This window comes from Paenirhizobium naphthalenivorans (genome assembly GCF_007992095.1).
Lineage (GTDB): Bacteria > Pseudomonadota > Alphaproteobacteria > Rhizobiales > Rhizobiaceae > Allorhizobium > Allorhizobium naphthalenivorans.
Genome location: NZ_BJZP01000013.1, coordinates 57,672 through 114,370 on the forward strand (window position 1 = coordinate 57,672; position 56,699 = coordinate 114,370).

Here is a 56,699-nt window from a genome sequence, read left to right on the forward strand (position 1 = left end):
CGGAAGAAAAATGGAGCGGGTGAAGCGATTCGAACGCTCGACCCCAACCTTGGCAAGGTTGTGCTCTACCCCTGAGCTACACCCGCTCATTGCCGCGATCCTGGGGTAGTTGGTGGATCGTGGGCCGCCGTTTCTTGCGGCGACGGGCGCTATATGGCCTAACCGTTTTTCAAATGCAACAGGGAAATGACGAAATTTTCGAGAAAAATTCGATGTCTTTTTTCGCCGCCGCCAAAGTCCCGGAAACGCGGGCTTTTGTCGCTGTCCGACGTTGCCAAGGGCTTTGGTCGGCCGTATCACTTCGCGACAAGATCAGCCGGATCGGCCTTGGTTCGACCTTGGCCCGACCTTGGAAAGCCAAGATCCCAGGAAGAAAAATGCGATGACCAGCCAGCCGAAGACTGCCGAAGACCTCTACCGTTTCCTTGATGACCTCGGGATCCGTCACGAGACAAAGCACCATGAACCGGTCTTCACCGTCGCCGAATCGGTCTCTCTACGCGACGAGATCCCCGGCGGTCATACCAAGAACCTGTTCGTCAAGGACAAGAAGGACCAGTTCTTCCTGCTGACCGTCGAGGAGAACGCCGTCGTCGATCTGAAGACGGTGCACACGCTGATCGGCGCGGCCAGCAAAGTCTCCTTCGGCAAGCCGGAGAAGCTGATGGACTATCTCGGGGTCATTCCGGGCTCGGTCACCGTCTTCGGCGCCATCAATGACACCGGCCACAATGTGACCTTTGTGCTCGACAAGGACCTGATGCAGCACGACATCATCAACGGCCACCCGCTGTCGAACGACGCCACCACTTCGGTCGCCCGCGATGACATCCTGCGCTTTCTCGAGGCGACGGGCCACACGCCGCTTGTCTTGAAAGTCACGGCCTGACATACGATCTTAAGCGGAAAATTGGCCCGGCGCGGCCTGAATATGCGGGAGACGAGCGATGAGCGACAACAGCAACCCCTACGGCGGTTATGGTGGACAATTGACCGGCCAGGCGCATTTCGGCGCCGCCCCGGCGGCTTCGGCCCCGGCACCAACCCCAACACCGGCCTCAGCACCGGCCGCGGCTGGCCTTGTCAGGGACACCACCACCGCCGGCTTTGCCAAGGACGTGCTGGAAGAATCCCGTAACCAGCCGGTTCTGGTCGATTTCTGGGCGCCTTGGTGCGGCCCCTGCAAACAGCTCGCCCCGGTGATCGAGAAAGTGGTCAATGAGGAGAAGGGCCGCGTCAAGCTGGTCAAGCTCAACATCGATGATCATCCCGCCATTCCCGGCCAGCTCGGCATCCAGTCGATCCCCGCTGTCGTCGCCTTTGTCGACGGCCGTCCGGTGGACGGCTTCATGGGCGCCGTGCCGGAAAGCCAGATTCGTCAGTTCATCGACAAGATCGCCGGCCCCGCCGGCGCCGATCAGGCAGCCGAGATCGAGGCAGCGCTCGAAGAAGCCGCCACCCTGCTGGCGGCCGGTGACATCAACGGCGCCGCCCAGCTCTACGGCGCGGTGCTTCAGGCCGATCCGGAGAACGCCAAGGCCGCCGCCGGCATGGGCGAATGCATGCTGGCTGCCGGCCAGCACGACCGCGCCCGTGAACTCGTCGCCGGCATGCCCGACGAACACAAGAAGGCGCCCGAGGTGCAAGCGGTCTCCAAGAAAATCGAACAGATGGACGAGGCCCGCAAGCTCGGCGATCCTGCCGCCCTCGAGCATGCACTGGCGCTCAATCCGGATGACCATGAAGCCCGCATGAAGCTTGCCAAGATCCTCAACGTCAGCGGCAGACGCGAGGAGGCGGCCGAACACCTGCTACTCATCATGAAGCGCGACCGCACTTTCGATGACGACGGTGCACGCCGCCAGCTTGTCGAGTTCTTCGAAGCCTGGGGCCCGAAGGACCCGGCGACGATCATGGCGCGGCGCAAGCTGTCGTCTATTCTGTTTTCGTGAGGCGGGGGGCCAAAGCGGCCCTTGAGTTTTCGCCGACGCGAACCACATTATGAAGGAGGCTGCGGCGCGTCTCGTGCCGCAGAAGGGTGGAGTTTTATGCAAGTCGGCAATGCCAGATATCTGACCGAGAACGACCTGCCGGAGGTTTTGCCGGTATTTGCGATCGCCGGCGCCCTTCTCCTGCCGGGCGGTCAGTTGCCGCTCAATATTTTCGAACCGCGCTATATCGCCATGTTCGATGCGGCCATGGCCGGAAACCGACTGATCGGCATGATCCAGCCTGCACTCACCGAAGGCCTGACGGGCGACATCCTGCCCGAACGCCCGGCCCTCTGCCAGATCGGCTGTATCGGCCGAATCACCTCACTCACCGAGACCGGCGACGGTCGCTATATCACCTCGCTCGGTGGCATCTGTCGCTTTCGCCTGCTCGACGAGGTAAACGGCGCCAAGCCCTATCGCAGCTTTCGCATCGCGCCCTTCATCTCCGACCTCAAGAGCGATCCCGACGAGGAGACAAGCGTCGACCGCTCTGGCCTGCTCGCTGCCTTCCGCGCCTATCTCGACGCCAACAAGCTCGAGGCCGACTGGGAAAGCGTAGAACGTGCCAGCAATGTCACGCTGGTCAATTCCCTTTCGATGATGTCGCCCTTCGGCCCAGCGGAAAAACAGGCACTGCTTGAGGCCCCGGACTTGAAGACCCGCGCCGAAACCCTGATCGCCATCACCGAGATCCTGCTCGCCCGCGAGTTCGGCGATAGCGAACCACGTCTGCAATAGGACCTCGGATAGCCATGGACGAGCGAATGAGCAAGGTGGACGTGAAACTGCTCGAACTGCTGGTCTGTCCACTGACGCAAGGCCGCCTGAGCTATGACCGCGACAAGAACGAGCTGATCTCCGAGCGCGCCCGGCTCGCCTACCCGATCCGCGATGGCATTCCGATCATGCTTGTGTCGGAGGCCCGCAAGATCAGCGAGTGAGCGGGAGGTGAGCGGTCTGGCCGACTCCCCGCCAGACCGACACAATCAACACCGCGAACATGTGTCATCGACCAAACGCCAATAGCACGGGGCTTGCAGGCAAGGAGACTGGCGAACGGTGAGGCCGTTCAGATCGCCTCGCCCGCCAGAAGCTTCGGCGCGCCGCCGTTACCCGTACCGGCGGCCTCACGGATGAAATAGGATTTCAGCACCGGCAACCGATCGACCAGCCCGAGCCCGACGTCGCGGATGACGCGAAGCGGCGTGAAATCGTTGGAGAACATCCGGTTCAGCACATCGGTTGTGACGCCCATGCGGAAGGTGTCGAAGCGCCGCCAGGTCTGATAGCGTTCGAGCACGTTGAGATCGCCGATATCGAGACCCAGCCGATCCGCCGCGACGATCGTCTCGGCCAGTGCCGCCACGTCCTTGAAGCCGAGATTGAGTCCCTGGCCGGAAATCGGGTGGATACCATGGGCGGCGTCGCCGGCCAGCGCGATGCGCGGCGCGACGAATTGCCGGGCGAGCGTCAGCCCGAGCGGGAAGGCGCGGCGGTCTCCGGTCGCGCGAATCGGCCCGAGCTTGTGGCCGAAACGCCGTTCCAGCTCCTCCTCGAACACCAGATCGTCCGAAGCCACCAGCCGGTCGGCCTCGGCTGTGCGCTCGGTCCACACCAGCGACGAGCGATTGCCCTTCAGTGGCAGGATGGCGAAGGGGCCGGACGGCAGGAAATGCTCCTCGGCGCATCCGTCATGCGGCCGCTCATGCTCGACCGTCGTCACGATGCCGGACTGGCCGTAGTCCCAGGTGACCGTCTTGATCCCCGCAAGGTCACGCAGCTTCGAGCGCACTCCATCGCAGGCAACCACCAGCCGGGCCGAGAGAACCGACCCGTCCGACAGCGTCAGCTCCGCCGCTGGCCCGGTATTCTTGAAACCCGTCGCGCGCACGCCCTGGCGAATGCTTATGCCGGCCTGCTCGCAGGCCGCGCGCAGCGCGCCGACCATGGCGACGTTCGGGATCATATGGGCGAACGGTCGCCCCTCCTCCACCGTACCATCAAAGGTGAGAAAGACCGGGCGCACGGGATCGGAGGTCTTCGAATCGGTAACGATCATCTTCGTGATCGGCTGGGCCTCCGGCTCGATGCGGTCCCAGATGCCGAAGACATCCAGCATCTTGGTCGCTGCGGCGATGATCGCCGAGGCGCGCGGATCCTTCTTCCAGGCTCCGTCCGGAGCCGCCTCGATCACTTCGACGGCGAGATGCGGAGCGGCCTGCTTGACTGCGACTGCGACCGAAAGGCCGACATAGCCACCGCCGACGATCAGCAAATCCAGCATGGCGAATTTCCTTTACCCTTGTGCATGTCTTCACTCCTATATAGATCAGCCTTGAACTTGTTCCTATAAGCGGGGCCACGCTATTATGCCGCAGTCAGGCGAAAATCCCACAGCCATGGACCGACTGATCGAGACCCTGGATCTCGAAAAACTCGAGGAAAACCTGTTTCGCGGCATGAGCCCGCAAAACGGCTGGCAACGCGTGTTCGGCGGCCAGGTTATCGCCCAGGCTCTGATGGCGGCGCAGCGCTGCGTCGACAACGACCGTCGCGTCCATTCGCTCCACGCCTATTTCGTCCGCCCCGGCGACCCCACGGTGCCGATCATCTTTGAGGTCGAACGGACCCGTGACGGTTCGAGCTTCTCCACCCGTCGCGTCGTCGCCATCCAGCACGGCAAGACCATCTTCGCCATGTCCTGCTCGTTCCAGATCGAAGAGCCCGGCTACGATCACCAGATGGCGATCCCGGACGTGACCAAGCCCGAAGAGTTGATGGGCGAGAAGGAATTCCGCGAGGTCTTCCTTGCCCAGGCGCCCGACACGGTCAAGCGTTATTGGGGGCGCGAACGCCCCATCGAGATTCGCCCGGTCTCCCTCACCCACTACATCTCGAACGAGAAGCTGGACCCCAGCGCCCATATCTGGGTGCGCACCACCGGTCCAGTGCCGGACGATCACCATTATCAGTATGCCGTCCTCGCCTATCTCTCCGACATGACCCTGCTGGACACATCGCTCTACCCGCACGGAACCTCGATCTTCAATCCGGAAATCCAGCCCGCGAGTCTCGACCATGCCATGTGGTTCCACCGCCCCTGCCGGCTTGAGGATTGGCTTCTTTATACCCAGGACAGCCCGAGCGCATCCGGCGCTCGCGGCATGACCCGTGGCAGCATCTATGGCCGGGATGGCACACTGATCGCTTCCGTCGCCCAGGAAGGCCTGATCCGCAAAAGAGCAAACGCCTAAATCGAGAGCAAAACTGTATTTTTGCTTATTTTTTGTGCGGTCAACCGCCAATCAAATGCCCGTTTATTAGATTGGCTCCGCATAGCCTTTATATTTCAATAACTTATTAGCCGCATCCAAACTGGCACATACTTTGAATGTCACACATCAGTCGCACGGCGTCTTCTCTTGCCGGCGGCAGGAGAGTCGGCTCGGGGCCGAGGACAAGCAAAGGATGGGAACCAGATGAAAATTGTGATGGCCATCATCAAGCCGTTCAAGCTGGATGAGGTGCGCGAAGCCCTCACCGCTGTTGGCATTCAGGGCCTGACCGTGACCGAAGTGAAGGGTTACGGGCGCCAGAAGGGGCACACTGAGATCTACCGCGGCACCGAATACGCCGTAAGCTTTCTACCAAAATTGAAGATCGAGATCGCCGTAGCCTCCGAACTCGCGGACAAGGCCGTCGAAGCGATCGCTGCGTCCGCCAAGACTGGCCAGATCGGCGACGGCAAGATCTTTGTCTATGCGATCGACCAAGCCGTGCGAATCCGCACCGGCGAAACCAATTCTGAAGCTCTGTAAGACGGCTGTTAGGGGAGTTGTTTCTGATGTCATTTTCTAAGTTTTCTTCCGCTTTCGGGGCCTTGGGCGTGGCCACGGCCGGCGTGCTGACGCCGGTCATCGCCTTTGCCCAGGAAGCAGCCCCGGCCGCAGCCGAGGCCGTAGCCGCCGCACCCGTGCCGGACAAGGGCGATACCGCCTTCATGTTCCTCTGCACGATCCTCGTTCTGTTCATGCTGGTTCCGGGCCTCGCGCTGTTCTACGGCGGCCTGGTCCGCGCGAAGAACATGCTCTCGGTTCTGATGCAGTGCACCGTCGCCGGTGCGGCCATCATGCTGGCCTGGGTCATCTACGGCTATTCCTTCGCCTTCGGCGGCGCGGAAAACGCCTTCTTCGGCGGCACGGCAAAGCTGTTCCTGTCCGGCGTCAACATGGACTCGACCGCGGCGACCTTCTCCGATGCCGTCATTCCGGAATACATCTTCATGCTGTTCCAGATGACCTTCGCCGCCATCACCCCGGCCCTGATCGTCGGCGCTTTCGCCGAGCGCATCAAGTTCTCGGCAGCGATCCTTTTCTGCCTGCTGTGGGTCACCTTCGTCTACTTCCCGATCGCCCACATGGTCTGGGATGCCAACGGCCTGCTGTTCGGCTGGGGCGCGCTTGACTTCGCCGGTGGTACCGTCGTTCACATCAACGCCGGCGTCGCCGGTCTGATCGGTTCGATCATGGTCGGCAAGCGTATCGGCTTCGGCAAGGACATGATGGCACCGCACTCCATGACGCTGACTCTCGTCGGCGCAGCCATGCTGTGGGTCGGCTGGTTCGGCTTCAACGCCGGTTCCAACCTGGAGGCTTCCGGCGGCGCTATGCTCGCGACCGTCAACACCTTCATCGCCACGGCCGCCGCCATCGTATCGTGGGTCGCTGTCGAAACCTTCACCCGTGGCAAGGCGTCCATGCTCGGCGCCGCTTCCGGCATGATCGCCGGCCTCGTCGCCATCACCCCGGCTGCCGGTATCGCCGGCCCGATGGGCGCGATCGTCATGGGCCTGCTCGTTTCGCCGCTGTGCTACTTCTTCGTATCGGTGGTGAAGAACAAGTTCGGTTACGATGACACCGCCGACGTCTTCGGCGTTCACGGCATCGGCGGCCTGTTCGGTGCGCTGGCGACCGGCATCTTCGCCTCCGCGTCGCTCGGCGGCATCGGTTATGCCGAAGGCGTCACCATGGGCGCGCAGTTCATGATCCAGGTCAAGGCTGTGCTCGTCACCCTCGTCTGGTGCGGCGTCGGCTCGGCCATCCTTTACAAGGTTGTCGATGTCATCGTCGGCCTGCGCGTTCCGGTCGAAGCCGAGCGCGAAGGTCTCGACCTCGCCTCGCACGGCGAAGCCGCCTACCACTCCTAAGCGGATCCGCCGCGCCGGTTCACCGGCGCGGCACCTCCTCCCGTCAGGGCCATTGAGGCTCTTGTTTGCCCGGACCCTGTCCGGGCTTTTTTGTCCGGCCCGCCGGCCCCTTCCCGCGCGCCATGGTTAATGCGCCATTAACCCCCAACCATGTACTGTACCGATCATGAATGGCCGTGCCGTGGCGCGCGCCGGGTCCACCTCCGGGCCGGAAACATTCACCAGATGGACGGGCAGCAAGATGAACAGAGGCAATTCGGCCGCGATCGAGGAACAGTCCACCCGCTTCGCGCTCAGCGCCTTCGTGGTGCGACAGGCGCTGGCGCTTGTCGGCTTCGCGCTCTTCCTGGGCCTCGTCCTGGCGGTTGCGGCACTCGCCACCTGGAACGTCGCCGATCCGAGCCTGTCCTATGCCACCGCCAATGAGCCGACCAATATCCTCGGCTATGGCGGTGCCGTCTTCGCCGACATCATGCTGCAATTCTTCGGACTTTCGAGCCTGCTTGCCCTGCTCCCGGTGCTCGCTTGGTCGCTCGCGCTGATCACCGGCCGGCCGGTGTCGCGTATTCCCGCCCGCCTCGGCGCCTGGGCCGTCGGTTCGATCGTCGCCTCCGCCATGGTCGGTTGCTTCCCGCCGCCCGCCACATGGCCGATCCCCAACGGCATCGGCGGGGTGTTCGGCGACATGATCCTGCGTTTTCCGGGCCTCTTCATCGGCGCCTATCCAACCGGCACTTTCTCCATGGTTCTGGGCGCGATACTCGCCCTTCCGGCCACCTGGCTGCTGCTGTTCGCCGCCGGCCTGATCGGCCGCGACAGCGCGCGCGAGCCTCGCGCCGACACCGCGCCAGCCGAGCGCAAGAAGGCCTCCACACCCGCCGTCACGGATGACGAGGAAGACGACCGCGAAGGACCGGTCGCGCTCGCGCTCGGGGTGATGGTCCACACCTGGTACACGATGCGGGCTCGCGCCCGCCGCCTGCTCGGCCTTAAGCCGAAGGAACGTAGCCCTCGCTTCGAGCAGCCTTATGATTTCAATGAGGACGAGTTCGGCATGCTCAACGAGCCTGCCCGCCCCAAGGTCCCCGCGCCGCACGAGCGCCGCGAACCTTCGCTCGATGGCGCGCCGCTCTCCTCTGGCCGGGTTGCCGCGCCCTCGCGCCATATCGTCGCTCCTCCGCCGATCGCCGGCGACATGGATGACGATTTTGACACCGGGCCCTTCGACATCGACGACATGCCGCGCCCTGCCGGCATCCTGCCGGACGACGGCCGGACACAAAAGCGTGTCGTCGCCCCCGCAGCCCGCCCGAGGCCCGGCGCCCGCGTCGAGCGCGATGCCCAGGGCTCGCTGTTACGGCCGGACGGCTTCCAGCTCCCGTCCGTCCATCTGCTTGCCGAACCGAAGGCTGTCGCGCGAGACGCGACGCTTTCCGCCGACGCGCTCGAACAGAACGCCCGCATGCTGGAGGGCGTGCTGGAGGATTTCGGCGTCAAGGGTGAGATCATCCAGGTCCGTCCCGGCCCGGTCGTGACCCTCTACGAACTGGAACCGGCGCCCGGCATCAAGTCGTCCCGTGTCATCGGCCTCGCCGACGACATCGCCCGCTCGATGAGCGCGATCGCCGCCCGCGTCGCCGTCGTCCCAGGCCGCAATGCGATCGGCATAGAGCTGCCCAACCAGCGCCGTGAAACCGTCTACCTGCGCGAACTGATAGGCAGCCAGGACTTCGACAGCAACAAGGCCAAGCTCGCCATGGCGCTCGGCAAGACCATCGGTGGCGAACCCGTGATCGCCGACTTGGCCAAGATGCCCCACCTGCTGGTGGCCGGCACCACCGGCTCGGGCAAGTCGGTCGCCATCAACACCATGATCCTCTCGCTCGTCTACCGGCTGCCGCCGGAGAAGTGCCGCCTGATCATGATCGACCCGAAAATGCTCGAACTCTCCGTCTATGATGGCATCCCCCACCTGCTGTCACCGGTGGTCACCGACCCGAAGAAGGCGGTGGTGGCGCTCAAGTGGACCGTCCGCGAGATGGAGGAGCGCTACAAGAAGATGTCGAAGATCGGCGTGCGCAACATCGACGGCTTCAACAGCCGTGTCGAACAGGCGCTCGCCAAAGGCGAAGTGCTGACCCGCACAGTCCAGACCGGTTTCGACCGCCAGACCGGCGAGGCGATCTACGAGACCGAGGAATTCGATCTCCAGCCGATCCCCTATATTGTCGTCATCATCGACGAAATGGCCGACCTGATGATGGTCGCCGGCAAGGACATCGAAGGTGCCGTGCAGCGGCTTGCCCAGATGGCCCGTGCCGCCGGCATCCATGTCATCATGGCGACCCAGCGCCCGTCAGTCGACGTCATCACCGGCACGATCAAGGCCAACTTCCCGACCCGCATATCCTTCCAGGTGACATCGAAGATCGACAGCCGCACGATTCTCGGCGAGCAGGGCGCCGAACAGCTGCTCGGCATGGGCGACATGCTCTATATGGCCGGCGGCGGACGTATTCAGCGCGTTCACGGACCCTTCGTCTCCGACACGGAAGTCGAGGAGATCGTCGCCTATCTGAAGACGCAAGGGTCGCCGCAATATCTTGACGCGATCACCGTTGATGAGGATGAGGACGAAGACGGCGGCGGTCCGGCCGGCACCTCCAACCTGTCCGAATCCGACGACCCTTACGATCAGGCCGTGGCGATCGTCCTGCGCGACGGCAAGGCTTCGACCTCCTATGTCCAGCGCCGTCTCGGCATCGGCTACAACCGTGCCGCGTCGCTGATCGAGCGGATGGAGAAAGAGGGCATTATCGGCCCGGCAAACCATGCCGGCAAGCGTGAGATCCTCGTACCGACAGAGGCCGACATCATCGAGCGTTAAACCAACAGGCCTGCCGGACGTTGCCCCCGTGCCACGTCGTCTGACCGCGTCAGCTTTCGCCCGCTCGGCCATGAAGACGCCGTCTTCTTCGGCGATGAGGCATGATATGAAGGAGTTCCGGATGACTGAAGACAATTTCGAACGCATGGCGGGCCTTCCGGCTTCTGCGACGCGCCGCCAGTTCGCGGCCGGCGCAGCCGCATGTCTTGCCTTTGCCGCCTCGCCACCGTCAGCGCTTGCCGCCACCGACCCCAGCGCAGCACAGAAGGTCGCCGACCATTTCTCCTCGGTGAAGACGATGATGGGCGAATTCGTCCAGTTCGGCCCGCGCGGCGAACAGACCGGTGGTAAGTTCTTTATCCAGCGTCCCGGCAAGTTGCGCTTTAACTATGAGAAGCCCTCGCCCATGCGCGTGATCGCCGACGGCAAGAACGTCGTCATCGGTAACGTGAAGCTGAAGACCTGGGACCTCTACCCCCTGTCAAAGACGCCGCTCAGCCTGCTGCTGGCCGACAAGATCGATCTCGGCCACCAGATGGTGCGCGATGTCAAGGAAGAGGCGGATCTGACCACCATCGTGCTGGGCGACAAGACGATCTTCGGCGATTCGACCATTACCCTGATGTTCGACCCGAAGACCTTCGACCTGCGGCAGTGGACGATCACCGATGTCCAGGCCAAGGATACGTCCGTCATGATCTTCAACGTGCAGAACGGCGTACAACTCGATCCGAGTGTCTTCGAGATCCCCTACGCCGATGTGCACGGCCAGAAACGCTAAACACGGGTTCTGCCCTGTGGAGAAAAGGCGGCCCTTGTGCCCAAGGGCCGCCTTTTGCTGTTCAGGCCCGGTGGAATTGCCTAAAGCTGCGAGGCGCGATAGCCGGGAGCAGCCATCAGATGACCCTTTCAATCACCACCTGGAACATCAACTCGGTGCGGCTTCGCCTGCCGATCGTCGAGGATTTCCTCAAGAGCGCAGCTCCCGACATCCTGTGCTTGCAGGAAATCAAGTGCCAGAACGACGAGTTCCCGGCCGACGCGCTCAAAGCGCTCGGCTATGACAACATCATCATCCACGGCCAGAAGGGCTATCACGGCGTGGCGATCGCCTCGCGCTTTCCGCTCACTGAAGATCATCGCCAGGATTTCTGCGGCGTCGGTGATGCCCGTCATATCTCGGCAATCTTCGAATGGGGCGGCCGTCGCATCCGCATCCATAATTTCTATGTACCCGCCGGCGGCGACGAACCGGACCGCGCGGTCAACCCGAAATTCGGCCACAAGCTCGATTTCATCGGCGAGATGCGCGACCTGAAGGCCGATGCCGAACCCGGCGTCTCGGCCATCCTCGTCGGCGATCTCAATATCGCCCCGCTGGAAAACGACGTCTGGTCGCACAAGAAGATGCTGAAGATCATCAGCCACACACCGATCGAGACCGAGGGCCTGCTCGAGGTCATGCGCGAAGGCGGCTGGATCGACCTGATGCGGGAGCAGGTGCCGGAAGACCAGAAGCTCTACACTTGGTGGAGCTACCGGGCCAAGGACTGGTCCGGCGTGGACAAGGGCCGCCGGCTCGACCATGTCTGGTCCTCGCCCGACCTGAAGGATAACCTGCGCTCGATCGAAGTGCTGCGCGAGGCGCGAGGCTGGGACCGCCCATCCGACCACGTCCCTGTGACCGCGCGTTTCTCTCTCTAGAGTAATTCCAGCAGAAGTGCGTAGCGGTTTTGCGTCCGGAATTGCGTAAAAACAAATAGATAGAGCATCGCGGGCGACTCGGTTTCGCCGGTGATGCTCTAGGAAATCGCTATTCGAAGCGCCCGGCCATAGCCGCGGCACCGTCGATCAGGCTGGCGAGCGCCGCGCGGATGCGGCCCTCGATCACCACCGCCATGTCCGGATATTCCTCCAGCAAGCGATGGAACAGCGCCCGCGTGATGCGGATAACGTCGGCATCCTCGGAGGCGACCGCCGTGTACTTGCGCTCGACCATGGTGACCAGCGCCAGTTCCGACAGCATGACGCCCCGTCCGACAACACCCTCGCTCTTCGGCTTGCCGCCGCGTCCCAGCGTTGACAACTCGAATTCGCCCCGTGCCACCACATAGGCGCATTCGGCCGGAGATTTCTCGCGAAACAGCGCCTGCCCCTTGGCGACGGGCCGGTGCTCGGCACCGAAGGCGATCAGCCGCAGCTGATCCGAGGAGAGCCCGGCAAACAACGGCACCTTGGCCAGAAGGTCTATATCGTCGGCGAGTGCCATGGAAAACTCCGGTCGTCAGGGAACGATCTTGTAGCCGCCGTTCTCGGTGACCAGGATCTCGGCATTGGACGGATCGCGCTCGATCTTCTGCCTGAGGCGATAGACATGGGTCTCGAGCGTATGCGTCGTCACCCCGGAATTATAGCCCCAGACCTCCTCGAGCAAGACATCGCGCGTCACCACCGTCTGGCCGGCGCGATAAAGATAGCGGATGATCGCCGCCTCTTTCTCCGTCAGTCGGATCTTCTTGCCATCCTCGGTGGTGAGGAGCTTCTGGCTCGGTTTGAACAGATAGGGCCCGACGCCGAAGGTCGCGTCCTCGCTCTGCTCATGCTGGCGCAATTGTGCGCGAATGCGCGCGAGCAGCACGGCAAAGCGGAACGGTTTGGTGACATAGTCGTTAGCGCCGGCCTCCAGACCGAGGATGGTGTCGGCATCGGTATCATGACCGGTCAGCATGATCACCGGCGCCCTGAAACCGCCCTTGCGCAGAAGTTTCACCGCCTCGCGCCCGTCCATGTCGGGCAGGCCCACATCCATGATCAGCAGATCGACCTGGCCGCTGCGCGCGGCCTGCATACCCTCGGCCGCATTGTCCGCCTCGGTGAGGGTGAATTCGTCGTAGAGCGAGAGCTGTTCGACCAGCGTCTCGCGCAGATCGTTGTCATCGTCTACCAGCAGAATGGTCCGCACCGTCATATGATCTTCCTGTTTGCGTTCGTGCCGTTCGTCTTGGCGTGCCGGTTCGAAGTGCTATGAATACACCGATATTCACAGGCAAGGCAAAATCTCGTGACCCGACGACGAAAAACAAGGGGCGAAACGCGCAAAACCGGCAAACAGATCATCGTCAGGCCGGCCCCGGGGAACCCGACGCAAGGTATCCTGCAATACGGTCCCTTGCGCCTGCGCGCGGCACTGGGCCGCTCCGGCGTCACCGGCCTCAAGCGCGAAGGCGACGGCGCCACCCCGCGCGCTGCCATGCGCCTGCTCTTTGGCTATCGCCGTGGCGAGCGCATGGGCGCGCTGCCGACGGCCCTGCCTGTCAAACGCATCCGCAAGACCATGCTCTGGTGCGATGCCCCCGGCCACCCGGCCTATAACCGCCCGGTCACCACCCCCTTCGCCGCCAGCCACGAGAAACTGCTGCGCGACGACCACCTCTATGACGTTTGCATCGTTCTCGACTGGAACATCCTTTCCCGCCGGCGCGGCTGCGGCTCGGCGATCTTCTTTCACCTCGCCCGGCCGGGCTATACGCCGACCGAGGGCTGCGTCGCGCTTTCCCCCGCCGACATGCGCCGTCTGCTGCCCTTCCTCAACGATCGTACCGTGCTGCGGGTATTCTAGAGCATCGCCGGCAAAAACCGAGCCGCCTCCGATGCTCTATCTGTCTGTTTTACGCACTTCCGGACGCAAAACCGCTACACGTTTTTGCTGGAATTGCTCCAGGTTCCGCGGACACGGACCACATCTTGCCCGGCCCGCCTCAGCCGAGCATCCGCGGCGTGACGAAGCGCTCCAGAAAGCCCGCGCCCGCGCCGACTTTCCCCCAGTCGTCGAGACCGAAGTCGATCACCGCAAGTCCCGCTGTCGGATATTTCTCGCCAATCTCTCGTCGTTGCGACTTTTCACCCGCCCCCGACAGCAGCAGCGCCAGATCCTGCGTGCCCGGATTGTGCGCCAGGATCAGCACGGTAGGGAAAATCGCCTCCACGCGGCGCAGAACACCGAGCATATCCTCGGCGCTTGCCGCGTAGAGTCCAGGCTCCTGCCGCACCTTGGGCGTCCGAGGAAGACACTCGCCGACCAGAGCCCAGGTCTCCCGCGTGCGTCGCGCGGACGAGACCAGCGCCAGATCGGGAACAAGCCCCTCGCGCGCCAGATAGTCGCCGACCATTGACGCGGACGCGCGCCCTCGGGCGTTGAGCGGCCGCTCCTCATCCGCCACGCCGTCCGGCCAGGCCGATTTCGCATGGCGCAATAGCAAAAGCCGCAGCCCTTGGCGTTTTGCCGGTCTATCCGCCTGGCTCGATGCCATCGTCGCCGCCTCCCTGGGGAAAATGATTCACATGAAACATAGGCTTAGCCAGCGCATGCCGCACGCGCCCGCGCCATTCTAGAGGCTGACGCAGATCGCGCCAACCGCGACGATGAGACAGGCTATGAACCGCCGCAGCGTGAAGCGCTCGCCAAGGAAAAGCGCGCCGATCAATACGGCGAAAACCACGCTCGTCTCACGCACCGCCGTCACCAGCCCCGCCGGCGCATAGGCATAGGCAATGACGACCAGACCATAGGCCATGAGCGCCACCACCCCGCCGCCCACCGCCTTCCAGGTCACGGGCGAGCGCACGTCGATGACAAGGCCGCGCCGCGCGACCGCATAGGTCGCAGCGAGCATCAAGCCGTAGAGGAAAAGCACCCACATGGCATAGGCGGACGGCTGCTCGACCATGTGTACGCCGCGCGAATCGACTGTCGAATAGCAGGCGATGATCAGCCCGGTAAGCAGTGCATAGGCAAGCGAGGAATTCGCCGCCCGCGTCTTGCCGAGCGACAGGCTCATGATCCCGGCCGCCACCAGCACGACACCAAGCGTCTGATAGACCCCGAGAATCTGGCCGAAGAACAGGAAACCGCCAAGCGTCACCAGAAGCGGCACCGTGCCACGCACGATCGGATAGACCTGACCGAGTTCGCCATGGCGATAGGCGGCGACGAGGAACAGACTATAGCCCACCTGCAAGCCCGACGAGAGCAATATGTAGAACCAGGCCGCCGATCCCGGCAGGGGAAAATAGGCGATGAAGGGAACGGCGATCGCGGTGCCGGCCAGCCCCATCACCGTTACCGACCACAACCGGTCGGCGCCATTGCGCAGGAAGGCGTTCCAGCTCGCATGTAGGATGGCCGCGACCAGCGCCAGCCCAACGGCGATCGCACTCACGGCCACCCCGCCAGTAATCCGGGTGACGGCAAAGCGGAGAATTTCGGAAGCGGCCGAAGCATCGGAGGAGGGGCGCCATATGACAGTTTTGTGACGAGGCGACGATAGCCGCTTTCCGCCGCTTTGCAATGCCCGCTCTCCGCTTCATCCAGAGATGGCGAGGCGGCAACGGAAAAGGCCGCCCGCATCGCTGCGGGCGGCCCCGTTCAAAACATGGACGGGCGAAAGGTTATTTCCAGTCGCGAATGTCGACGAAGTGGCCAGCAACGGCGGCGGCAGCGGCCATCGCTGGCGAGACCAGGTGCGTGCGACCCTTGTAGCCCTGACGACCTTCAAAATTGCGGTTCGAGGTTGAGGCGCAGCGTTCACCCGGTTTCAGCCGGTCGTCGTTCATCGCAAGGCACATCGAGCAACCCGGCTCGCGCCATTCAAAACCGGCATCCTTGAAGATCTTGTCGAGCCCCTCGGCTTCCGCCTGTTCCTTGACCAGACCCGAGCCCGGAACGACCATGGCCGAAACGGTCGGCGCGACGTGGCGGCCTTCCAGCACCTTGGCGGCGGCGCGCAGGTCCTCGATGCGGCCATTGGTGCAAGAGCCGATGAACACGCGGTCGATGGCGATGTCGGTCATCTTGGTGCCGGGCTTCAGGCCCATGTAGTCGAGCGCCCGCCACTTCGATGTGCGCTTGTTCTCGTCCTGGATGTCGTCCGGGTTGGGAACGACGCCTTGGATCGACACGACGTCCTCCGGCGAGGACCCCCAGGAAACGATCGGAGGCAGGTTGGCGGCGTCGAGCACAACAACCTTGTCGAAATGCGCGCCCTCGTCCGTATGCAGCGTCTTCCAGTATGCAACGGCCTGATCCCAGGCCTCGCCCTTCGGCGCCCGCGGCTTGCCCTTGATGTATTCGAAGGTCTTTTCGTCCGGCGCAATCAGGCCGGCTCGGGCGCCGCCCTCGATCGTCATGTTGCAAACCGTCATGCGTCCTTCCATCGACAGCGAGCGGATCGCCTCACCGGCGAATTCGATGACGTGGCCGGTGCCGCCGGCGGTGCCGATCTCGCCGATGATGGCGAGAATGATGTCCTTGGCGGTGACGCCTTCCGGCAGCTGGCCGTCGACGCGCACCAGCATGTTCTTCGCCTTCGACTGGATCAGCGTCTGGGTGGCCAGAACGTGCTCCACTTCAGACGTGCCGATACCGTGCGCCAGAGCGCCAAACGCGCCATGGGTCGAGGTGTGGCTGTCGCCGCAAACAATGGTCATGCCCGGCAAGGTGAAACCCTGTTCCGGCCCGACGATGTGGACGATGCCCTGACGCTTGTCGTTCTCGGAATAATATTCCACGCCGAACTCGGCGGCGTTATGCGCCAGCGCCTCGACCTGGATGCGGCTTTCCTCGTTCTTGATGCCGGTGTGGCGATCCGGCGTGGTTGGCACGTTATGGTCGACGACGGCGAGCGTCTTCTGCGGCGCATGCACCGTACGGTGCGCCATGCGCAGACCTTCGAAGGCCTGCGGGCTCGTCACCTCATGCACGAGATGACGGTCGATGTAGAGAAGACAGGTGCCGTCGTCCTGGCGGTCGACCAGGTGGTCGTCGAAAATCTTGTCGTAGAGGGTACGGGGTGCGCTCATGGCTGAAGATCCGTCTGAGTGTGAAAATGGAATTCGGGCAGGACGCCGTCAAGCGACGCCAATGACAGCGCTTAGCCTAGAAAGCTGATGAGCGCCCCGGAGACGCGCGCGAAAAAACGTGCCGGCAGACGCTTATGATCCTGCAGCACGATGAACTGGTTCGCGAGGCATCCGAATTTCGATCCCATAGCCGGCTCCTCTAGCATTTCCCGCCGACATCGGCAACCGACTCATGCGCCGACTGTCAGAGACGTGAACCAACCTGAAGGCGCCTGAGGAAAGCTGTCGGGACAAGCCACAACCGGAAAATACCGGATTTCGCGCAGTCTCCTCAAGGAAGGCTGACGCTCGCATGCGCAAGTTTAGCGCTAGCCTCGGCTGACATGTTTCGCAGCAAACACAAGAATCGTGAATAGCCATGCTGTCAATTTGCATCCCCAGCAACCGCCCTTACGCCTCCAGCCGACTGGCGCTGGAAAGCGCCCTGATTTACGCCGAGAAAACCGGCGCAAGGGTCATTATTGCCGACAATTCCGGCGATCCGGAGAAGCGCGCCCGTTTTGAAGGCGCCTCGCCCTGCCTTACCTATCTCGACACCTCCGGCTATTCAGCCCTCGACAATGGACTGGCTGCCTTCGAAAAAGCAGACACGCCTTTTCTCATGCCCATGGGCGATGACGATGTGCTGCATCTCCATCCGGGGCAAGAACGACTCCGTCTCGACAGCCTGGCAGATGACGTCATCGCAGTCCGCCCGTCGACGCTGCTCTGGACCGCAACCGACGGGGTAGTGACGGTCAAGCAGTTCACCCTTGATGAGACGGATGCCGGCGACCGCATCATCGCCTACAATCGATCCGCGCAAGGCGACAACACGCTCTACTACAGCATCTGGCGCTCGGCCCCCTTCACGCATGTGTGGCGCATGCTTCGTGACCACCATCCAACCCGCGGTGCTTATTGCGACTGGGCGCTTGTTTTGTCTCTCGTCGCAACGGGCCGAGTCGTCCATGACCCGGCGACACTCTATCGTTACGACCTCGGCCGCTGGCGCGATGAGTCCAGCATTCTGGCGACCAAGCTGTCGCTCTACCGCGACGTCGGGCTCCCCGCCGAGGCCAGTATGCGTCATACGCAAATCCTGCGCTTCGCCGATATCCACGGTTTCCTGCAGTCGCAGTCCCTTCCGTTAACGCAGCCGCAGCGGACTCGCGCACTGCAGGTCAATGCGCGTTTCGGCATCACCTCCTTTTGCGCGGCCGTGCAACGGGAACCCTCGTCCTTCCACGAAGCAGCACGGGTGTTCGCCAATGGCGATCCGCAACGCTACCTCACGCCTGACGCCTGTTTCGACGATGCGATCCCCGTTCTTGAGGCCCTGAAGGAGGGGCTCGGCGCAAGCTATCTTGACTTCCGCAAGGCTGCGGCCGCCTGACTCGACGACCAGCCCGCTTGCACGTCAGCCTGCTGTCCGTTCCCGCATCCGTTTCTCCACTCGCCGCAGAGCCAGCGAAAGGCCGATAGTGAGAATCAGATAAACATAGCTGACGATCGAATAGGTCTCGAAAAAGCGGAATGATCCAGCCGCATAGACCTTGGCCATCTGCGTGATATCGGCGACCCCAAGCACCGAAACAAGCGAGGAATCCTTGACCATCGAGATGAAATCGTTGGAGAGCGGCGGAAAGATCGTCCGGATCGCCTGGGGAAAGACGATCAGCCGGAAGCGCTGGTAGCGATTGAGCCCAAGCGACATGGCCGCCTCGATCTGCCCCCTGTCGACAGCCTGGAATCCGGCGCGGAAAATCTCGGCGATGAAAGCCGAATAGGCGATCATCAGGGCAATGATCGCCCGCCACATCAACGATAGGTCGCGCACCACCATCGGCTCCAGCCAGTCGGCGGCGATCAGCGGTGAAACCACAAGATTATAGAGCGCGACCAGTCCCGGAGCGCCGACGAAGGCGATGTAGAACAGCAGCACCAGGATCGGGATGCCGCGGATCACCTCAACGTAGAAGCGCGCGGCCTGGCGCAGCACGACGTTGTTCGACATGCCGAGGAGCGCAATGGAAAGCCCGAGCACCATCGCCAAGGCGAAGGCGACGAGTGTGACGAATATGGTGACGAACACGCCCTTGCCGACGACCATGAAGACCTGGGCGTAAACATCATTGACCGCAATGACGATGGCCAGCGCGATACCGATTGCCACCAGACCATAGAGCCAAAAGGGTCGCTCGCCCTTGTCATCACGGGACGGAAGCGTCTGGAACCCCATTAGCGAGGCGCCCGAACGTCAAGGCAGGGCAGGTTCATTCGCCCATCTTGTAGTCGAGGAACCACTTCTTATCGAGCGCCGCGATGGTCCCATCGGCCTTGAGCGCGGCGAGCGCCGCGTTGACCGGCTGGACGAGGTCAGACCCCTTGGGAAAGATGAAACCGAAGTCTTCCGAGCCGAGCGCACCGCCAACCACCTTGAGGCCGCCGTTCGAGGCATCAACATAGCCCTTGGCCGCCACGCTGTCGGTGAGTACCAGATCGACGTCACCGGCTTTCAGGGCCTGCACAGTCGCACCGAAGGTCTCGAACAGCTTGATGCGCGGGTTGTCTTCCTTGCCGTCGAGGATCTCGTAGACGGCGGTGTAGAACGGCGAGGTCCCGGGCTGCGCGGCGATCAGCGCATCGTCCACCGCCGCGAAACTCTTGGCGTCGGAAAAGCGGCTCTCGTCACCGCGCACCAGCATGAACTGCTCGGAACGCATGTAGGGATCGGAGAAGTCGACCTTTTCCTTGCGCTCATCCTTGATGGTGATGCCGGTCATGCCGATGTTGTACTGATTGTCGGAGACCGCCTGGATCATCGCGTCCCACGAGGTGTTCTGGTATTCGACCTTGAAGTTCAGCCGCTTGGCGATCTCGTTCATCGCGTCATATTCCCAGCCGATCGCCTGACCCGACTTCGGATCGATGAATTGCAGCGGCGGATAGGCGTTTTCCGTCACCACCACCACGGTCTTTCCACCGAGATCCGGCAGGTCGGCGGAAAACGCGGAGAGCGGCGCAAGCGCGAGGACGGCAAGCCCGGCAAGAATGGTGCGGCGAAGCGACATATGGGTCTCCCTGATTGGCAGTTGAGACTGTCACAGTTCGTTTGCGCCTTGCAAGAGCGTCGCTTGTCGCTGTTTCGCCGTGGCATGAAAACCCGTTTCGGATTTGACCCCGAACGCAAGGCACTTGTGCCTTCGGACACCTTCGACAGGTCCGGCAAGGATGGGCACCGTACCGCCGATTGCCGGACCTGTCATGACGGATCGTCGGCGTGTGTTCCGACGGGATGGAATGGCGCAATCGGCAGGATCACCGGCCGCGCCGCGCTGCAGGTTAGGAATTCGGCCTCGACGCCGTAAACGGTGCGCAGGGCTGCGGGCGTCACGACGTCGTCGAAGCGGCCGGCACCGGCAAGTCCGCCACGCGTGAGCAGCGCCACGCTGTCGGCATGACGGGCGGCCAGATTGAGGTCATGGATGGCGATCATCACCAGCGCGCCTGTGCGCGCCACATAGACCCTGAGCAGGGCGAAAACCTGCATCTGGTGCGCGAGGTCGAGCGCGCTCGTTGCCTCATCGAGCAGCAGGAGTCTGGGCTCACGCAACAGCCGCTGAGCCAGCAGCACCAGCTGCTGCTGGCCGCCCGACAGTGTATGGATGGCCCGTGAGGCAAGATCGGCAATGCCGAAGGAGGCCAGGATCCGGCCGGCGGCGGCAAGCGCCTCCTGGTCGACCCGCCAGCCGAGACGCTCGTGCCGACCGAGCAGCACCACCTCGAGCACGCTGAGCTGCGCGCGCACCTGCGCATGCTGCGGCATGTACCCGACGGCGCGCGGGTCTATAGCCTGCCCGTTAAAGGTAATCCGGCCGCGGTGGGCGACAAGCCCGGCCACGGCACCGAGCAGGGTGGACTTGCCGGCGCCGTTCGGACCGACCAGACCGACGACCTGGCCCGCGCCAAAACGCAGGTCAACGCCTTGCATGACCACATGGCGCCCGAAGCGGATCGAGACTTTGTCGAGGACGAGTCCGTCGCTCATGCGACACCTCCCTTGCGTCCGCTGGCGAAGATGACCGCAAACAGCATCGGAATGCCGGCGATCGCCGTGACGATACCGACGGGGACAACAGCGGCCGGCGAGATGAACTTGCCCAGCACCGAGGCGCCGACAAGGATGATGGCGCCGATGACAGCCGAGAGCGGCAGGGCGAAGCGATGGTCCTCACCGGCCGCCATGCGGCAAACATGGGGCGCGATCAACCCGACGAAGCCGATCGTGCCGACGAAGGAGACGGCGGCGGCCGTCAAAAGCGCCACCAGCAGGAAGGTCTGCCGGCGCATGCGTTCCACCGACAGGCCAAGACTGCGGGCATTGGCGTCGCCGAGCTTGAGAACCGTCAGCGCCCAACAATTGCGCGCAACGAACGGCAGGCAGCCAAGGAAGATGGCACCGCTGACCGCGACACTGGTCCAGGTCGCCTTGAGCAGGCTGCCGAACAGCCAGAAGACGATCTGTTGCAACACCTCCGGCGAGGCCAGAAACTGCAAGAGGGATTGCAGCGATTGGAAAAAGAAGGAGACGGCAATGCCGCCGAGAACCAGGATCTCGGGCGAGGCGCCGCGCAGCCGGGCGATCGCATAGACGATGCCACAGGCGAAGAGCGTCATGGCGAAGGCGGCGATCGGCACGACGAGGTAGCCGGGAAGCGCCAGCGCGCCGCCGAACATGATCGCAAGGGCTGCGCCAAAGCCTGCGGCGGCGGAAAAGCCGAGGGTGAAGGGACTGGCCAACGGGTTGTCGAGAATGGTCTGCATCTGCAATCCGGCCAGTCCGAGGCAGGCGCCGACCACGACGCCCATCACCGTTTGCGGCATACGCAATTGCCAGAGAATGGTCGCGATCATCCGGTCCTCGCCGGCGGGACCAGCAAGCAGCCCGTTCCACACGTCGGACAGCGGCATGCCGGACGGTCCGGTGGTCAGATCGAACAACATCAGCACGACAAGGATCGCAACGGCGAGCCACAGGCCCGCCGTTTTGCGCAGTGAGGCACGGCGATAATCGCCGCGCATCTCCTCGACTTCGGCACTTGCCAGGCTCATTGCCCGTTGACCTGGTAGGGCAGAACGAAGACGCCATCCGCCTTTATCGGCAGCCAGGCTTCATAATAGTCGCGAATGTTCTGCGCCGGGTCGACATCCTTGAACGCCTCGGGGTAGAGCTGCTTGGCGATGTACTGGGCGTAAACATAGTCCGACAGTGTGCGGGAACCGCCGTGATAGATGGCGTGCACGCCGCCCTCCTTCACCGCCGCCAGATCCGCCCAGCCGGGACGCCCCAGATAGGCGCCCATGCGCTCGCGCGTCAGCTTGGCGTCTGCGCCGAAGCCGACCTGCACCGATTGCGGCTTGTTCAGCCATTCCGAACCTGCCAGGAAGACGAGGTTCGGCTGCTGCGCCAGCACGTATTCGGGGCTGAGTGGCCCCCAGTTGCCGATCTGGCCCTTGGCGATATTGTGCCCGCCAAGCTTGTCGATCAGGGCACCCCACATGCTGTCGCCATAGGAATTGCCGACCTCGCCGGGGCCCTTCTGTGCCAGTTCGACATAGACCTTCCTGGTCGTCGGGCCGGCGGCCTTGATGCGCGCGTCGATGTCCGCGATGGCCGCCTCATAATTGCGGGCGAGCTTCTCGGCACGTTCCGACGACCCCATGACTTTGCCAAGCACTTCGGTCGACAGCACGTGCTTCGCCACCGTCTGGGCATTGTAGTCGAGCGTGACGACCGGAATGCCGGCCGCCTCGATCTGCTGCACCCCTTCGCCAAGCGCGTCATAGGACCAGGCCGCGAGGATCACCAGATCGGGCCTGGCAGCGATCACCTTCTCAACCGAGAAGGTCCCGTCCTCGGTATTGCCGACATCGGGGATCGCGGCGAGCTTCGGCAGGGCCTTTTCGTAGGCCGAAAACTGGTTCGGTCGCCAGTCCTTCCAGGTCGACAGCGACAGGGCCACGACCTTGTCGAGGGCATCAGGTCCGACAACCGCGAGGAAATCCTCATAGTAGAAGCCGAGCACGACGCGCTCGGCCGGCTTGGCGAGGGTGACGGTGCGGCCCTTGACGTCGGTGACCGTAATGTCGGCGAGAGCCTGTGTGGCCAAGGCCATCAACGCGACGGTCGTAGAGATCAGCAGTCTTTTCATGGTGTTTCCTCTCTTCTTTGTTGTGAGGCCGCCCATTGGCGACCCGTCCCTTTTCCGGCTTGACACCCGTTGAACGGAGCACCGACCTGCCGGGCTCCCAGTCATGGTCGTCATGGCTTCCTCATGCCTGGTTGGTGTTGTCGATCGCCCGGCTGCCGGCGGCGATTTCGGCCAGCGTCGCCGGCTGCAGCAGGGTCACGATTTCGGGATGGTTGAAATCGATCAGACCCGCCTTCTTGATCCGGGTGAAGCAGCGACTGACGGTCTCAACCGTCAGTCCGAGCCAGTCGGCCAGATCGCCGCGCGTCGGGTGAAGGTTGAAACAGATGGTGTTCCGCTTGCAGCCCCTCGATGGGCGAAGGAATTGATCGGCGAGGTCGAGGATGGCGGAGGCCACCCTTTCCGGCGCCGTCTTTCGTCCAAGAAGCGTCGCATGGGCTTGTGCCCGCAGCACCATTTCCTCAAGGCCGCGTTCCAGCTCCGCGTGATCGACGCTGTCGATGGCTTCGAGCGTCACATAGCTCAGCGTTTCGGCCGAACAGCGGTTGCGCTCTCCAACGCCGATCCCCACCATTCGACCTGGCCCGATCATGTCGATGATCTGGCGCCGCCCGTCTGACAGCGACTGCGAAAGCGCGACGCAACCTTCGACCACACGATACTGTGGCGCGCGCGCGTAGCCCTCGAGGAAGAGAGTGCTTCGTGGAGACAGTCTCAGAACGGTCGGGGAATGATGCGTTGGCGCAGGCTCAACAAGTAGCTGTGACGGCAGCGCGCGCACGTTCGCTGCCTTTAAAGAGAATTGTAGCATGACGATATCCGGCGTTCAGGCCGGCTTCGCATGCTCGATGCGCCTCACCGGCCCTGGTCAACGATTCCGGACACAGGCGGACATCCGCACACGTGACCGGGCTCAGACAAAAACCGGAAGAGGAGGCGCCCTTGGTGCCGCATTGGGAGGAAAGACGTGCCGGTGAAACGCCTCGAAGCGCGGCGGCAAAAGTGCGGCCACGACAATCGCAAGACGAACGCCCGCCACATCGACAGGCGTCGGCGTCAACACGGACGACGAGATCAGACAGGCGTCACAATGACTGGTACCGGAATGATTCTTGCCGTCCTCGCCCTCTCCCCCAAGGCAAAGCTCGGGCAAGCTGCCATCCGGCAGGGTCAGCGCGGCGATCTCGGCGGGAGACAGGTTCGGCGGACCGAAAGCGGGGGGGCGGTGGGAAAGGCCGACGGCGATGAGCGCGATCACGCACAAGGTGCGCGTCACAGCCTGCCATATCGTCATTCCACGTCGCATCGTTTCCCCTCGGTCCGCTGTGAGATTTATCAGTAGGCCCGAAATCGCGCAAGGGATCAGCACCCGTCGCATCGCCGCAGCGACTGCCGCCGGGAAACAAAAAAGGCGGCCCGAGGACCGCCTTTCTCAAATCCCTTGAAGGGAGATCTTATTCTGCGGAGCCTTCGGCTGCGGCTGCGGCGGCAGCTTCTGCTGCGGCCTTTGCTTCAGCGGCTTCGGCTGCTGCCTTTTCGGCGGCGAGAGCCTGTGCTGCTGCAACCTTTTCAGCTTCCAGACGTGCCTTTTCCTGGGCAACGGCGGCGCGCTCGGCGTCGTTCAGCTTGCGGGCGCGGGTGCCGGTGTTCTCGACGATACGAGCCGACTTGCCGCGACGATCGCGCAGGTAGTAGAGCTTGGCGCGACGGACCTTACCGCGACGAACGATCTCGACGCTTTCGACCATCGGCGAGTAAACCGGGAATACGCGCTCGACGCCTTCGCCGTAGGAGATTTTGCGAACCGTAAAGCTCTCGTTGATGCCGGCGCCGGAACGGGCGATGCAAACGCCCTCATAGGCCTGCACGCGGGTACGGTTGCCTTCCTTGACGGTGACGTTGACGCGGAGCGTGTCGCCGGCCGAGAAGTCGGGGAGCTTGCGCTTGGCTTCGATCTTGGCGGCCTGTTCGGCATCCAGCTGCTGAATGATGTTCATGTCTAACCTCTATTTCTTCTAAAACAGCCAGAGCGCTCGTATATCCTTCGGTCAAAGCCTCCGGATTTTGCCTTTTCAGGCGGGAGCGGATACGCATGCTCTTTGTTTGTGGCAGACGGGCTTGGCCCATTTCCGACGCGGCCAATACACCAAAGCCCGGTGTTTGTCATCCCTTGCCACGCATTTTTCTCCAATCGCTGCCATTGCGATCGGGGCGTCGAACGAATAACCGTTCTCCACCACGGAGAAAAGCCGAACATGTCGATCGCCACCATCGCCCTGCTGTTTATCGCCGGCTTCTTCTCCGGCGTCATCAATGCGATTGCCGGTGGCGGCACGTTCCTGACCTTCGGCGCGATGACGCTGGCCGGTCTGCCACCGATCGCCGCCAACGCCACCTCGTCGATCACCCAATTCCCCGGCTACATCACCTCGACGCTGGCCTACCGCCGTGAATTTGCCGGCCTTTGGAAGAGCACCTTGATCCTCGCACTGGTCTCGGCCATCGGCGCACTGGGGGGCGCGCTGTTCCTGATCTCGCTGTCCAACCCGGCCTTCCGCGCCATGGTGCCCTGGTTGCTGCTCGCCGCCACCGCCGTCTTCGCCGCCGGACCGAAGCTTCGCCCGAAACATGCCAGCGCAAGCCACCCGGCAACCCCGCTCGGTCTTGCGCTGCAGGCCGTCACTTCCTTCTACGGCGGCTTCTTCGGTGCCGGCATGGGCATCATGATGCTCGCCTCGCTGGGGCTCGCGAGCGGCGGCGACTACCATCGCCTCAATGCGCTGAAAAATTTCCTGTCGATCGTGATCGCCGCCGTCGCCATCGTGGTCTTCTCGACCGCCGGCGCGGTCTCCTGGCTGCATGCGGCCATCATGGTGCCGGCCGTGGCACTCGGCGGGTATGCCGGCGTGAGCCTCGCCAAGAGGGTGCCCCAGTCTGTCCTGCGCTGGCTCGTGGTCGCGGCCGGCGTCGGCCTTGCCATCTATTATTTCGTTACCGGCTGAACCGGCATCACTTACCGGCCTTCGCCTTCGGCAAAAGATCCGGCCGCCGCTCGGCAGTCAGCTTCAGCGCCTCGTCGTGACGCCAGGCTTCGATCACCGCGTGATTGCCCGACGTCAGGACGGCCGGGATCTCCCGGCCCTCGAACACCTGCGGACGGGTATAGTGCGGATGCTCCAGGAGCCCGCCCTCGAAACTCTCGTGCACGCCGGACAACTGGTTGCCCATCACCCCCGGCAGGATGCGCACCACCGCGTCGAGCAGTATCAACGCCGCAGGCTCGCCGCCGGAAAGAATATAGTCGCCGATGGAGACTTCCTCGAGGTGGCGCGCCTCGATCACCCGCTGGTCGATCCCCTCGAACCGGCCGCAGACGATGACAACCCCCTCGCCTTCGGCAAGTTCGCGTACTCTTTTCTGGGTCAGCGGCCGGCCACGCGGACTCATCAACAGCCGCGGCCGGCCATCATCGGCGATCGAATCGATCGCACGGGCCAGAACGTCGGGCTTCAGCACCATGCCAGCGCCGCCGCCTGACGGCGTATCGTCGACGCTTCTATGTTTGTCGAGCGCAAAGTCGCGGATCTGCACGGCGTCGAGCGACCAGTCGCCACGTTCAAGCGCACGGCCGGCCAGCGCCTGACCGAGATGGCCGGGAAACATGTCCGGATAAAGCGTCAGCACTGAGGCCTTGAAAGTCATGGGGCCGTCACTCGCCCTTGTTCGGCTGGCCCTTACCCGCGCCATAGGGTTTATCCTCGTCCAGGTCCACAAGCCCTGCGGCGATCGGATCGATCAGCATCTTGCCGGCTTCGAGATCGATCTCCAGCACGGAGGCTTCGGAGAAGGGAATCAGCACCGGTCGCTTTCCCGGACCCTTCAGTTCCAGCAGGTCGCCCGCGCCGAAATCATAGACACCGGTCACTGCGCCATAGGAATTGCCCTCGGCGTCTTCCACCGCCAGACCTTCCAGGTCGGCATAATAGAACTCGTCCTCGTCGAGATCCTCGTCAGGCAGCGCGTCACGCTCGACAAAAAGCTCCAGCCCGTTGAGAGCCTCGGCCGCGTTGCGGTCGTTGATGCCGCGAAACCGGACGACGACGACATTCTTCGCCTCGCGGAGGTCGAGGATCTCGAACACCCGCCCGTCCATGCTGCGCAGATTGCCATATTCGCCAAGCGACAGCGGATCGGCAGTGAAGGTCTTGACCCGCACTTCGCCGCGCAGCCCCTGCGCCGCGCCGATCACGGCCATCAGGATGGGATTTTCGAGTTTCGTCATCGTTTCGGTCTGTTCCGGTCGGGCAATCTGGTCCTCGCCTCTTTTACGGCGAAGCGGGGAGAATGAAAACGGAAAACGGGCGGCAGGAGACCCACCGCCCGTCGATCCGTACGAAAAAGCCGGTCGGCTTATTCCGCGGCAGCTTCGGCAGCGGCAGCGGCCAGTTCAGCGGCCTTCATTTCCTTTTCCTTGATGCGCTCAAGGGCCTTCTTGCCCGGCTTTCCCTTTTCCGGGTTGCTGCGAACGTCGCGCTGGGCGATGCCGGCTTCAGCCAGGAACTTCAGGACGCGGTCGGTCGGCTGTGCGCCCTTGGCGAGCCATTCGTTGATGCGCTCGGCATTCAGCTCGACGCGCTTTTCGTCGTCCTTGCCAAGCATCGGGTTCCACGAACCGACCTTTTCCAGGAAGCGGCCGTCGCGCGGCGAACGGGCGTCGGCGACGACGATCTGGTAGTAGGGGCGCTTCTTGGAACCACCGCGGGCGAGACGAATCTTGAGGGACATGGGTTTACTCCTTGGTTTTTGTTAGGGCCGCCTTCCAGCGGTCCGGGGTCTGGTCGGGCCGCCCTTGGGCGGTCCGGGTTGGTCGGGATCGCCGTCAGGCGGTCTTTTCGTTTGCGCCGCCGCGTTCGGCGGCAATGGCTTCATGATGCCGGATGACTTCCTTGATGATGAAGTTCAGGAACTTCTCGGCGAAATCCGGGTCCAGATGCGCGTCATTGGCAAGCCGCCGCAGACGTTCGATCTGGTATTCCTCGCGCGTCGGGTCAGCCGGCGGCAGTTCGTATTTGGCCTTGAGAACCCCGACCGCCTTGGTGCAGCGGAAGCGTTCGGCCAGCATGTGGACCAGCGCCGCGTCGATATTGTCGATCGACTGGCGATAGCCGGAAAGCTGTTCCTTGACGGACTGGTCGGCCATAGCAGCTCCCTCACTTCTTCTTCGGCAGGCCCGGCAGACCGCCGAGACCGGGGAGTTTCGGGCCACCAAGACCAGGCAGACCGCCGCCCATACCGGGCAGGCCACCCATGCCACCGAGGCCCGCCGGCGGCTTGATACCTGCGGCTTCAGCCTGCTTGGCCAGCGCTTCGAGCTGCTTCGGGTCCATGCCCGACAGATCCGGCATGCCACCCATGCCGCCAAGACCCATCTTGCCGGCGAGGCCGCCCATCATCTGCTTCATCATGCCGCCCTTCTTGCCACCCATCATTTTCATCATATCGGCCATCTGACGGTGCATCTTGAGAAGCTTGTTGATCTCGGCGGCGTCCGTGCCGGAACCGGCGGCGATACGCTTTTTGCGGGAATGCTTGAGGATGTCGGGATTGGTGCGCTCGGCCTTGGTCATCGACGAGATGATGGCGAGCTGGCGACCGAACAGCTTGTCGTTCAGGCCGGCGGCGGCCATCTTATCCTTCATGCCGGACATGCCGGGCATCAGGCCCATTATGCTACCCATGCCGCCCATTTTCTGCATCTGCTTGAGCTGTTCGGCGAGATCGTCGAGGTCGAACTTGCCCTTGGCCATCTTGGCGGCCATGGCGGCCGCCTTCTCGCTGTCGATATTCTCCGCCGCCTTCTCGACCAGGCTGACGATGTCGCCCATGCCGAGGATGCGGTCGGCGATGCGCCGCGGATGGAACTCCTCGAGTTCCGTCATCTTCTCGCCGACACCGATCAGCTTGATCGGCTTGCCGGTGACGGCGCGCATCGAAAGAGCAGCACCGCCGCGGCCGTCGCCGTCCATACGGGTCAGGACCAGACCGGTGATGCCGACGCGCTCGTCGAAATTGCGCGCCAGGTTGACGGCGTCCTGACCGGTCAGGCTGTCGGCAACGAGCAGAATCTCGTGCGGCTTCGACTTGGCCTTGATCTCGGCCATTTCGACCATCAACGGCTCGTCGATATGGGTACGGCCGGCGGTGTCGAGAATGACGACGTCATGGCCGCCGAGCTTGGCAGCCTGCACGGCGCGCGAGGCGATGTCGGTCGGCGACTGGCCGGCGATGATCGGCAGAACGTCGATGCCGGTCTGGACGCCGAGCTGTCGCAGCTGTTCCTGGGCGGCCGGACGACGCGTGTCGAGCGAGGCCATCAGGACCTTCTTCTTCTCGCGATCGGTCAGCCGTTTGGCGATCTTGCCGGTGGTGGTCGTCTTGCCCGAGCCCTGCAGGCCGACCATCATGATGACGACCGGGGCCGCGGCATTGAGGTCGACGCCGACGCCCTCGGTGCCCAGCATGTCGACGAGTTCGTCATGGACGATCTTGACGACCATCTGGCCGGGCTTGATCGATTTCAGAACGGCGGCGCCGACAGCCTTTTCCCGAACCCGGTCGGTGAAACCACGCACGACCTCAAGCGCGACGTCGGCTTCCAGCAGCGCGCGACGCACCTCGCGCAGCGCGGCGGAAACATCGGCTTCCGACAATGCGCCACGGCCGGTCAGTCCATTCAGGATGGAACCAAGGCGGTCCTGGAGGTTTTCAAACATCGGCTCTTCCTTATCGTTTCGGATCTCCGAAACGTCGGTCTTTCCCGCGCTGAAAACAAGACGCAAAGCCAAAATGCACCCGAGGGCGCATCGCGCTGTCGGGTGTTGACCTCCGGGATCTCTTTATACCTTTACGGGTCCCGGTCGGCGGCTCGGAGTCGTGTCTCGTCGCAGATTTAAGGGCGATAAACAGGAAAGACCCGGAAAAGTCAAGGCAGACCGGGAAATTCGCCGGATCGCGCGCCTGCGGTCTTCCCAATCCGTGTTCGAGGCCCCAGATCTAGAACACCCGTAACAGCTACTGGCCCCGATGTCCGCAAAACCCGCCAATCCCTATTACACCGGCCCGGTCTCCGACCATTTCGACGGCAAGCGCTTCTTCAACCCGGAAGGCGTCGAGCCTGGCGGCGTGCGCGACCTGATCAAATGGCGCACCAACGGCCAGCGCGCCCGCTGGCCCAAGCGTGTGAACCATGCCACCGGCCCGGCAAGCCCGAAAGACCGCATCGGTGGTGAGGACCTGCGCGTCACCATGGTCGGCCATGCGACGCTGCTGATCCAGGTCGCCGGCCTCAATATCCTCACCGACCCGGTCTGGTCGAAACGGGTGAGCCCCTTTTCCTTCGCCGGGCCGAAGCGGGTGATCGAGCCGGGCATAGCCTTCGACGACCTGCCGCCAATCGACATCGTCCTTGTCACCCACAACCACTACGACCATCTGGACCTCGCAACCCTCGCCCGCCTCGAAGCCGAGCACGCCCCCCACATCATCACCCCGCTCGGCAATGACACGATCATCCACCGGGCACTGCCCGATGCAAAAATCTCCGCCGTCGACTGGGGTGACCGGCTCGACTACTGGGACGACGTCACCATCGACGCCGAACCCTGCCATCACTGGTCGGCGCGCGGCCTGCGCGACCGCCGTATGGCGCTCTGGGCTGCCTTCGTCATCACGACGCCGGCAGGCAAGATCTACCACATCGGCGACACCGGCTTCCACGACGGCGTGAACTATCGCGCCGCTGCTGAAAAGCACGGCTCCTTCCGCCTCGCCGGCCTGCCGATCGGCGCCTACGAACCACGCTGGTTCATGAAAGGCCAGCACCAGAATCCGGCCGAGGCCGTCGCGGGCTTTGGCCTTTGCAAGGCCTCCCATGCCGTCGGCCATCACTTTGGCACCTTCCAGCTCACCGACGAGGCGATCGAGGCCCCGGTGGCGGACCTCGCCGAGGCCCTTTCCGCCGCGCGAATCGACCCGGGCCGCTTCAGACCGCTGCGCCCCGGCGAGGCCTTCGACGTGCCGGAGTGATGCCGCGCCTTCCCGGATTATGGGGAAGAAAAAACAGCGCGACGAAACGAAATGCGACCGGACACCTTTCATCAAAACATTGATATTTCTGTCTATTCATGAGAAAGAAAAAAATCTCCGACACGTTCTTTTTTCCCCGCGCGTCCCCGCCTGCGGCGGTTCTGTTATTCTTCCACTCGTCCCGTTATCGGATACACCGGCCCTGCGTCACCGGCGAGACGGGATCGGCGCTTTCGGCCTGCCCCTTGGACGCAGGGAAAGGCGAAAGGCGCCGTGGAATGATCCTGGCCCGGCGTCGAAACACCACGTGGGTTCTGGGTTCGCGATGTCGGTTTCGTCCGAAACTGCGAGCCTTTATCGAATGAGGGATCGGCGACTGACCGGCCGCTCTTGCCTTCGCGAATGGATTGGCAGGGCGGAACGAACCCGACGGCCGGGGCGACAACGCCCTCAGAGCTCCCGTCGGCGTTTCGGAAAAACCGGTCTTTCGGAGTGCCCGGGCAGCGAAAGCGCAACAAGAAGAATAAGCCCGCGAGCACCTCTCTGAAAAGATGCCATCATCCCGAACATAGGAGCAGGCCACGGAGGCAGACCGCCGAACGGGGTGCCGAAAGGTGCCATATAAAACTTACTTACGCGGCAGCTTCGGCGCCCCGTCCGCTCAAGTCTGACTTGGGCAAGGTAAGGAAATGGTGCGGCACCGGAGGGCGAAGGCCCGGCCGGCGTTTCGGCCTGGGCGAAAGGCCGGCGATGCGCCGACCCCCTTGAGGGGGAAGATCGAACCTGGCCCGCGTGTCCCCACATCGACAAAGGCCATGCACTGGTAATTTCCGGCGGTTTCCGCCATATAAGCCCAGAGATGTCGAGGAATGGTCAGATGGCAGCAATGGTCGAATTCGCGAAGATGAACGGGCTTGGCAACAAGATCCTCGTCGTCGACATGCGCGGCCGCAAGGACAAGGTGACGCCGCAGGCCGCGATCGCGCTCGCCGCCGATCCGATGACGGCCTTCGACCAGATCATGGCTGTCCACGATCCGAAGGTCGACGGAACCGACGCCTGGATCGACATCATCAACTGCGACGGCACGCTCGCCCAGGCCTGCGGCAACGGCACGCGCTGCGTCGTCCAGGCATTGTCCGCCGAGACCGGCCGCAAGATCTTCACCTTCCAGACACTTGCCGGCATTCTCAACGCCGTCGAACACGAGGACGGCATGATCTCGGTCGACATGGGCAATCCGGTGTTCGACTGGGACCGCATACCGCTTGCGGAAGAGTTCCATGACACCAGCCGCATCGAGCTTCAGATCGGCCCGATCGACGCGCCGATCCTGCACTCCCCTTCGGTCGCCTCCATGGGCAATCCGCACGCGATCTTCTGGGTCGACCGTGACCCGATGAGCTTCGAGCTCGAGCGTTTCGGCCCGCTTCTGGAGAACCATCCGATGTTCCCGGAAAAGGCCAATATCACGCTGGCCCAGGTGACCGGCAAGGACACACTTCGCACCCGCACTTGGGAGCGCGGCGCGGGCCTGACGCTCGCCTGCGGTTCGGCCGCTTGCGCCGCCGGCGTCTCGGCCGCCCGCACCGGGCGCACCGGCCGCAAGGTGACGATCGACGTCGCCTCCAGCCCGAGCCGACAACCGCTTCTGATCGAGTGGCGCGAACACAATAACCGCGTCGTCATGACGGGCCCGGCCGAATGGGAATGGTCCGGCCATCTTGATCCAGAGACCGGCGCCTTCTCCCGCGACACCACCGAGGCGGGGGCCTCGGCCTCGTGAGCGACATCGACGTCATCACCTTCGGCTGCCGGCTCAATACCTACGAATCCGAAGTGATGAAAGCCGAGGCGGCAAAAGCCGGGCTCGACAAGGCTATTCTTGTCAACACCTGCGCCGTCACGGGTGAAGCCGTCCGCCAGGCCCGACAGGCGATCCGCCGCGCCCGGCGCGAGAACCCTGAGGCCCGCATCATCGTCACCGGCTGCGCCGCTCAGACTGATGCGGAGAGCTTTGCCGCCATGCCGGAAGTCGATGCCGTGCTCGGCAACGAGGAAAAGCTCAAGGCGGAGCACTATCGCGCGCTTCCCGATTTCGGCGTCGCGGCCGAAGAAAAGCTGCGTGTCAACGACATCATGAGCGTGACGGAAACCGCCCCGCAGCTCGTCGGCCATATCGACGGCCATGTCCGCGCATTCCTGCAGGTGCAGAACGGCTGCGACCATCGCTGCACCTTCTGCATTATCCCCTTCGGTCGCGGCAATTCGCGGTCCGTGCCGATGGGCGCGGTCGTCGAGCAGGCCCGCAAGCTCGTCGCCAACGGCTATCGCGAAGTGGTGCTGACCGGCGTCGACGCCACCAGCTATGGCGCCGACCTGCCCGGCCAGCCGACGCTCGGCCTGCTCGCCAAGACCCTGCTGAAACAGGTTCCGGAAATCGCCCGGCTACGCCTCTCCTCGATCGACGGCATAGAGGCCGACCGCCACCTGTTCGACCTGATCGCCGATGAACCGCGCTTCATGCCGCATCTGCACCTGTCGCTGCAACACGGCGACGATCTGATCCTGAAGCGCATGAAGCGTCGCCATTCCCGCTCCGATGCCATCACCTTTGCCGAACAGGTCCGCCGCCTGCGCCCCGAGATCAGTTTCGGTGCCGACATGATCGCCGGCTTCCCGACCGAGACGGAAGAGATGGCGGAAAATTCCGCCAGCCTCGCAGAAGAAATCGGCATCGCCCAACTGCACGTCTTCCCTTACAGCCCGCGCCCCGGCACGCCCGCCGCCCGCATGCCGCAGCTCGACCGCCGCCTCGTCAAGGAGCGCGCCGCACGGCTGCGCCAGACGGCAGAGCGGCTCCAGACACAGCATCTCGCCTCGATGGTCGGCACACGCCAGACGATCCTTGTCGAAATGACCGGGATGGCCCATACGGAAAACTTCACGCTCGTCGCCGCGCCCGGCCTTTCGCCACGCAGCCTGACGGCGGTGATGATCACCGGCCACAATGGCCGGCATCTCGACATGCAACCGGCGACCGCCTCGGCCGCCTGACAGAACGGACAGCTTCCATGGCGCTCGGCTTCATCAAGAAAGTCTTCACCTTCGGCAAGAACAAGCCGGCTGAAGAAGCCCCGGTCGAGGCGGAGGATTTCGCCAGCGTCCTTGACGCAGCTGGACAGCTGAATGCCGACGAGCCGGTCGAGGCATTGCCTGAAGCGACCGACCCGATCACCCCGGAGGTGATCGAAACCGCCGGCGGTCCGGCCGAGGATGAACCGTCGGCCGAACTCGTCATCGAGGCGGAAACCGAGCCTGCGGCACCGGCCGAGACAATGGCGGTCGAGGAAGTTCAGGAGGCTGGCGAAAGCCACCGTCATCCGCAGCCGGAACAGCCGGCCGACGTCACCCATGGCACGCTCGAGCAGGATGACGATGACACGGTGACGCTGCCCAAAGGCTTCGCCACCGCATCCACGCTGGAGCCCGAACCGGAAGCGCCGGCGGTCCGCATCTCCTGGTTCCAGCGCCTGCGCCAGGGTCTTGCCCGCACCTCCTCGCAGCTGACCGGCCAGATCGCCGCGCTCTTCACCAAGCGCAAACTGGACGAGGATACGCTCGACGAGCTGGAGGACCTGCTGATCCAGGCCGACCTTGGCGTCGAGACCGCCATGCGCATCACGGGTGCTCTCTCGTCCGAGCGTTATGGCAAGGACGTGAGCGGCGAAGACGTCGCCGCCATCATGGCCAGCGAAATCACCAAGGTCCTGAAGCCGGTGGCCAAGCCCCTCGCGCTCGACCTCTCCCACAAGCCGCACGTCATCCTGGTGGTCGGCGTCAACGGCACCGGCAAGACGACCACGATCGGCAAGCTCGCTGCCAAGCTCTCAGGTTCCGGCCTCAAGGTCATGCTGGCGGCCGGCGACACCTTCCGCGCCGCGGCGATCGAACAGCTGAAGATCTGGGCCGACCGCACCGGTTCGACCTTCATCGGCACCAAGCTCGGCGCCGATGCCGCCGGCCTCGCTTACGACGCCTTCGAGAAGGCCAGGGCCGAGAAGTCGGACGTTCTGATCATCGACACCGCCGGACGACTGCAGAACAAGACGGAGCTGATGGCGGAACTGGAAAAGATCGTCCGCGTGCTCGGCAAGCTCGACCCGGATGCGCCGCACACGGTCTTGCAGACGCTCGACGCCACCACCGGCCAGAACGCCATGAACCAGGTCGAGATCTTTCGCAACATCGCCGGCGTCAACGGTCTGATCATGACCAAGCTCGACGGCACGGCACGCGGCGGCATCCTTGTCGCCATCGCTGCCAAGCATAAGCTGCCGGTCTATTTCATCGGCGTGGGCGAGGGCGTCGACGATCTCGAGCCCTTCGAGGCCGAGGATTTCGCCACCGCCATCGCCGGCCTGCCCCATTGAGCCCCAAGTCGCATCGCACTACGGAATTGAAAGACGAACCGATGAGCAATATCGAAAGCGATACCAAGCCGACCGCCGAGGAGCGCCATCACCCCCTGCTCAAGGTGGCGCTTGAGATCGGACCGCTACTGGTCTTCTTCTTCGGCAATCTGCGCGGCGAATGGCTGGCCAAGACCTTTCCGACCCTGACCGCCGTCGGTGGGCCGCTGTTCATCGCCACCGCCCTTTTCATGGTGGCGACGGTCATTTCGCTGATCGTCTCGAAGATCATCTTCAAACACCTGCCGATCATGCCCTTCGTCTCGGGCGTCGTCGTCATGGTCTTCGGCTCGCTGTCGATCTGGCTACAGGACGAGACCTTCATCAAGATGAAGCCGACCATCGTCAACGCGCTGTTCGGCGTGGTGCTGCTCGGTGGATTGTTCTTCGGCAAATCGCTGCTCGGCTATGTGTTCAACGCCGCCTTCCAGCTCGACACCGAGGGCTGGAAGAAGCTGACGCTGCGCTGGGGTCTGTTCTTTCTCTTCCTCGCCGTCCTCAATGAGGCCGTGTGGCGCAACTTTTCCGACGCCGTCTGGGTCAATTTCAAGGTCTGGGGCACCATGCCGATCACCATTCTCTTCACCCTCGCCCAGATGCCGCTGATCATGCACCACTCACTCGACGCCGAGAGAAAGGTGGAGAGCGGGGACAAGGCCGAATGAGCGTCGCGCCCGTGTCTCTTGCCGCCGACAAACGCGCGACGCGCTTCTGGCTTGTGGCCGCCGCCAGCCTCCTCGTCGTTCAGGTACTGTCCCTCGCATTGATGGGCCGCGTCCCGATCTGCGAATGCGGCTACGTCAAGCTGTTCGAGCCGGGCGTCAACACCGCCGGCAATTCGCAGCACATTTCCGACTGGTACACACCGTCGCACATCATCCACGGCTTCCTGTTCTATTTCGCCGCCACGATGCTGCTGCGCCGGGCCTCGTTCGGCGCCAGGCTGACGCTCGCCGTGCTGGTCGAAATGGCGTGGGAACTGCTGGAAAACTCGCCGATCATCATCGAGCGCTACCGCACGGCCACCATGGCGATCGGCTATCAGGGCGACAGCATTCTCAATTCGGCGATGGATACGGTGGCGATGGCGCTCGGCTTCCTCTTCGCATCCCGCGCTCCGGTGTGGCTGACGATTGCGCTCGCCATCGGCTTCGAGATCGTGACCGCCCTCGTCATCCGCGACAACCTCACCCTCAACGTGCTGATGCTGGTCTGGCCGGTCGAGGCGATCAAGGCATGGCAGGCCGCGCTCTGAGCGCTTATGCCTCAGGAGCCGGCAAGCGCCTTTTCAATCGCCGGATAAAGACCGTTCTCCAGCGACTGCGGATCAAACGGGCCAACCTTCTTGTAGAGGATCGTGCCGTCCGCCGCGACGAGATAGCTTTCTGGAATGCCGTAGACGCCCCAGTCGATCGCAGCCTTGCCGTTCGGATCTACGCCGATCGCGGCATAGGGATTGCCGAGCTCGCCGAGAAACCGCAGAGCATTCTCGTTCTTGTCCTTGTAGTTGATCCCGACAACGGTGATGCGCGGATCCTTTGACAGTTCCTTGAGGATCGGGTGTTCCTGTCGGCAGGGCACACACCAGGAGGCAAAGACATTGACGAGCGTCAGCTTGCCGGCGATCGCGGCGGACGTCAGTGGCACCGTGCTCGATCCATCCAGCCCCGGCATGGCCAGCACCGGCGCCTTCAGGCCGATCAACGCCGAAGGCAGGTCGGACACGTTCTTGCCGTTGACATCCTGCTCATAGAGCATCTTGCCGGCGATCCCGGCGAAGATGGTGAACAGCGCGAGCGGAATGATGGCGACCAGATAACGTCCCACGCCGCGGCGGGCCTCGCCTTTCGATTTGATCTCGCTCATTCGCCAGCCCCGGATGCGGGCGGCGCCGAACGACGGCGGATGCCAGCCGCTTCGAGCGCCTTGAGTTCCGTCTGACGGGCCCGGCCGTCGAGCCAGACCCAGGCAATAAGCGCCAGGACGATGAGCCCGCTAACGCCATAGGAAAGGTAGATGTAAAAAGCGTGGCTCACGCGGAAACCTCCCGGCCGGCCAGACGGGCCGCCAGGCGGCGCTGCGTGGCGATCCGGCGGCGCCAGATCTCGTTGCGCATGGCCATCAGATGCAGCGTGAAGAACAGCAGCGTAAACGCGATCGCCATGACCAGCAGAGGCCAGAGGAATTCAGGATCGATGGTCGGGCCATCCAACCGCATGACGCTGGCCGGTTGGTGCAGCGTATTCCACCACTCGACCGAGAACTTGATGATCGGAATATTGACGAAGCCGACCAGAATCAGGACGGAACTGAGACGGGCCGCCTTGGGGGCGTCGTCCATGGCGCGGTTAAGCGCAATCAGGCCGAGATACATGAGAAACAGCACGAAGACCGAGGTCAGCCGCGCATCCCAGACCCACCAGGTACCCCACATCGGCTTACCCCAGAGGGAGCCGGTGATCAGCGCGATCAGCGTGAAGGCGGCGCCGAGCGGCGCTGCGGCCTTGTGGCTGACATCGGCCAGCGGATGGCGCCAGACCAGTGTGCCGATCGCCGAGATCGCCATGACCGAATAGCACATCATCGATAGCCAGGCGGCCGGCACATGCACATACATGATGCGCACCGTCTCGCCCTGCTGGTAATCGCCCTCAGTGGTGAAGCTCATATAGAGCCCGACAGCAAACAGAAGTGCGGTCAGGCCAGCCAGCCACGGCAGGATACGGGCAGTGAGCGCCAGGAACCGGGTCGGGTTGGCTAGCTCGCTGAACTTTGAAAGGGCAAGGCTCATGGTGTTCATGGAATGCTTCTAACCTGAGAGCCGTTTATCTGCAATTGATACCGGTCAATCCGAGGCACTGCGCAGCGCCAATGCCGCGGCAAGCGGCCCGATGACGGCGAAGAACAGGGTGATGGCGATTAAAAACAGGAATGGCGGCAGAAAGGGGGCAGGATCCTCAACGGCGGCGTAGGATGCGCTGACCCCGAAGATCAGCACGGGGATGGCGAGTGGCAAGACGAGAATGGAGACCAGAAGCCCGCCGCGCGGCAAGGCGACGGCGACCGCGGCACCTGCGGCTCCAATGAAGGTGATGGCCGGCGATCCGACGAGAAGGGTCAGCATGACCGCGCCGATCGCCACTTCGTTCATGTTCATAAAGAGGCCGAGCAGCGGCGAGGCGATCACCAGCGGCAGGCTGGTTGCCACCCAATGCGCCAGACATTTGACGAAGACGGTCAGCACCAGCGGCGTTTCCTGCATCAGAATGAGGTCCAGCGACCCATCGTCGCGCTCGGCCTGAAACAGCCGGTCGAGGCCCAGGAGGGCAGCCAGAAGCGCACCGATCCAGACGATCGCCGGACCGATTCGCGACAGCAGGTTGAGATCAGGTCCGACCCCGAAAGGGATGACAGCAACCACGGTCATGAAGAACAGTACACCGATCAGCGCGCCGCCGCCGGCACGCACCGAGAGTTTCAGGTCACGAAGGAAAAGCGACATCATGCCATTTCCTCCATCTCGCGATACTCAAACCCCTTCATCACCAGGGTCTTGGCGTCATTGAGACCGAGCGGCTGGTGGGTGGCGGCGATCACGATGCCGCCTTTCGAAAGATGCGTATGCACCAGGCCGGCGAACATCTGGTCGGCGCTGGCGTCGAGGGCCGCGGTCGGCTCGTCGAGGATCCATACCGGACGATGGGCGACGAGAAGCTTGGCCATGGCGAATCGGCGCTGCTGCCCGGCCGAGAGATAGCCGAAGGGAAGATGGGTAATACCACCCAGCCCCACGGTTTCCGCCGCCTCATCGATCGAAAGGCTGACACCGCCTTGTACGTCGCCAAGGAAATCGCGCCAGAAGGTCAGATTTTCGACAACGGTCAGTTCCTGTTTCATGGCATTGCGGTGGCCGAGATAGTGGCTGACCTCGCGGGCCGGGCGGCTCTCGCGGCCGTCGCCGAACACCGCTTCGACGCGCCCCGCTTCGGGCCGGAGCAAGCCGGCGACGACACGCAGAAGCGTCGACTTGCCGGAACCGTTCCGCCCGATCAGAACAAGTGCCTCGCCTGCCGCCAGCGTGAAGGAAACGCCTGAAAAAATAAGGTCTTCGCCGCGCCGAGCGGCGAGGTCTTCGGCGATCAGCCGCATGCAATTCGCTTTCCGGCAACCATCCGGTCACCCTTCGAAAAAATTGTCGAAATTCGCCATTCGTTGGTCTGGCACCTCTCTTAGAAATTATCTATAAGACCTGCAACCACGCCAGCGACCGGCGTGAAATTCATCCTTGTGCCGAACTTGATGATTGCAAAAGCAATTTTTCACGGGCGGACAGCGGAAATGGTCGTACCCGCATCCTGATGTGCATGAAGTGCATAGGCGTCCGCACGAACGTGTAGGCTATCAGTATAAGCGGGGTTCTAACCTTGTCCAAATCCATCGACAGCTTCAATTGTCGTTCGACTCTTTCCGTCAACGGCAAAGACTATGTCTATTACAGCCTTCCCAAGGCCGAGGCCAACGGCCTGACGGGCGTATCGAAGCTCCCCTACTCGATGAAGGTTCTGCTCGAGAACCTGCTTCGCAACGAAGACGGCCGTACGGTAACCAAGAAGGACATCGAGGCGATCGCCGCCTGGCTCGTCGACAAGGGCACCGCTGAAGCGGAAATTGCCTATCGCCCGGCCCGTGTGCTGATGCAGGACTTCACCGGCGTTCCCGCCGTTGTCGATCTGGCCGCGATGCGCGATGCCATGGTGAACCTTGGTGGCGATCCGGAAAAGATCAATCCGCTGGTCCCGGTCGATCTCGTCATCGACCACTCGGTCATCGTAGACGAATTCGGCACGCCGCAGGCCTTCGCCCACAACGTCGAACACGAATACCAGCGCAACGGCGAGCGCTATCGGTTCCTCAAGTGGGGCCAGCAGGCGTTCAAGAATTTCCGCGTTGTTCCTCCGGGCACCGGCATCTGTCATCAGGTGAACCTCGAATACCTCGGCCAGACTGTCTGGACGAAGGAAGAAGACGGCGAAACCGTCGCTTATCCGGACACCTGCGTCGGCACCGACTCCCATACGACCATGATCAATGGTCTGGGCGTTCTCGGTTGGGGCGTTGGCGGGATCGAGGCTGAAGCTGCCATGCTCGGCCAGCCGGTTTCCATGCTGCTGCCGGAAGTCATCGGCTTCAAGCTGACCGGCAAGGTCAAGGAAGGCGTCACCGCAACCGACCTCGTTCTGACTGTCGTTCAGATGCTGCGCAAGAAGGGTGTTGTCTCCAAGTTCGTCGAGTTCTTTGGCCCCGGCCTTGATTCGATGTCGCTTGCCGACCGCGCCACCATCGGCAACATGGGTCCGGAATATGGCGCGACCTGCGGCTTCTTCCCGGTCGATGGCGAAACCATCAACTATCTCAACATGTCGGGCCGCACGAAGGACCGTATTGCCCTCGTCGAAGCCTATTCCAAGGCTCAGGGTATGTGGCGCGAAGGCGACGGTTCCGACCTGGTCTTCACCGACACGCTGGAACTCGATCTCGGCGATGTTGTGCCATCCATGGCCGGCCCGAAGCGTCCAGAAGGTCGTCTGCCGCTCGAAACCATCGCTCCGAACTTCGCCACCGCTCTTGAGAACGACTACAAGAAGCCGGGTCAGATCGACACGCGTTACGCCGTCGAAGGCACCGATTATGACCTCGGCCATGGCGACGTCTGCATCGCCGCCATCACGTCGTGCACCAACACCTCGAACCCGAGCGTCCTGATCGCTGCCGGCCTTCTCGCCCGCAACGCCGCCGCCAAGGGCCTGAAGTCCAAGCCGTGGGTCAAGACCTCGCTGGCTCCGGGATCGCAGGTCGTCGGCGAATACCTCGCCAAGTCCGGCCTGCAGGCCGAACTCGACAAGCTCGGCTTCAACCTCGTCGGCTACGGCTGCACGACCTGCATCGGCAACTCCGGCCCGCTGCCGGCGCCGATCTCGAAGACGATCAACGACAAGGGCCTGATCACCGCAGGCGTTCTGTCGGGCAACCGCAACTTCGAAGGCCGCATCTCGCCTGACGTTCAGGCCAACTATCTGGCTTCGCCACCGCTCGTCGTCGCTTACGCGCTGGCTGGCTCGGTACAGAAGGACCTGACCAAGGAACCGCTCGGCGAAGACCAGAATGGCAACCCGGTCTACCTCAAGGACATCTGGCCGACCTCGCACGAGATCCAGGAATTCATCCTGAAATACGTCACCCGCGAGCTTTACGAGAGCAAGTATGCCGACGTGTTCAAGGGCGACGAAAACTGGCAGGCCGTGCAGGTCCCTCCGGGCCAGACCTACGCATGGGACAACAAGTCGACCTATGTGCAGAACCCGCCCTATTTCGTCGGCATGGGCAAGACGGGCTCTGGCGTGAGCAACATCGTCAACGCCCGTGTCCTCGGCCTGTTCGGAGACAAGATCACCACCGACCACATCTCCCCGGCTGGTTCGATCAAGGCGGCGTCTCCGGCCGGTGCCTACCTGTTGGAAAATGGCGTCGGCGTCGCCGACTTCAACCAATACGGCACGCGTCGTGGTAACCACGAAGTGATGATGCGCGGCACGTTTGCCAATATCCGCATCCGCAACCACATGCTCGGCCCGAACGGCAAGGAAGGTGGCTACACCATCCACTATCCGTCGAAGGAGGAAATGTCGATCTACGACGCGGCCATGAAGTACAAGGCCGAGGGCGTTCCGCTCGTCATCTTCGCCGGCGTCGAATACGGCAATGGCTCGTCGCGTGACTGGGCCGCAAAGGGCACCAACCTGCTCGGCGTTCGCGCCGTGATCGCCCAGTCCTTCGAGCGCATCCACCGCTCGAACCTGGTCGGCATGGGCGTCATCCCCTTCTGCTTCGAGGAAGGCACCACCTGGGCCTCGCTCAACCTGAAGGGCGACGAGACCGTGACGATCGAAGGCCTCGACGGCGAGATCAAGCCGCGTGAGAAGAAGACCGCCAAGATCACCTATGCCGACGGTTCGGTGAAGGAGATCCCGCTGGTATGCCGCATCGACACGCTTGACGAAGTCACCTACGTCAACAACGGCGGGATCCTGCAGACGGTTCTGCGCGACCTCGCCGCTTGATCAAGCGGACGGACAAATGAAGATCAGGGCCGCCGGACACTCCCGGCGGCCCTTTTTCATGACAGGCCAACCGCAGTGTTGACGCGAGCCTCACCCCATCGTGACTTTGACAGGCACTACGGACGGGCTATTTCATTAGGCGATACAGAAATCGATCCGAAGGTTTGCGCAGCGAGCGCCCTCGGCTCTCGTTGAACGGGTTTGCTCCATGATCTCGAGGATACTCTCCGGTCTGGCTTTGAGCTGCACCATCACCTTGGCATCCGGCGCCGGCGCCACGGACGCCACAGTGCCCAAAGGCGTGGTCGAGCTGTTCACCTCGCAAGGTTGCAGTTCCTGCCCACCTGCCGACAAGGCGCTAGAGACCCTGGTGCGTAAGGGCGGCATTGTCGCGCTCTCCTATCATGTGGACTATTGGAACTATCTTGGTTGGGCGGACACGCTAGCCTCTCCGGAAAACACCGCTCGCCAATATGCCTACGCCCGCAGCCTCGGACGCACGGGGGTTTATACACCGCAGGCCCTAGTCAACGGCCGCGACCATCTCAAGGGCACAGATCTCGGCATGATCGAGAGAAAGCTGGACGCTCTGCGCGCCCAGGGCGACGGCCTGACCGTACCGATCAGCGCCAATCGCCGTGGCGACGAACTGTCCATCACGGTTGGCGCAGGAAAGGGCAGGGCCGAGGTGGTGATCGTCTATTTTCGCCAGCATCAGACGGTCGAGGTGACGAAAGGCGAGAACACCGGCAAGACGATCGATTATGTCAACAGCGTCAGCGATGTGCAATCGGTTGCCATGTGGAACGGAGCGGCGCTTGATCTGACCCTGCCAGCGAAAAAGATCGGCACGGATGGGGTCGATGGATGCGCCATTCTTTTGCAATCGACCGGACCGCATGGTGAACCGGCGGCAATCCTCGGCGCCACTGTCTTGACCACTGCAACGAAATTGTGAGTCTGGGTGGGTCCGACCTGAAACATTGGGGGGCTGGGGGTAAGGGGTCAATGCACCAGACCGGACCCTCTTGGCATGCTCTTCGCAAGCCAAGAAATCCCAATCTCCCGCGAAAATTGGGCGCTGTTTTGTCCAAATTACGGCGTTTCGGCTAAATTGGAGATTGTGACGTTAAGCAGTTTATCTAACACGGCTTTTCTTTTTTGCTCATCAGGCGCCAGCCTTTGATCTCCGCGAAGTTCTCTCTCTGTTCTTGCCAAATCGCGCATTGTCAGGCAAACCGGGGATCATAGCGACCAAGGAAGCCTTCGGCGGATGAACCCAGCACATCTCGAAACGCTGAACGAGCGGCAGCGCAGCGCCGTCGTGCACGGCATCGGGTCAGACGCCGAAAACGTGAACCGACCGCTGTTGATCATCGCGGGTGCCGGATCGGGCAAGACCAATACGCTGGCGCACCGCGTCGCGCACCTGATCGTCAACGGCGTCGATCCACGCCGCATCCTGCTGATGACCTTCTCCCGCCGTGCCGCGAGCGAAATGAGCCGCCGCGTCGAGCGCATCTGCAGAAAGGTACTCGGCAACGATGCCGGTGTGCTGACCGATGCCCTGACCTGGGCCGGGACCTTCCACGGCATCGGCGCACGCATCTTGCGCGACTACGCCTACGAGATCGGCCTCGATCCCGGCTTCACCATCCACGACCGCGAGGATTCCGCCGACCTGATGAACCTGATGCGGCACGATCTCGGCCTGTCGAAGATGGAAAGTCGTTTTCCGACCAAGGGCACCTGCCTTGCCATCTATTCGCGGACGGTGAACTCGGAGACACCGCTTGGTGAGGTGCTGCGGCAAGCCTATCCTTGGTGCGCCACCTGGGAGAAAGAACTGAAGGCGCTGTTTTCCGCCTACGTCGAGGCGAAACAAGCGCAGAACGTGCTCGATTACGACGACCTTCTGCTCTACTGGGCGCAGACGGTCGGAGATCCGGAACTCGCGGCCGAAATCGGCGGACGCTTCGACCATGTGCTGGTCGACGAATACCAGGACACCAACCGGCTGCAATCCTCGATCCTGATGGCGATGAAGCCGGGCGGGTGCGGACTGACGGTGGTTGGCGACGATGCCCAGTCGATCTATTCTTTCCGCGCTGCGACGATCCGCAACATCCTCGACTTCCCAGCAAGCTTCGACCCGCCTGCCGACATCATCACGCTCGACCGCAATTACCGCTCGACCCAACCGATCCTCGCCGCCGCCAATGGCGTGATCGACCTCGCGCGCGAGCGCTTCACCAAGAACCTCTGGACAGAACGACAATCGGAGGACCGCCCACGGCTGGTCACGGTGCGGGACGAGGCCGAGCAGGCGAACTATATCGTCGAGCAGATCCTGGAGAACCGCGAACGGGGCCTCACCCTGAAGGACCAGGCGGTGCTGTTCCGCACGTCCAGCCATTCCGGCCCACTGGAAATCGAGCTGACCCGGCGCAACATCCCTTTCGTCAAGTTCGGCGGGCTGAAATTTCTCGACGCCGCGCATGTCAAGGATCTACTGGCGGCGCTGCGCTTCGCCCAGAACCCGCGCGACAAGGTGGCTGGCTTCCGCTTGATGCAACTGCTACCAGGCGTCGGCCCGCAGACGGCGTCAAAGATCCTCGACGCCATCGCCGCCGATCCGCACCCGCTGGCCGCACTGGCCGAAATCCCGCCTCCGCCGCGCACCGGTGACGACTGGGGCAAGTTCGTCGATATGCTGTCCGAAATGGGCCGGGGCGGATGGCCGGGCGAGATCGAGATCGCGCGGCTGTGGTACGAGCCGCATCTCGACCGCCTCCACGACGACGCCGAGACCCGCAAGGCCGATTTGCTCCAGCTCGGCCAGATCGCATCCGGCTACGGCTCGCGCGAGCGCTTCCTTACGGAACTGACACTTGACCCGCCGGATGCCACCAGCGACCAGGCGGGCGTGCCGCTGCTTGACGAGGACTATCTGATCCTCTCCACCATCCATTCTGCCAAGGGGCAGGAATGGAAATCGGTCTTCATGCTGAATTGTGTCGATGGCTGCATTCCCTCCGATCTTTCGGTCGGGACAACCGCAGAGATCGAGGAGGAACGACGCCTGCTCTACGTGGCGATGACGCGGGCCAAAGACAGCCTGCATCTGACCGTTCCACAGCGCTTCTTCACCTACGGCCAGAACGCGCAAGGGGACCGGCATGTCTATGCCGCGCGCACCCGCTTCATTCCGGCGACCCTGTTGCAGTTTTTCGAAACAGCCACATGGCCGGTGGCGCAACCATCGGCGCCGGGCACGCGAGACGCCCGGCAGATCCGTCTGGATGTCGGTGCCCGCATGCGCGGCATGTGGAACTGAACGGGGCGTCACCGCGCGACAGCCCGTTTGAGCATGAGGTGAAATTCAGACCGATACGGCGGTGTCGTAGGCGGCAACGGTCCGCTCTGCCTTTTCGGAGACGGCCGCCGCGCTATCGCCCGGCTTGTAGAGGCTGGAGCCAAGGCCGAAGCAGGTGACGCCAACCTTGAGATAAGCGGCGAAGTCGGTCTGCGACACGCCGCCCACGGCACCGATCGGCAAGCCTGGCGGCAGGATGGCGCGGATAGCGTTGATACCCTGAGGACCGAGCACGCTTGCGGGGAAGAACTTGAGCGCCCCCGCCCCCGCCTTGGCCGCCCGCAACGCCTCGGTCGCGGTAAAGACGCCCGGCATGGTGACCATGCCATGCTGGACAGCGCGCTGAATGACAGCCGGCTCGACATTGGGCGTCACCAGGAGATCGCCGCCAACGTCCCTTAGCCGGTCGACCTGTTCAACCTCGAGCACGGTGCCGGCACCGATCAGGCAGGATGGTGGCGCGAGACGCCGCGCCTTCTCGATCGAGGCAAAGGGCTCCGGCGAATTGAGAGGTACCTCAATCGCTTCAAATCCGGCTTCCACCAGCGCATCGACCACGCCCTCGATCTCCTCAGGCCCGATGCCGCGCAAGATGGCGACGAGATTACGCTTGAGCATCGGCCAGCCGACGGAGGAATGGTTCATGGCGCGAACTCCGCGAAACGATGGGGAAAGAGAGCCTTGGCTGCGGCAAACAGGCCCGAACGGACCAGTTCGCCGCCGTCGAGCGATACGGGCTCGGCGCCGGCGAGAATGAGCGCCGCAGCATAAAGCTCGGTCAGCGCGCCGCTGCCGATCAATTGCACACGCCGGCTTTCGTCGAGTCGAGACCGCATGGCGGCGATTTCGGCGCCAAGCAGCAGCCCGGAGAGGCGCGAAGCGGCGCTCGATTCGTCGGCGCCCGAGAGAAGAGCCTGTGCCCGGATCGAGAACAGGCGGGTGGTCAGACTGAAATCGGTGGAAAGAGCTTCCTCCACCGCCTGGCGGAAGGCGGGGTGCCCAGCTGCGGCGCGGCCCTCGCCGATCGACAGGCGCAAAATTGATTGCCGGCTAACCAGTTGGAACAACTCACCCGTCATGACAGTGGTAAAGCGGCTGATCCGGCCGCCTTCCAACGATACCCATTTCGAATGGGTGCCGGGCAGGCAGAACAGGGCGTCACAAAGTCCGCCCGCGACGGCACCGAGAAGCTGGGTCTCTTCGCCGCGCATCACGTCTTCCGCACCCGCGCTGCGCTGGCAAACACCGGGCAGAATGCGAACGTCACGCCCAATGCCGGGCGCGCATACGGCTTTACGATAAAGGTCGATCAGACCCGCCGGTGCTTCGGCATAGGGGGCCTCGACCCAGCCAGCGCGCGCGCCAGCCATGCCAGCGACGACCACCGGCAGGTCGGGACCGGCGCCGAGCGCGGCAAGATGTGCCTCCAGAACGCCAGCGAAACGATCTGACGTCAGGGTCCCCATGCCTTCCGGAGAATGGCGGTCACCGAGCACGCCAGCTGCGGCATCGACCAACCAAACGCGCAGATTGCTCGTTCCCCAGTCGACCAGTGCCACCGCAGCTTGCGTGCTCATGCCGGAACGGTCCTTAACGCAGGTCTGCCGGGAGCAAGGCCACCGGGATGTCCTGATAGCAGACCGGTCGCAGGAAGCGACGAATGGCCATCGTGCCGACCGAGGTCGCGCCGAAGTTGGTGGAAGCCGGGTAGGGGCCGCCGTGTACCATGGAATCAGCAACTTCGACGCCGGTCGGGAAGCCGTTGGCGAGCAAGCGGCCAGCCTTGCGTTCGAGGATCGGCAGGAGCTTGGCGCCAAGCGCCTCGTCACCGGCTTCGAGATGAAGTGACGCCGTCAGCTGGCCTTCGAGGCTGCGAGCGACCGCCAGCATTTCATCCGTGTCCGAGACCGTGACGATCATGCCGAGCGGGCCGAACACTTCCTCGCCCAACGCGTAGTTGGAGAGCCATTCCTTGCCTGTCGTGGCAAACAGGTAGGGCGTCGCATTGCGCAGATCGCAGGTCGAGGTGAGAACCGAACGGACACCTTCGACCGAAGCGATCTTTGTCGCACCCTTGCGATAGGCATCGGCAATGCCCTCGGTGAGCATGATCTGCGGGGCAACAGTGGAGAGCGCCTCCTCGGCGGTCTTGGCGAAAGCGTCGGCGGTCTCGCCTGCGATCACGACGACAACACCCGGATTGGTGCAGAATTGACCGGCGCCCATGGTGAGTGAACCAACCCAGCCTTTAGCGATTGCCGCGCCGCGCGCAGCCATGGCTTCCGGCAGCAGGAACATCGGATTGACCGCGCCGAGTTCGCCGAAGAAGGGGATGGGCTCAGGACGCTGGGCGCAGAGGTCAAACAGAGCCCGGCCGCCGCCTAGTGAACCGGTAAAGCCGATCGCCTTGATCAGCGGATGCTGGACAAGCGCGGTGCCGACTTCACGACGGCCGCCCTGGACCAGCGAGAAGACGCCCGGATGAACACCGCAACGCTTGATAGCGGCATCAATCGCGGCCGCAATGATTTCCGCCGTTCCCGGATGTGCCTCGTGGCCCTTGACCACGACCGGGCAACCCGCAGCCAGCGCCGAGGCCGTGTCGCCGCCGGCGGTCGAGAAGGCCAGCGGAAAATTGGAGGCACCGAACACGCCGACCGGGCCGATCGGCCGCTGCATCAGCTTGAGGTCCGGCCGAGGCAACGGCTGGCGATCCGGCAAGGCCGGATCATGGCGGCGATCGAGATAATCGCCCTTGAGGATATGCGAGGCAAACAGGCGCAACTGACCGACGGTGCGGCCGCGCTCGCCAACAAGGCGCGCCTTGGGAAGGCCAGTCTCGCCGGAACCGATTTCGGTGATGTCGTCGCCGCGCGCGTCGATTTCCTCTGCGATGGCTTCAAGGAACGCGGCGCGTTCTTCGCGGCTGGAATAGCCGTAGCTTTCGAAAGCCTCTTCCGCGGCACGCACGGCCGCATCTACCAGATCCGCCGAACCGAGGGAGAAATTCCGCACCGGACCTTCCGCGGGCGAAGATGAGAAAGTCTCGCTGCCCGCCACCCAACGGCCGGCGATCAGATGCTTTCCGGTAAATTCATAAGCCATGGCAAATATCCCTATTGTCTATCAGTCTTCGAAGGCCTCGACCTCGAGGCGCTCTCCGCACAGGAAGGCGTCCGCCACCAGGCGGAGCGGCTGGAAATCGACGTCGCTCTCGCGCGCCCGGATGAGCGTTGCGAAGCGTTCGTAGATACCGGCATATTCGCGGTCGGGTCCAGCCGACTTTTCAATACCGTCAATAAACAGTTCGGCACCGCCGCTGGAAAGGCGCAACGTGCTCTGATCGGTCTGCACGGTGATGTCCCAGGTCTGTGGACCTTCCTGGCGCCAGTCGAACTCGGCAACGATCGGCGCGCCGGAAAACGTGCGCATGGCGATCTCGGCGGCAATGGGCTGCCTGCGGTTGGCCGGAAAGGAAAGACGGGCGTTTTCGACGAGAATCCGGCCCGGCACGATGGCAGTCAGGATCGAAAGCGCATTGATGCCGGGATCGAAGACGCCAAATCCGCCCGGCTCCCAGATCCACGCCTGACCAGGATGCCAGCGACGCACATCTTCCTTCCATACGATCGATATGGAGCGGATCGCCCGGCCGGCAAGCCATGTCTTCGCCGGCTCAACACCGAGCGCAAAGCGTGAGTGCCAGGTGGCGAACAGCGTAACGCCGGCCTTGGCGGCAAGCTCGGCCAGCGCCTCGGCCTCGCCAAGCGTGGTCGCCGGTGGCTTCTCCATCAGCACGTCATGGCCGGCGGCGATCGCCTTTCTGGCCATGTCGAAGCGAACCTCTGGCGGCGTGCACAGCGAGACCGCACGGATAGCCGGACGGCTGGCGAGGAAAGCATCGAAATCCTCGTGGTTTTCGATGCCCTCGACCTTGCCGTGGCGGCTGACCGCCGCCTTCAGGTCGAAATCGGCACCTGCGGCAACCGAAGGAATATGCTGGTCGCGAGCGATCTTGCCGATACCGACGAGGGCAAGTGAAATGCGGTCTGTCATGGCCGGTCCCTCAGTGCGAATCCTTGCCGACGGCCGAACCGCGACACCCCTTGAGGAAGTCGAAGTCGGCGCCGGTATCGGCCCCTTCGACATGGTCGTGGAACATGCGGGCATAGCCGCTGGCCGGCGGCTCGACCGGCGGGCGCCAGGCAGCAAGCCGGCGCTGCAGTTCCTCGTCGGGAATGTCAAGGTGGATCCGACGATTGGCGACGTCGACCTCGATCATGTCACCGTTGCGAACCACCGCAAGCGGGCCGCCGACAGCGGCTTCCGGCGAGGTATGGAGCAGAACCGTACCATAGGCCGTGCCGGACATGCGGGCGTCGGAGATGCGAACCATGTCGGTAATGCCCTTGCGCAGCACCTTGGGCGGCAGCCCCATGTTGCCGACCTCGGCCATGCCCGGATAACCCTTCGGACCACAGTATTTCATGACCATGACGCAGGTCTCGTCAATGTCAAGGTTCTCGTCATTGATCTTCGCCTTGTAGTCGTCGATGTCCTCGAACACCACGGCGCGGCCGCGATGCTGCATAAGGTGCGGCGAGGCGGCCGACGGCTTCAGCACGCAGCCTTTCGGCGCCAGATTGCCCTTGAGCACGGCGATGCCACCCTGCTGGGTGAGGGCGCGCTCGACCGGACGGATGACATCGTCGTTCCAGTTGCGGACATCCTTGACCTCATCCCAGATCGGACCGCCCGAGACGGTCAAGGCATCCTTGTTCAGCTTTCCGGCCTCGCCGAGCATCTTCAGCACCACCGACAGGCCACCGGCGTAGAAGAACTCCTCCATCAGATACTCGCCGGACGGCATGAGGTTGACGACGGTCGGGACGTCGCGACCACAGCGGTCCCAGTCTGCCAGCGTCAGGTCGACACCGAGACGGCCAGCGATCGCCAACAGGTGGACGACGGCATTGGTCGAACCGCCGATCGCGCCATTGGTGCGGATAGCGTTTTCAAACGCCGCCTTGGTCAGGATGTCGGAGGGCTTCAAGTCGTCCTTGACCATCTGTACGATGCGGCGGCCGGTCAATTGCGCCATGACGCGCCGGCGGCTGTCGACGGCCGGGATAGCGGCATTGCCGGAAAGCGTCATGCCGAGCGATTCGACCATGGAAGCCATGGTCGAGGCGGTGCCCATGGTGTTGCAGGTACCGGTCGAGCGCGACATCGAGGCTTCGGCCTCAAGAAACTCCTCCTGCGTCATCTCGCCGGCCTTCACGGCTTCGGAGAACTTCCACAGATGCGTGCCCGAGCCGACCCGTTCGCCACGGAAATAGCCGTTGAGCATCGGACCGCCGGAGACCATGATCGCCGGCAAGTCGACAGAGGCAGCTCCCATCAAAAGCGAGGGCGTGGTCTTGTCACAGCCTACGAGGAGGACGACGCCGTCAATCGGCTGGCCGCGAATGGCCTCCTCGACCGCGAGCGCCGCCAGGTTGCGGTACATCATCGCTGTCGGACGGTAGGTGTTTTCCGATGCCGAAAAGACCGGGACCTCGACTGGAAAACCGCCGGCCTCCCAGATGCCGGCCTTCACCTTTTCCGCCAGCTCGCGCAGGTGGCCGTTGCACGGCGTCAGGTCCGACCAGGTGTTCATGATGCCGATCACCGGGCGTCCGTCGAACAGGTCATGCGGGTGGCCCTGGTTCTTCAACCAGCCGCGATGGTAGATATTATCGCGAGTATTGCCGCCGTACCATTCCTGGGATCGCAGCTTGCGGGGCCAAATTGCCGGTTTGAAAGCGCTCATGGCTGTTCTCTGTCTCTTTGCTAGCGACTTGGCGCCGCGCGGCGCCAATGTTCAAAGCATGGTTACGTCAGGGTTTCCGGCGCCTGCACGCGCCAGGGGATTGGTCAGCGGCAAGCCGAACGCACCGGCCTGAACCTCGAACACATCGCCCTCCTCGGCCCGGATGCCATCGGCGAACGACAGGGTCGCCGTGCCGAACATATGGACATGCAGGTCGCCCGGCTGGCGAAAGAGGTCGTACTTGAAATGGTGGTATTCGAGATTGGCGATCGTGTGGGACATATTGTCCTCGCCCGACAGGAAGGGTTTTTCCCAGATCACCTTGCCACCGCGCAGGATGCGCGAGGTGCCCTCGACATGCGCCGGCAGCGGCCCGACCAGAAGCTCCGGACCGAACGAGGCCGGTCGCAGTTTGGAATGGGCGAGGTAGAGATAGTTGATCTTCTCGGTGACGTGATCGGAAAACTCGTTGGCGATCGAGAAGCCAAGGCGGAAAGGCGTCCCGTCCTTGCCGATCAGGTAGAAGCCGGCGATTTCCGGCTCTTCGCCACCGTCGAGCGCGAAGGAAGGCGAGACGAGAGGCTCGCCAGGCGCCACGGCATTGACGCCGGTTCCCTTGTAAAACCATTCCGGCTGGACGCCCGTCTCGCCGGCATTGGGCTTACCGCCCTCAAGGCCCATGCGGAACATCTTCATCGAATCGCTCATGCCGGCGGTATAGGCATGCATGCTGTCGCGAGCCGAGGCAGAACCGGTATGGGTGAGCCCCGTACCGGTCAGGAACATGTGCGCCGCATCAGGATGGCGAACGGGGCAATCGAGCTTGCCGGTTGCGGCAAGCTGGCCCAGGTCGACCATTTCACCTTCACCGCGCCCGGCAATGCATGCGGCGATGGACATGCCGGCCTCGATGGACGACTTGGCCAGATCATAGGTGGAGGCGAAGCCTGGAACCAGGCGCGCGGTTTCCCCCTGGCGGCAGATCACACCGCCATCCTTCAATTGCGAGAGATGCATTTCTCTTAACCTCAGACTGCTTTGTTCTTGTTGTAGACGTCGAAGAAAACGGCCGCGAGCAGGACCAGTCCCTTGATCAACTGCTGGTAGTCGATGCCGATACCCATGATCGACATGCCGTTGTTCATCACGCCCATGATGAAGGCGCCGATGACCGCACCGATGATGCGACCGACGCCGCCGGACGCCGAGGCACCACCGATAAAGCAAGCCGCGATAACATCAAGCTCGAAGCCGACACCAGCCTTCGGCGTGGCCGAGTTGAGGCGGGCGGCGATGATCATGCCGGCAAGCGCGGCAAGCACACCCATGTTGACGAATGTATAGAAGGTGAGCCGCTCGGTGTTGATGCCGGAGAGCTTGGCCGCCTTCTCATTGCCGCCCATGGCGTAAATGCGCCGGCCGAGCGTCGAGCGTGTCGTGATGAAAGTGTAGAAGGCGATCAGGACGCCCATGATGACGAGCACATTGGGCAGGCCGCGATAGGTTGAGAGCTGGAAACCGAGGAAGATCGCGACCACGCTGATCACCGCCATCTGCCCGGCGAAGAAGACGAAGGGCTCGTTCGGGGTCCCATGCAGCTCGTTGAGCCGGCGGTTCTTAAGGCCCGAGTAGATCGCCCAGCCGACCAGCGCGAGGACGGCGACGAGCGCCACATAGTTCTTGACGACGCTTGTTGCCGGATCGGTGAAGGACAGGAAATCCGGAATGAAGCCGGTCGACAGAAGCTGGAATTCCTTCGGGAACGGACCGATCGGCCGGCCCTGCAGCACGACATAGGTGAGTCCGCGGAAGACCAGCATGCCGGCGAGCGTGACGATGAAGGACGGGATTTTCTGATAGGCGACCCAATAGCCCTGGGCGGCGCCCATGGCGGCCCCCATCATCAGGCAAAGCGGCACGACGATCGAGAAATGCCAACCCCATTTGACCAGCATGATCGCCGATATGCCGCCGGTAAAGGCGACGATCGAACCGACCGAGAGGTCGATATGACCGGCGACGATGATCAGCAGCATGCCGAGCGCCATAATAATGATGAACGAGTTCTGCAGCACCAGATTGGTGATGTTGACCGGCTTGAACAGAACGCCGCCGGTCAGGAACTGGAACAGCAGCATGATGACGACGAGCGCGAGCAGAAGCCCGTATTCGCGGATATTCTTGCGCAGATAGTCGCTGACGGAAACATTCGGGGTTTCTGTGCGGGTATCGATTGCCATTAGTATTTCTCCCCCGAGCGCATGATGGCACGCATGATGGACTCCTGGCTCGCCTCTCCCTTCGGGAGCTCGGCGACGATCCGGCCTTCGTTCATCACGTAGATCCGGTCACAGGTTCCAAGCAGTTCGGGCATTTCCGACGAGATCATCAGAATGCCCTTACCTTCTGCGGCAAGCTGGTTGATGATGGTATAGATTTCGAATTTCGCCCCGACGTCGATGCCGCGTGTCGGCTCGTCGAGGATAAGCACTTCCGGATCGGTGAACAGCCATTTGGACAGCACAACCTTCTGCTGATTGCCGCCGGAGAGGTTGACGGTTTCCTGGTAGATCGAGTGCGAGCGGATCCGAAGCTTGGAGCGGTATTCGGAAGCAACCTTCGCTTCCAAGCGCTCGTCGATGAAGCCATGCTGCGACACGCCTTCGAGATTGGCCAGCGTTGTGTTGTGCATGATGTTGTTGTTCAGCACCAGGCCGAGATGCTTGCGATCCTCGGTCACATAGGCGAGACCGGCGCCGATCGCCTTCGGGATCGTGCTGACATCGACCGGCTTGCCGTGCATGAGGACCTGACCGATGATCTTGTGCCCCCAGGATTTGCCGAACAGGCTCATCGCGGTTTCTGTCCGCCCCGCGCCCATCAGGCCGGCGATGCCGACGACCTCACCAGAGCGGACGGTGAAATTCACATCATGCAGGAACTGTCGGTCACGATGGTTCTGGTGGAAGACGTTCCAGTTCCTTACCTCCAGCAGGGTCTCGCCGATCTTCGGCTCGCGCGGCGGATAGCGATCCTCCATAGCGCGCCCGACCATGCCGCTGATGATGCGGTCCTCGCCGATCTCCTGGGTGTGACAGTCGAGCGTCTCAACCGTGCCGCCGTCGCGCAGAATGGTGATCTGGTCGGCCACCTTGCGGATCTCATTGAGCTTGTGGGAAATGATGATCGAGGTCATGCCCTGCTTGCGGAATTCCATCAGCAGCGTGAGCAGCGCGTCGGAATCCGTTTCGTTGAGCGAGGCGGTCGGCTCGTCGAGGATGAGAAGGCGGACCTTCTTCGACAACGCCTTGGCGATCTCCACCAGCTGCTGCTTGCCCACCCCGATGTCGGTGATGAGCGTCGAGGGCGAATCCTTGAGGCCCACCTTGGCGAGCAACTCCTGAGTGCGGGCAAAAGTCGCCGGCCAGTTGATCACACCATTGCTGGCAATCTCGTTTCCGAGAAAGATGTTCTCGGCGATCGACAGAAGCGGCACCAGCGCCAGCTCCTGATGAATGATGATAATGCCGAGCTCCTCGCTGTCGGAAATGGTCGAAAAGCGGCGGACCTTCCCGTCGAAATGAATCTCGCCATCGTAGGTACCGGCAGGATAGACGCCGGAAAGCACCTTCATCAGGGTCGATTTGCCGGCACCGTTTTCGCCGACCAATGCGTGAATCTCGCCTTCGCGCACCTTGAAGGAGACATCGTCCAGGGCTTTGACACCCGGAAAAGTCTTGGTGATGCCGCGCATCTCGAGAATAATATTGTCCATGTGCAGAATTCCGGCGCGGCACGGCGACTTCCGTCAAGCCGGCGGGCGCAAGCTCCCTAAATGCTACGGGAAGAGGGTCCGCGACAGATCGCGGACCCATGTCGATCAGAGGATCAGTTGTCGATCTGCTCGGCAGTGTAATAGCCGGAGGAGACCATGACGTCCTTGATGTTGGCCTTGTCCACGGCAACCGGCTTCAGCAGGTAGGACGGAACGACCTTGACACCATTGTTGTAGGTCTTGGTGTCGTTCACTTCCGGCTCCTTGCCGTTCATGACGGCTTCGACCATCGAAACGGCGACTTTGGCCAGCTCACGGGTGTCCTTGAACACGGTCGAATACTGCTCGTCGGCGAGAATCGACTTGACCGAGGGAAGCTCGGCGTCCTGACCGGTGACGACCGGCATCACCATATCGCCCGAACCATAGCCAACGCCCTTCAGAGCCGACAGGATGCCGATCGACAGGCCATCATAGGGCGACAGTACGCCGTTGACCTTGGCATCGGTGTAGGTCGAGGACAGAAGGTTTTCCATGCGCGCCTGGGCGACAGTGCCGTCCCAACGCAGCGTGCCGACCTGTTCCATGCCTTCCTGTCCAGACTTTACGACGATTTCGCCGCTGTCGATCATCGGCTGCAGAACCGACATTGCGCCATCATAGAAGAAGAAGGCGTTATTGTCGTCCGGAGAACCGCCGAACAGTTCGACGTTCCACGGCTTGGTGTCGCCAAACTTGGCCTTGAGACCGTCGACCAGGCTGGTGGCCTGAAGCACGCCGACCTGGAAGTTGTCGAAGGTGGCATAATAGTCGACATTGCCGCTGTCGCGGATCAGGCGGTCATAGGCGATGACCTTGACGC

The 56,699-nt window shown here is 62.8% G+C and carries 55 protein-coding genes and 1 tRNA gene (1 of these 56 only partly in view); 22 read left to right on the plus strand and 34 right to left on the minus strand.

Annotated elements, in window-relative coordinates; all coding sequences use genetic code 11:
- Positions 1–11: 11 nt before the first annotated feature.
- A tRNA-Gly gene (locus RNA01_RS13825) sits at positions 12–86 on the minus strand.
- 296 nt (positions 87–382) lie between these two features.
- Here RNA01_RS13825 and RNA01_RS13835 point away from each other — a divergent pair.
- From RNA01_RS13835 to RNA01_RS13850, 4 genes are all read left to right on the plus strand, one after another.
- The gene (locus RNA01_RS13835; RefSeq protein WP_147180803.1) at positions 383–889 is read left to right on the plus strand and encodes a prolyl-tRNA synthetase associated domain-containing protein; all 507 of its coding nucleotides are present in this window, start codon (positions 383–385) and stop codon (positions 887–889) included.
- Positions 890–947: 58 nt separating this feature from the next.
- On the plus strand, positions 948–1,952 hold the full coding sequence (gene trxA, locus RNA01_RS13840) for a thioredoxin (RefSeq protein WP_147180804.1): 1,005 nt from the start codon (positions 948–950) through the stop codon (positions 1,950–1,952).
- Between the two features lie 96 nt (positions 1,953–2,048).
- Positions 2,049–2,732 (plus strand): LON peptidase substrate-binding domain-containing protein, encoded by a 684-nt coding sequence (locus RNA01_RS13845; protein WP_147180805.1) that lies wholly within the window; start codon positions 2,049–2,051, stop codon positions 2,730–2,732.
- A 14-nt stretch (positions 2,733–2,746) separates the two neighbouring features.
- Complete coding sequence (locus tag RNA01_RS13850) at positions 2,747–2,935, plus strand: Trm112 family protein (protein ID WP_147180806.1); 189 nt, start codon at positions 2,747–2,749, stop codon at positions 2,933–2,935.
- A 128-nt stretch (positions 2,936–3,063) separates the two neighbouring features.
- Here RNA01_RS13850 and RNA01_RS13855 read toward each other — a convergent pair whose 3' ends face one another.
- Positions 3,064–4,278: a ubiquinone biosynthesis hydroxylase gene (locus RNA01_RS13855; protein WP_147180807.1), complete on the minus strand. Its 1,215-nt coding sequence runs from the start codon at positions 4,276–4,278 to the stop codon at positions 3,064–3,066.
- A gap of 85 nt (positions 4,279–4,363) precedes the next feature.
- Between RNA01_RS13855 and tesB the strand changes: the two genes are divergently transcribed.
- The 6 genes from tesB to RNA01_RS13885 all read left to right on the plus strand — a co-directional run bounded on the left by tesB (position 4,364) and on the right by RNA01_RS13885 (position 11,791).
- Entirely contained in the window at positions 4,364–5,248 is an 885-nt protein-coding gene (gene tesB, locus RNA01_RS13860; RefSeq protein ID WP_147180808.1) for an acyl-CoA thioesterase II, read from the plus strand.
- 225 nt (positions 5,249–5,473) lie between these two features.
- Entirely contained in the window at positions 5,474–5,812 is a 339-nt protein-coding gene (locus tag RNA01_RS13865) for a P-II family nitrogen regulator (protein WP_147180809.1), read from the plus strand.
- A gap of 26 nt (positions 5,813–5,838) precedes the next feature.
- Positions 5,839–7,200 carry an ammonium transporter gene (locus RNA01_RS13870; protein WP_147180810.1) on the plus strand — a complete coding sequence of 454 codons (1,362 nt, stop codon included), beginning with the start codon at positions 5,839–5,841 and terminating at the stop codon, positions 7,198–7,200.
- Positions 7,201–7,441: 241 nt separating this feature from the next.
- Positions 7,442–10,087 (plus strand): DNA translocase FtsK, encoded by a 2,646-nt coding sequence (locus RNA01_RS13875; protein ID WP_147180811.1) that lies wholly within the window; start codon positions 7,442–7,444, stop codon positions 10,085–10,087.
- Positions 10,088–10,208: 121 nt separating this feature from the next.
- Positions 10,209–10,868, plus strand: a complete 660-nt coding sequence (locus RNA01_RS13880) for an outer membrane lipoprotein carrier protein LolA (RefSeq protein ID WP_170253451.1) — start codon at positions 10,209–10,211, stop codon at positions 10,866–10,868.
- Between the two features lie 119 nt (positions 10,869–10,987).
- On the plus strand, positions 10,988–11,791 hold the full coding sequence (locus RNA01_RS13885; protein WP_147180813.1) for an exodeoxyribonuclease III: 804 nt from the start codon (positions 10,988–10,990) through the stop codon (positions 11,789–11,791).
- A gap of 109 nt (positions 11,792–11,900) precedes the next feature.
- Here RNA01_RS13885 and RNA01_RS13890 read toward each other — a convergent pair whose 3' ends face one another.
- The gene (locus RNA01_RS13890; protein WP_147180814.1) at positions 11,901–12,356 is read right to left on the minus strand and encodes a cyclic nucleotide-binding domain-containing protein; all 456 of its coding nucleotides are present in this window, start codon (positions 12,354–12,356) and stop codon (positions 11,901–11,903) included.
- Positions 12,357–12,371: 15 nt separating this feature from the next.
- Entirely contained in the window at positions 12,372–13,055 is a 684-nt protein-coding gene (locus tag RNA01_RS13895) for a response regulator transcription factor (protein ID WP_147180815.1), read from the minus strand.
- A gap of 93 nt (positions 13,056–13,148) precedes the next feature.
- Here RNA01_RS13895 and RNA01_RS13900 point away from each other — a divergent pair, with 93 nt between their 5' ends.
- Positions 13,149–13,706 (plus strand): L,D-transpeptidase family protein, encoded by a 558-nt coding sequence (locus tag RNA01_RS13900; protein WP_235916629.1) that lies wholly within the window; start codon positions 13,149–13,151, stop codon positions 13,704–13,706.
- A gap of 139 nt (positions 13,707–13,845) precedes the next feature.
- Here RNA01_RS13900 and RNA01_RS13905 read toward each other — a convergent pair whose 3' ends face one another.
- The 3 genes from RNA01_RS13905 to leuC all read right to left on the minus strand — a co-directional run bounded on the left by RNA01_RS13905 (position 13,846) and on the right by leuC (position 16,945).
- A complete protein-coding gene (locus RNA01_RS13905; protein ID WP_147180816.1) occupies positions 13,846–14,397 on the minus strand; it encodes a SixA phosphatase family protein in 552 nt (183 codons plus the stop codon).
- Between the two features lie 78 nt (positions 14,398–14,475).
- Positions 14,476–15,306: an EamA family transporter gene (locus RNA01_RS13910; protein WP_147180817.1), complete on the minus strand. Its 831-nt coding sequence runs from the start codon at positions 15,304–15,306 to the stop codon at positions 14,476–14,478.
- Positions 15,307–15,535: 229 nt separating this feature from the next.
- On the minus strand, positions 15,536–16,945 hold the full coding sequence (leuC, locus tag RNA01_RS13915; RefSeq protein ID WP_147180818.1) for a 3-isopropylmalate dehydratase large subunit: 1,410 nt from the start codon (positions 16,943–16,945) through the stop codon (positions 15,536–15,538).
- Between the two features lie 418 nt (positions 16,946–17,363).
- Between leuC and RNA01_RS13925 the strand changes: the two genes are divergently transcribed.
- Positions 17,364–18,380 carry a glycosyltransferase family protein gene (locus tag RNA01_RS13925; RefSeq protein ID WP_147180820.1) on the plus strand — a complete coding sequence of 339 codons (1,017 nt, stop codon included), beginning with the start codon at positions 17,364–17,366 and terminating at the stop codon, positions 18,378–18,380.
- Positions 18,381–18,404: 24 nt separating this feature from the next.
- Here the strand turns inward: RNA01_RS13925 and RNA01_RS13930 are convergent, their stop codons facing one another.
- From RNA01_RS13930 to rplS, 8 genes are all read right to left on the minus strand, one after another.
- Positions 18,405–19,226, minus strand: coding sequence for an amino acid ABC transporter permease (locus RNA01_RS13930; RefSeq protein WP_147180821.1), 822 nt, complete (start codon positions 19,224–19,226; stop codon positions 18,405–18,407).
- A gap of 34 nt (positions 19,227–19,260) precedes the next feature.
- Positions 19,261–20,058: a transporter substrate-binding domain-containing protein gene (locus tag RNA01_RS13935; RefSeq protein ID WP_147180822.1), complete on the minus strand. Its 798-nt coding sequence runs from the start codon at positions 20,056–20,058 to the stop codon at positions 19,261–19,263.
- A 191-nt stretch (positions 20,059–20,249) separates the two neighbouring features.
- Positions 20,250–21,035: an ABC transporter ATP-binding protein gene (locus tag RNA01_RS13940; RefSeq protein WP_147180823.1), complete on the minus strand. Its 786-nt coding sequence runs from the start codon at positions 21,033–21,035 to the stop codon at positions 20,250–20,252.
- Positions 21,032–22,099: a FecCD family ABC transporter permease gene (locus RNA01_RS13945; protein ID WP_147180824.1), complete on the minus strand. Its 1,068-nt coding sequence runs from the start codon at positions 22,097–22,099 to the stop codon at positions 21,032–21,034. The genes RNA01_RS13940 and RNA01_RS13945 overlap by 4 nt, the downstream gene beginning before the upstream one ends.
- A complete protein-coding gene (locus RNA01_RS13950) occupies positions 22,096–23,199 on the minus strand; it encodes an ABC transporter substrate-binding protein (protein WP_147180825.1) in 1,104 nt (367 codons plus the stop codon). The genes RNA01_RS13945 and RNA01_RS13950 overlap by 4 nt, the downstream gene beginning before the upstream one ends.
- Before the next feature lie 121 nt (positions 23,200–23,320).
- On the minus strand, positions 23,321–24,010 hold the full coding sequence (locus RNA01_RS13955) for a Crp/Fnr family transcriptional regulator (protein WP_147180826.1): 690 nt from the start codon (positions 24,008–24,010) through the stop codon (positions 23,321–23,323).
- A 102-nt stretch (positions 24,011–24,112) separates the two neighbouring features.
- A complete protein-coding gene (locus tag RNA01_RS13960) occupies positions 24,113–24,493 on the minus strand; it encodes a hypothetical protein (RefSeq protein WP_235916630.1) in 381 nt (126 codons plus the stop codon).
- A gap of 160 nt (positions 24,494–24,653) precedes the next feature.
- Positions 24,654–25,196 (minus strand): 50S ribosomal protein L19, encoded by a 543-nt coding sequence (gene rplS / locus RNA01_RS13965; RefSeq protein WP_147180828.1) that lies wholly within the window; start codon positions 25,194–25,196, stop codon positions 24,654–24,656.
- Between the two features lie 258 nt (positions 25,197–25,454).
- Here rplS and RNA01_RS13970 point away from each other — a divergent pair, with 258 nt between their 5' ends.
- The gene (locus RNA01_RS13970; RefSeq protein ID WP_147180829.1) at positions 25,455–26,201 is read left to right on the plus strand and encodes a sulfite exporter TauE/SafE family protein; all 747 of its coding nucleotides are present in this window, start codon (positions 25,455–25,457) and stop codon (positions 26,199–26,201) included.
- Between the two features lie 7 nt (positions 26,202–26,208).
- On the opposite strand, the gene trmD is transcribed toward RNA01_RS13970, so the two are convergent.
- From trmD to ffh, 5 genes are all read right to left on the minus strand, one after another.
- A complete protein-coding gene (trmD, locus tag RNA01_RS13975; RefSeq protein ID WP_147180830.1) occupies positions 26,209–26,901 on the minus strand; it encodes a tRNA (guanosine(37)-N1)-methyltransferase TrmD in 693 nt (230 codons plus the stop codon).
- 7 nt (positions 26,902–26,908) lie between these two features.
- Complete coding sequence (rimM, locus tag RNA01_RS13980; protein ID WP_147180831.1) at positions 26,909–27,481, minus strand: ribosome maturation factor RimM; 573 nt, start codon at positions 27,479–27,481, stop codon at positions 26,909–26,911.
- A gap of 128 nt (positions 27,482–27,609) precedes the next feature.
- A complete protein-coding gene (gene rpsP / locus RNA01_RS13985) occupies positions 27,610–27,984 on the minus strand; it encodes a 30S ribosomal protein S16 (RefSeq protein WP_147180832.1) in 375 nt (124 codons plus the stop codon).
- Between the two features lie 94 nt (positions 27,985–28,078).
- Entirely contained in the window at positions 28,079–28,399 is a 321-nt protein-coding gene (locus RNA01_RS13990) for a chorismate mutase (RefSeq protein ID WP_147180833.1), read from the minus strand.
- Between the two features lie 10 nt (positions 28,400–28,409).
- Entirely contained in the window at positions 28,410–29,972 is a 1,563-nt protein-coding gene (gene ffh / locus RNA01_RS13995) for a signal recognition particle protein (protein ID WP_147180834.1), read from the minus strand.
- A gap of 310 nt (positions 29,973–30,282) precedes the next feature.
- On the opposite strand from ffh, the gene RNA01_RS14005 reads away from it, so the two are divergent.
- From RNA01_RS14005 to RNA01_RS14030, 6 genes are all read left to right on the plus strand, one after another.
- Complete coding sequence (locus tag RNA01_RS14005) at positions 30,283–31,284, plus strand: MBL fold metallo-hydrolase (protein ID WP_147180835.1); 1,002 nt, start codon at positions 30,283–30,285, stop codon at positions 31,282–31,284.
- Between the two features lie 877 nt (positions 31,285–32,161).
- Positions 32,162–33,070, plus strand: a complete 909-nt coding sequence (gene dapF / locus RNA01_RS14010; RefSeq protein WP_147180836.1) for a diaminopimelate epimerase — start codon at positions 32,162–32,164, stop codon at positions 33,068–33,070.
- Entirely contained in the window at positions 33,067–34,341 is a 1,275-nt protein-coding gene (gene mtaB / locus RNA01_RS14015; protein ID WP_147180837.1) for a tRNA (N(6)-L-threonylcarbamoyladenosine(37)-C(2))-methylthiotransferase MtaB, read from the plus strand. Before dapF ends, mtaB begins: the two co-directional genes overlap by 4 nt.
- 17 nt (positions 34,342–34,358) lie before the next feature.
- Complete coding sequence (gene ftsY / locus RNA01_RS14020) at positions 34,359–35,717, plus strand: signal recognition particle-docking protein FtsY (protein ID WP_147180838.1); 1,359 nt, start codon at positions 34,359–34,361, stop codon at positions 35,715–35,717.
- A gap of 41 nt (positions 35,718–35,758) precedes the next feature.
- Entirely contained in the window at positions 35,759–36,421 is a 663-nt protein-coding gene (locus RNA01_RS14025) for a septation protein A (RefSeq protein WP_147180839.1), read from the plus strand.
- Complete coding sequence (locus RNA01_RS14030; RefSeq protein ID WP_147180840.1) at positions 36,418–37,011, plus strand: DUF2585 domain-containing protein; 594 nt, start codon at positions 36,418–36,420, stop codon at positions 37,009–37,011. The genes RNA01_RS14025 and RNA01_RS14030 overlap by 4 nt, the downstream gene beginning before the upstream one ends.
- Before the next feature lie 11 nt (positions 37,012–37,022).
- On the opposite strand, the gene RNA01_RS14035 is transcribed toward RNA01_RS14030, so the two are convergent.
- From RNA01_RS14035 to ccmA, 5 genes are read right to left on the minus strand one after another with little or no spacing between them, the layout of a single operon-like run.
- On the minus strand, positions 37,023–37,622 hold the full coding sequence (locus RNA01_RS14035) for a DsbE family thiol:disulfide interchange protein (RefSeq protein WP_147180841.1): 600 nt from the start codon (positions 37,620–37,622) through the stop codon (positions 37,023–37,025).
- Complete coding sequence (ccmD, locus tag RNA01_RS14040; RefSeq protein WP_147180842.1) at positions 37,619–37,792, minus strand: heme exporter protein CcmD; 174 nt, start codon at positions 37,790–37,792, stop codon at positions 37,619–37,621. Before ccmD ends, RNA01_RS14035 begins: the two co-directional genes overlap by 4 nt.
- A complete protein-coding gene (locus RNA01_RS14045; protein WP_147180843.1) occupies positions 37,789–38,556 on the minus strand; it encodes a heme ABC transporter permease in 768 nt (255 codons plus the stop codon). Before RNA01_RS14045 ends, ccmD begins: the two co-directional genes overlap by 4 nt.
- Before the next feature lie 45 nt (positions 38,557–38,601).
- Positions 38,602–39,261, minus strand: coding sequence for a heme exporter protein CcmB (gene ccmB, locus RNA01_RS14050; protein ID WP_147180844.1), 660 nt, complete (start codon positions 39,259–39,261; stop codon positions 38,602–38,604).
- Positions 39,258–39,905, minus strand: a complete 648-nt coding sequence (gene ccmA, locus RNA01_RS14055; protein ID WP_147180845.1) for a heme ABC exporter ATP-binding protein CcmA — start codon at positions 39,903–39,905, stop codon at positions 39,258–39,260. Before ccmA ends, ccmB begins: the two co-directional genes overlap by 4 nt.
- Positions 39,906–40,180: 275 nt before the next feature.
- Between ccmA and acnA the strand changes: the two genes are divergently transcribed.
- The 3 genes from acnA (at position 40,181) to RNA01_RS14070 (ending at position 46,211) form a co-directional block, all read left to right on the plus strand.
- Positions 40,181–42,874, plus strand: a complete 2,694-nt coding sequence (acnA, locus tag RNA01_RS14060; RefSeq protein WP_147180846.1) for an aconitate hydratase AcnA — start codon at positions 40,181–40,183, stop codon at positions 42,872–42,874.
- A gap of 208 nt (positions 42,875–43,082) precedes the next feature.
- The gene (locus RNA01_RS14065) at positions 43,083–43,832 is read left to right on the plus strand and encodes a DUF1223 domain-containing protein (RefSeq protein WP_147180847.1); all 750 of its coding nucleotides are present in this window, start codon (positions 43,083–43,085) and stop codon (positions 43,830–43,832) included.
- Between the two features lie 315 nt (positions 43,833–44,147).
- The gene (locus tag RNA01_RS14070) at positions 44,148–46,211 is read left to right on the plus strand and encodes an ATP-dependent helicase (protein ID WP_147180848.1); all 2,064 of its coding nucleotides are present in this window, start codon (positions 44,148–44,150) and stop codon (positions 46,209–46,211) included.
- A gap of 45 nt (positions 46,212–46,256) precedes the next feature.
- Here the strand turns inward: RNA01_RS14070 and RNA01_RS14075 are convergent, their stop codons facing one another.
- The 9 genes from RNA01_RS14075 to chvE form a co-directional block, all read right to left on the minus strand.
- Complete coding sequence (locus tag RNA01_RS14075) at positions 46,257–46,895, minus strand: 2-dehydro-3-deoxy-6-phosphogalactonate aldolase (RefSeq protein WP_147180849.1); 639 nt, start codon at positions 46,893–46,895, stop codon at positions 46,257–46,259.
- On the minus strand, positions 46,892–47,827 hold the full coding sequence (locus RNA01_RS14080; protein ID WP_147180850.1) for a 2-dehydro-3-deoxygalactonokinase: 936 nt from the start codon (positions 47,825–47,827) through the stop codon (positions 46,892–46,894). The genes RNA01_RS14075 and RNA01_RS14080 overlap by 4 nt, the downstream gene beginning before the upstream one ends.
- A 13-nt stretch (positions 47,828–47,840) precedes the next feature.
- Positions 47,841–49,355: an aldehyde dehydrogenase (NADP(+)) gene (locus tag RNA01_RS14085; protein WP_147180851.1), complete on the minus strand. Its 1,515-nt coding sequence runs from the start codon at positions 49,353–49,355 to the stop codon at positions 47,841–47,843.
- Positions 49,356–49,376: 21 nt separating this feature from the next.
- Positions 49,377–50,306 (minus strand): Gfo/Idh/MocA family protein, encoded by a 930-nt coding sequence (locus RNA01_RS14090; protein WP_147180852.1) that lies wholly within the window; start codon positions 50,304–50,306, stop codon positions 49,377–49,379.
- A gap of 10 nt (positions 50,307–50,316) precedes the next feature.
- Positions 50,317–52,062 (minus strand): L-arabinonate dehydratase, encoded by a 1,746-nt coding sequence (araD, locus tag RNA01_RS14095; RefSeq protein WP_147180853.1) that lies wholly within the window; start codon positions 52,060–52,062, stop codon positions 50,317–50,319.
- A 51-nt stretch (positions 52,063–52,113) separates the two neighbouring features.
- Positions 52,114–53,079: an AraD1 family protein gene (gene araD1 / locus RNA01_RS14100; protein WP_147180854.1), complete on the minus strand. Its 966-nt coding sequence runs from the start codon at positions 53,077–53,079 to the stop codon at positions 52,114–52,116.
- Between the two features lie 11 nt (positions 53,080–53,090).
- Positions 53,091–54,302, minus strand: a complete 1,212-nt coding sequence (gene mmsB, locus RNA01_RS14105) for a multiple monosaccharide ABC transporter permease (protein WP_147180855.1) — start codon at positions 54,300–54,302, stop codon at positions 53,091–53,093.
- Positions 54,302–55,837: a multiple monosaccharide ABC transporter ATP-binding protein gene (mmsA, locus tag RNA01_RS14110; protein WP_147180856.1), complete on the minus strand. Its 1,536-nt coding sequence runs from the start codon at positions 55,835–55,837 to the stop codon at positions 54,302–54,304. The genes mmsB and mmsA overlap by 1 nt, the downstream gene beginning before the upstream one ends.
- Positions 55,838–55,950: 113 nt before the next feature.
- A protein-coding gene (chvE, locus tag RNA01_RS14115; RefSeq protein ID WP_147180857.1) for a multiple monosaccharide ABC transporter substrate-binding protein crosses the window boundary here: on the minus strand, positions 55,951–56,699 show its 3' portion. It continues 322 nt past the right edge of the window; 749 of the gene's 1,071 nt are visible here — the last part of the coding sequence; its start codon lies off the right edge, out of view — the gene reads right to left on this strand; its stop codon occupies positions 55,951–55,953.

Coding starts and splice junctions, on each gene's coding strand:
- RNA01_RS13835 (WP_147180803.1), top strand. CDS start 383: ATGACCAGCCAGCCGAAGACTGCCGAAGACCTCTACCGTTTCCTTGAT.
- trxA (WP_147180804.1), top strand. CDS start 948: ATGAGCGACAACAGCAACCCCTACGGCGGTTATGGTGGACAATTGACC.
- RNA01_RS13845 (WP_147180805.1), top strand. CDS start 2,049: ATGCAAGTCGGCAATGCCAGATATCTGACCGAGAACGACCTGCCGGAG.
- RNA01_RS13850 (WP_147180806.1), top strand. CDS start 2,747: ATGGACGAGCGAATGAGCAAGGTGGACGTGAAACTGCTCGAACTGCTG.
- RNA01_RS13855 (WP_147180807.1), bottom strand. CDS start 4,278: ATGCTGGATTTGCTGATCGTCGGCGGTGGCTATGTCGGCCTTTCGGTC.
- tesB (WP_147180808.1), top strand. CDS start 4,364: ATGCCGCAGTCAGGCGAAAATCCCACAGCCATGGACCGACTGATCGAG.
- RNA01_RS13865 (WP_147180809.1), top strand. CDS start 5,474: ATGAAAATTGTGATGGCCATCATCAAGCCGTTCAAGCTGGATGAGGTG.
- RNA01_RS13870 (WP_147180810.1), top strand. CDS start 5,839: ATGTCATTTTCTAAGTTTTCTTCCGCTTTCGGGGCCTTGGGCGTGGCC.
- RNA01_RS13875 (WP_147180811.1), top strand. CDS start 7,442: ATGAACAGAGGCAATTCGGCCGCGATCGAGGAACAGTCCACCCGCTTC.
- RNA01_RS13880 (WP_170253451.1), top strand. CDS start 10,209: ATGACTGAAGACAATTTCGAACGCATGGCGGGCCTTCCGGCTTCTGCG.
- RNA01_RS13885 (WP_147180813.1), top strand. CDS start 10,988: ATGACCCTTTCAATCACCACCTGGAACATCAACTCGGTGCGGCTTCGC.
- RNA01_RS13890 (WP_147180814.1), bottom strand. CDS start 12,356: ATGGCACTCGCCGACGATATAGACCTTCTGGCCAAGGTGCCGTTGTTT.
- RNA01_RS13895 (WP_147180815.1), bottom strand. CDS start 13,055: ATGACGGTGCGGACCATTCTGCTGGTAGACGATGACAACGATCTGCGC.
- RNA01_RS13905 (WP_147180816.1), bottom strand. CDS start 14,397: ATGGCATCGAGCCAGGCGGATAGACCGGCAAAACGCCAAGGGCTGCGG.
- leuC (WP_147180818.1), bottom strand. CDS start 16,945: ATGAGCGCACCCCGTACCCTCTACGACAAGATTTTCGACGACCACCTG.
- RNA01_RS13925 (WP_147180820.1), top strand. CDS start 17,364: ATGCTGTCAATTTGCATCCCCAGCAACCGCCCTTACGCCTCCAGCCGA.
- RNA01_RS13930 (WP_147180821.1), bottom strand. CDS start 19,226: ATGGGGTTCCAGACGCTTCCGTCCCGTGATGACAAGGGCGAGCGACCC.
- RNA01_RS13935 (WP_147180822.1), bottom strand. CDS start 20,058: ATGTCGCTTCGCCGCACCATTCTTGCCGGGCTTGCCGTCCTCGCGCTT.
- RNA01_RS13940 (WP_147180823.1), bottom strand. CDS start 21,035: ATGAGCGACGGACTCGTCCTCGACAAAGTCTCGATCCGCTTCGGGCGC.
- RNA01_RS13945 (WP_147180824.1), bottom strand. CDS start 22,099: ATGAGCCTGGCAAGTGCCGAAGTCGAGGAGATGCGCGGCGATTATCGC.
- RNA01_RS13950 (WP_147180825.1), bottom strand. CDS start 23,199: ATGAAAAGACTGCTGATCTCTACGACCGTCGCGTTGATGGCCTTGGCC.
- RNA01_RS13955 (WP_147180826.1), bottom strand. CDS start 24,010: ATGCTACAATTCTCTTTAAAGGCAGCGAACGTGCGCGCGCTGCCGTCA.
- RNA01_RS13960 (WP_235916630.1), bottom strand. CDS start 24,493: ATGACGATATGGCAGGCTGTGACGCGCACCTTGTGCGTGATCGCGCTC.
- rplS (WP_147180828.1), bottom strand. CDS start 25,196: ATGAACATCATTCAGCAGCTGGATGCCGAACAGGCCGCCAAGATCGAA.
- RNA01_RS13970 (WP_147180829.1), top strand. CDS start 25,455: ATGTCGATCGCCACCATCGCCCTGCTGTTTATCGCCGGCTTCTTCTCC.
- trmD (WP_147180830.1), bottom strand. CDS start 26,901: ATGACTTTCAAGGCCTCAGTGCTGACGCTTTATCCGGACATGTTTCCC.
- rimM (WP_147180831.1), bottom strand. CDS start 27,481: ATGACGAAACTCGAAAATCCCATCCTGATGGCCGTGATCGGCGCGGCG.
- rpsP (WP_147180832.1), bottom strand. CDS start 27,984: ATGTCCCTCAAGATTCGTCTCGCCCGCGGTGGTTCCAAGAAGCGCCCC.
- RNA01_RS13990 (WP_147180833.1), bottom strand. CDS start 28,399: ATGGCCGACCAGTCCGTCAAGGAACAGCTTTCCGGCTATCGCCAGTCG.
- ffh (WP_147180834.1), bottom strand. CDS start 29,972: ATGTTTGAAAACCTCCAGGACCGCCTTGGTTCCATCCTGAATGGACTG.
- RNA01_RS14005 (WP_147180835.1), top strand. CDS start 30,283: ATGTCCGCAAAACCCGCCAATCCCTATTACACCGGCCCGGTCTCCGAC.
- dapF (WP_147180836.1), top strand. CDS start 32,162: ATGGCAGCAATGGTCGAATTCGCGAAGATGAACGGGCTTGGCAACAAG.
- ftsY (WP_147180838.1), top strand. CDS start 34,359: ATGGCGCTCGGCTTCATCAAGAAAGTCTTCACCTTCGGCAAGAACAAG.
- RNA01_RS14025 (WP_147180839.1), top strand. CDS start 35,759: ATGAGCAATATCGAAAGCGATACCAAGCCGACCGCCGAGGAGCGCCAT.
- RNA01_RS14030 (WP_147180840.1), top strand. CDS start 36,418: ATGAGCGTCGCGCCCGTGTCTCTTGCCGCCGACAAACGCGCGACGCGC.
- RNA01_RS14035 (WP_147180841.1), bottom strand. CDS start 37,622: ATGAGCGAGATCAAATCGAAAGGCGAGGCCCGCCGCGGCGTGGGACGT.
- RNA01_RS14045 (WP_147180843.1), bottom strand. CDS start 38,556: ATGAACACCATGAGCCTTGCCCTTTCAAAGTTCAGCGAGCTAGCCAAC.
- ccmB (WP_147180844.1), bottom strand. CDS start 39,261: ATGATGTCGCTTTTCCTTCGTGACCTGAAACTCTCGGTGCGTGCCGGC.
- ccmA (WP_147180845.1), bottom strand. CDS start 39,905: ATGCGGCTGATCGCCGAAGACCTCGCCGCTCGGCGCGGCGAAGACCTT.
- RNA01_RS14065 (WP_147180847.1), top strand. CDS start 43,083: ATGATCTCGAGGATACTCTCCGGTCTGGCTTTGAGCTGCACCATCACC.
- RNA01_RS14070 (WP_147180848.1), top strand. CDS start 44,148: ATGAACCCAGCACATCTCGAAACGCTGAACGAGCGGCAGCGCAGCGCC.
- RNA01_RS14075 (WP_147180849.1), bottom strand. CDS start 46,895: ATGAACCATTCCTCCGTCGGCTGGCCGATGCTCAAGCGTAATCTCGTC.
- RNA01_RS14080 (WP_147180850.1), bottom strand. CDS start 47,827: ATGAGCACGCAAGCTGCGGTGGCACTGGTCGACTGGGGAACGAGCAAT.
- RNA01_RS14085 (WP_147180851.1), bottom strand. CDS start 49,355: ATGGCTTATGAATTTACCGGAAAGCATCTGATCGCCGGCCGTTGGGTG.
- RNA01_RS14090 (WP_147180852.1), bottom strand. CDS start 50,306: ATGACAGACCGCATTTCACTTGCCCTCGTCGGTATCGGCAAGATCGCT.
- araD (WP_147180853.1), bottom strand. CDS start 52,062: ATGAGCGCTTTCAAACCGGCAATTTGGCCCCGCAAGCTGCGATCCCAG.
- araD1 (WP_147180854.1), bottom strand. CDS start 53,079: ATGCATCTCTCGCAATTGAAGGATGGCGGTGTGATCTGCCGCCAGGGG.
- mmsB (WP_147180855.1), bottom strand. CDS start 54,302: ATGGCAATCGATACCCGCACAGAAACCCCGAATGTTTCCGTCAGCGAC.
- mmsA (WP_147180856.1), bottom strand. CDS start 55,837: ATGGACAATATTATTCTCGAGATGCGCGGCATCACCAAGACTTTTCCG.